This window comes from Vibrio sp. L3-7 (assembly GCF_963898195.1).
Taxonomy (GTDB): domain Bacteria; phylum Pseudomonadota; class Gammaproteobacteria; order Enterobacterales; family Vibrionaceae; genus Vibrio; species Vibrio echinoideorum.
Window position 1 is genome coordinate 1 of sequence record NZ_CAWQUW010000008.1, and the last position, 57,671, is coordinate 57,671.

Consider the following 57,671-nt stretch of genomic DNA (forward strand, 5'->3'; position numbering starts at 1 on the left):
TTACGGGAGGCACGTGCCGAGGAATCAATTATCGAATAGAAACTAATCTGCAATAGTGGACTACTATGAATAAAGCAGCGACAGAATCCTTCGGTATTTAGACCGTCAACCTCCCTCGGTAATCACAAATCGAAACAACACCAATCGAAACAACACCAAACCCATTTGCATGAGAATATGGCCAAACCCTATCTCATTAGCCAATTTTTATGAACCACTACAGTTCTATGTTGTTGCCTTTAAGTTCTGAATCGATTAACTGTAAAAATTGATGACACTCAAGTACTAGTAATCTGCCGATAAGTTAGACTAATGCCTCTTTACGAGGCAATCACACTTTAGGCGGTAGCGTATAATGACGCAGTGGACACTTACCACAAACTCTTTCGGTCGAATTTTCAAGAATCAGCTTGTCGTTGAGATCAGTGATGCAGGTATACGAGCTGATTCAGATGGAGAGGTGAGTTTCTTCAAATGGAGAGGTGAGTTTCTTCAAATGGGAGGATTTGGATAACGCCCCAAGTTTGAAAACTACAATCGCTGGCGGTTGCTTAAGCTTTAGTGTTGGCGGTAAGCAACACAGCTTCTCTATGTTAAGCTACCTACTCCCTTTTAAATACCCACACAATTTCTTTCCTCACTGGGCTAATCAGAATGCACAGCATTTAGTTGGATTCTTAGATTCGGTGGAGAATCAATGCCAATCCAGATTTCTTCGCGACTCATCCATACAGAACATACAGATCTTTGCCAAAACAGAACACAAGCGGTGGAGAGGTTGGAACAAAGCTTCGGGTCTATCCGACTTCGCAAAAAATACAGCAGCCCAGTTAAGTCGCATTGCTAATTGGAAAACGGCTGATGTTGAGCGTATTAGACGTGAGTATGTGGAGCGTGAGCTTAACGCCTTTGATTCATTTTTTAACAGCGTGGAATCTAACCCGCTTACCGCCAAGCAAAGAGTTGCTTGCATCACCGACAATGACAACAACCTTCTTTTAGCTGGAGCAGGTACAGGTAAAACTAGTGTTATGGTTGGTAAAACGGGCTATCTAGTGAAAAGCGGGCAAGCACGACCAAACGACATTTTGATGTTGGCGTATGGTCGAATAGCCGCAGAAGAGATGGATGAGCGCATCAAGGAAAAACTAGGATTTGAAGATGTAAAAGCGAGTACCTTTCATAGCCTAGGCGTGAAAATAATTTCACAAGTTGAAGGCAAAGCACCAAGCTTATCGCCCTTGGAAGGTGACGTACGCGCAAAAGTGAAGTGGATGAATGAGGCTATTGCCTCGCTGATGCAAAATGTTGGCTACAAGAAAGCGTTACTCAATTATTTCAGTGCGTATTATTTCGTAGATAAAGATCCATTTGAGTTCAAAACCCAAGGCGAACACTTAAAGTATCTCAATGATAACGATATCCGCACGTTGAAAGGTGAGAAGGTTAAAAGCTTTGGTGAAATGGTGATTTCCAACTGGCTTTATAGAAAAGGGATCAACTATCAATACGAAGCTAAGTATCGAATCGATGTCGCCACGGAACAATACCGACAGTACGAGCCCGACTTCTATTTGCCAGATTATGATATTTATATTGAGTATTACGGTACCGATGAAAACGGAAACCCGCCACCATATATCGATAAAGAGAGATACCAACAAGGCATCAAGTGGAAGAGAGAAACGCATACCAAGTATGGAACAGGGTATGTTGAACTGTATTACCATCAACACCGAAATCGCTCGATGTTAGAAATTTTGGAGCGTGAGCTAATTGCTCGCCAGGTGAATACAAATCCTCTACCCGATAATGAGTTGCTCGAAAGTTTAGAGAAAACAGGCCAAGTCACAGAACTGGCGCGCCTTTTAGGTTCGTTAGTTGATCTGTATAAAGCTGCTTGTCTTGATGAAATGGGTATTCAAAAAATAATAAAAAACTCTCTAGACCCCAAGCAAACCGCTAAAGCTTTGGAATTGTTGATGCCATTGTACCAGCGCTACCAAGACTACCTTTCAGAAGAGAACTTGATTGATTTTAACGACATGATTTCAAAAGCCTTGTCGTATGTCGAAACAGGTCAATTCGAGTCGCCTTGGAGTTACATACTCGTTGACGAGTTCCAAGATATCTCAGAGCCTAGGGCAAGGCTTGTAAAGGCGCTTCGAGATAATAAAGAAAACTCTTCGTTGTTCTGTGTTGGTGATGACTGGCAGGCAATCTATCGCTTTAGTGGCGCTGATGTTCGCTTAACGACAGACTTTGAAAAGTACTTCGGTGCAGCGTCTAAAACGACGCTTGATATGACCTTCAGATTTAATAGCGCTATCGGAGATGTGGCAACGCGTTTTGTTACTCAAAACCCCGTTCAGCTTAAAAAAGAGATTAAGTCTTTAGTTCAGGTTAGCAAACCAGCGGTAAGCGTCATTCGACAGGGAGCCGAGGAGCAAGGGATAACTGCATTGGATAAGGCGTTTACGTCTATTGCAAATCATGTACACGAGTCCAACTCGCCACATAAGAACAAAGTCTATTTACTGGCAAGGTTTTGGTACCAAATGCCAGATGCTAATTACCTACAGTGGCTGAGACAGCGTTACCACATGTTAGACATTGAGAACCAGTCGTTCCACGCATCTAAAGGTAAAGAAGCAGACTATGTTGTGGTTATGGGGCTGACAACAGGTAAACATGGTTTCCCGTCCGAGAAACAAACCCCTACGCTTATTAATGCGTTATTGCCCCAAGGAGATACATTTGAACACGCAGAAGAGCGCCGATTATTCTATGTAGCGCTAACCCGCGCGAAACACAGGGCATACTTAATCGCGGACATGACCGATGCAAGCGACTTTGTTACAGAGCTGATTAAAGGAAACTATCCAGTAGAGACTAATGAGTTTGATATTTCCTTAGCGCAACTAAATGCCGACAAAATGGTTTGTCACTCTTGTAAAGTTGGCGTTCTCAAACCTCGAGTTGGTCAATACGGCAAGTTTATGTCTTGTACACTTTACCCACGCTGTAAGCACAAGGAAACACCTTGTGATAAGTGCGGGAGTGCCATGAGTCGTGAAACCAAAGGCGATTATCAAGTTTGCATTAACTCTAGTTGTGAACATGAGCGCCCAATGTGTTCGAATTGTGGTAGTGAGATGAAATTGAGGCGTGGTAAGTATGGTGAGTTTTGGGGGTGTTCTACTTATCGCAGGAACGTTGAAAATAATTGTTCGTACAAGATTAACGTCGATTAGATAGCGAAATCCAGAAACAACAAAGGGCTATCAGCCACTAGCTTTCTAGCCGTTTTAATATGACGCTCTCAACAGGATTCGAACCTGTGGCCTGCCTCTTATGAGGGGCAGGTCAACCGCTCGATGGTCAGCGTTTTGGGCCAAACGATGTGTTCGAAAAAGCGTAAGAGAACATAAGTAAAAGGTTGTTGAATTTGACCATCTATCTAATTGTTGAAACAGACAATGGGGCAGAAGCAAGCTTGCCACATACAGTTCTTAGCTTTAAACTAACGTTGAGAGCCTCGGGTATCCCTGCTTTTTCTTGGATGTACTATTTACTGTCTGGCCAGAAGTAATTGTATCGAATTGAACTTGGCTTAATTGCAAAGCAGACCACCGAGGACATATGATAAGTCTAGGTGCTTTCCCTTCCATATACTTTGGTGATAAAACACCCGACGCTGCACACAGAATGTGTTCCCTCTTAGTTTTGAATGACAAACATTCTGTAGCTGTTTACAAAGCCATAGGCATTGCCTGTGGCTTTGTCGTATCTGGGACTAAAAAAACTGGTGCAACAGGCTTACACACAAATTAATCTATTGATAGTTTCTTATGCTCTAAACACGTTTAGGGGCAGCTTCGTGTTACCCGACTCCACGAGAAACAATTTAGGTAAACCTTACCAGTGATTATTCACGGTTTAATTCCAGCTACAATCTGTTTGAACATCAATGCAGAAGATAGATGCGCTGCTGGGCTTTCTGAGAACGCCTCACCATACTCCTTTAAATCACTTCGGAACTCTTTTTCGTCTTTCTCTAGTCTTCTGATGATCCTATCTACCGAGTTTAAGATACTCTCGATAAACATTGATGTACATTTCTCAGCATTCACACAGCAAATATCCGCATCAATATCGTGATAATCCAAAACTGTAGCTGACAGGTCAATGGAAAACTCTCCATCACTGTATTCGCACATTACTCGCGATACTTCTGCGCTAGGAAAGCAGCGCTCAGTAGCTCTTGTTACAACTGAGGATACTCGTTGAATGCGCTTTAAATCATTTATTATACTAGCCATTAACCACTTTCCTTTAAAAACTTGGACTCTTCATACTGCGCAGCAACAACATCCCGAACCAAGTTAAAGTCACCTTCAACAAACTCATTTAAAGCCTCTTCAACTTCTTCAAAAGTCAGGTTAAAGAACTCTCTTCGGTGATTGACTTTGTTGACTCTTCGAGAGGCAAACTTAGAATGAAGTTTGTTTTCCAAGGCTGGGGCATCATCAGATGGTATAAGAGCATGGACATCAAAAAAGAACGGAACAGATGCATCTCCCAATTCCTTCACACGATCCATAGGCTCTAAACGTCGTGTCATTCCAATCTTGTACACATTTTCACCAAACGATCCCTTATTTGAGATAACATAAACATATCCTGACCTTGTGAGCTGAGCCATACTTAGCGCCCGCTCTTTCTCAGCAGTCGCACGTTCCAACTTAAGCTTCAGCTCTTCGATATGAGAGTTGAGCTTTTCTACTTCTTCTTGGTTCGCTGTTTGAACTCTGGCTAGAGCATCACTCAAATCTTTTTGAAAAGCTTTTTCCTCCTTTTCACGAGCAGTGACAAAGCTTTCTATCTCTTTTTTAACTTTGGCTTCTTCACGCAGAGACTCTTTCATGAATCGTTGTTCTTCTAGCTCCATCTCCTTTTTATACTTATATTCAAAGACATGGCGCTGCTCTTCCAGACGCAAAAATAGTAGAGTTCTATTCAGCTCTACGTAGCTATCATCACCACTCTTATTGACCTTTTGAAACCACTTGTCTATTTTTTTTGCATTAGCGGTGAAGTTACGTGCATTAGTATTAGCTATAATGTTGTCTACTTCTGCATTAAAGGCAGTTATCAGAAATTTACCATGTCTCTTTTGCCTTGCCTTTCCTTTAGCAAGATTGTCATTCCAAAGAATATCTTGAAGAATATCAAATGCGTTACCCTGTTTTATCAGTTCCTTCTGTTTATTTTTTACTTGTTGCAAAGATACCTTAATTTCATCGCTAGTAGGCCCATCAAGAAGGTATTCAAATGGCGTCACTGTAGAGAGAAGATCCTGATGTTCTTTAGTTAACTCCAAGTCACGCAACTCTTCTCGGAGCTTCTCAATACTGCTAGAGAGTACCTTTTCGCGGGTTTCTCCTGTTTCAATTTTTTTCTCAACATCCGCTAGTGCTTTATCTGCACGAGCCGTTGCTTTATCGACGATGGCTTCGGCTTCAGCCTCCGCATTACTAAGAACTTTTTCACGTTCAGCTTTCGCTTCAGTCAGAATTAGGTCTTTTTGTCTATGTGCATTCTCAATTTCTTCAGCTAATTCTGACTTTTCTAGTCCTATAGAATTTTCATTCTCTTGTAATACGAGTGCACACTGTTTTTCTATATCAGCAAGGTGCGATCTGGCAGCCGCTCTATCTTTCTCGCACTGGACTCTAACGTCATGACAAGTAGCTCTAAGCACGAGCAACTCCTCTTCGAGCTTCATTAAATCTGTAGCCTTCATATATTCAGGGGAGGCTAAAACTTTTTGAATACTCGACAATTCTTCTTTCGCTTCACTTAACTGTTTTTCAAGCTCAGTAACGTTAGCTTGGGCATCCATCAAGAGGGACTTTTTGACTAATCCAAACATTGTTTTTCAAACCTAGATATGTGATGTATTGATTAACTTGGTAAAGAACCGACTAAACACCCACCAAACTCATAGACACTTTGTGGCATAAGGGAAAATAGGTCAAATAACCTCGTATAGAAATGAGGTACAAAACAGTTCTAGCTTAGAATGGGGCAAAAATAACTTCGTTTCGCAGGTAGCGAATCGCAACCTGCGCATCGCAACTTGCGATGTGGGTGGTTTACTTAATAAAAACCAGCGTAAACATCAATCAATTAACATTTAAAATCAATAATTTACAATTAAAATAGCACCATAGCGATGCTGATAATTAGCCTTCGATTGAAGAGAGTATTTCGTATAAAAAAGCTCTCCAGAATAGAGAGCTTTGATGGGTTATCGGTAGTATTGTTTTTGACGCCTCGAGTTATGCTTCCAACTTTTTGCTAGGCCATACACATACGACGGGTAGTCGTCCCATGGGTTAGCTAACGCTCTTCCTCGCGCGGCTCGCAGTTTAATCGGGTAACCTCTACACTCAACCTTGTGAAGAAAATAATAGCTCTTTTCCTGCTTGGTAGAAAAGTGCTTATGAGTTCCACTGCGAACGCTTGGATAAAGATCCCAAAGATATTGGCGCTGGTATTTTATACGGTTCCGGTACTGCTGTTTTAGCTTTTTCATTTACCCTCCAGGTTTGCATTACCTAGAAGGGGTCCTTTGCAAAGTAATTCATTCCGGCCTCCCCAATGTGCCTTTAGTGAAATTGTAGCCTATGGTTTCTTCAACTACATGGAAGAGAAAGCCGAGATCACTCTCTGCTTAAATGCCCCAAGTCGAAGCTCATCAAACGTCCCTAGTGTTCCATAGAGACTATTTGAACTGTCTGTACTGCTTTCCCAAGATACTGTTGTTCTCCCACTATTTTGGGACTCAAGCGGAAGCGCGACACTTAAGCTATTTCCTCGACCAGAGAACTCTGTTTCGATAGGTTTCCCCATACTTACATAGAGACGAGACTCAGGAATATCTTGTTCAATCCTTTCAGAAAACTCAATCAGACTTTGTTCAGCAAAAGTGAATAACCACGCTTGTTGGTTTATTGTATTATTCACACGAAGTATTCTTCCGAGCACCTGCCTGAAATACAATTCCGTTTTGACTGAACTCATGTGGCAACATACTTGAAGGCGAGGAATATCAGTACCCTCACTGATCATACCTACACTAACAATCCATTGTGCATCGCTTTGTCGATAACGCTCTATTTCTGCCAGCGGTTCTTCATGTCGATAAGTGACGATAGAAACGGTTTGCCCAAATTTTTGAGATAGTATCTCTTTGATTGTTTGCGCATGTTGAACCGACGCTGCAACAATCAGCCCACCGGCATTGGGGGATCTGGTACGTACTTTTTCTAACCGCTCACACCCTAAACAGAGTAGATATTCCATCGCCTCTTGGTTGTGAATAACACTCTGGTAGGATGCTTTTGTCTGTTTAAGCATCTCTAATATTGATGAAAAGGATTCGACTTTTTCGCTACTACTAACAGATAAGTGTTCATTATCAACCAAGACGATTTTAGGCCTTCTACAAACACCATCAGCTATAGCTTGTTTAAGAGTGTATTGGTAATCGACAAGAAGCTGTCCGTCTGGGTCGCTATACTCACCCATGACAATGGGTAAAGAGTCTGAACGCCACGGTGTACCTGAAAGTGCGAGGGTAAAAGTAGCAAGCCCTTGAATTTTAGTGAGAACTTGATGCCCCCAAATGTTCGCATTTTCAACCTCAGAGCCAGAGCAATGGTGTATTTCATCAAAGACAACAAAGACCCTGTGATTACGCAATGTTTGCCAAAACTCATCAGTAAGGAACTGGATAGATTGGTATGTTAAAGATTGCCCTATAGCTCCCATACCACCATTAAATGTGCAATTAAGTATCGACGAAAAGGTTCTTTTTACACCATCAGAAACCGTCAGTGATGGCGAGAAGCACAATACAAGATCTACCATGTCACTTTGTAGCAGCCTTGACGCAATAGTAGCGGCAAGCACTGTCTTACCAGCCCCTGGTGTAGCTTGGCAAAAGAAATGGGATCCGCTGGATTGATATTTTTTCAACGCTCTGTCAGAGCATTCACCTTGCCATTCCCTTAACACGGTTCATCTCCTTCATAGAGAGTATTAAGAACCCTTGTTAAAACATTCACTTTACCGAGCAATAAAGCGGCGCGCTCTTTAGCCTCTTGATGCAAAGGGGCTAGTTTATTTTCTAGCTCAGGAAATCGAGATACGATCGATTGATACTCGTCAATCTCCCCAAGTACGATCTCAAGTTCACCCTTATATTCATTACGTTCATTGCTCAAAATGGAATAGTTTTGAATGGGTACTTTAGGCTTTATATCCGCTTGGTTATTCGTGGTTACATTGTTATGTAAATCTTTAAATTGTTCCGTTTGAAAGTAATGCTTTCTCCGACCTGAGCCCTCACTTCGCAACCAACTTTTCTTTTCAAAGTGAAAAATTGCTCGGTACACCTTTTTACGAGCTTCGGCAGAATTGGAGTCCACATTATCAAGTGATAGCCATAAATCTCTCGCTTCTAGCACGGTGAACCCATCTAACCCATTTTCTATCAATAACTTGTGCATGACCGCACTAATTCTTCGAGCCCGTTTCATTTCCAAAATTACACCAACCAAAAACTAAGGATTGCTTAGTATACAGAAATCCATAAAACTAAGAAAATCTTAGTCAACTTGAGCTCAGAGAAATGAAATCTAAGTGTCATTTAAAAACCCAATCCCAGAGCGACTCAAACAAGCTCGAAAAAAAGCAAAGCTCTCTCAAAAAGCCTTGGGAGAAAACATAGGTATGGATGCAAGTTCAGCAAGCCCTCGAATGAATCAATACGAAAAGGGAAAACATACGCCGGATATCAATACGTTAAAGTCAATTGCAGATGAACTTGGTGTGCCTTTGAGTTACTTTTTTTGTGAAGATGAGATTTCTGCGGAGTTAGCTGTGAATCTAAATAAGCTCTCTGAAGCGGATAAGCAGAAGATTCTTGATGTGACAATGCGGCTTATTGAAGAGTCATTTGAAAATAGTTGTCCGAAAGGGGATTAGCTACACGATCCAGCGAAAGGGCACGGAGCGTCAAGCGCATGCCAAGCCGATACTGGGTGAACTTTACGAATGGATGACGACCTAAAAAGTGATAGGCTCTAGTCCACTAGGTAAAGCGATAAAATACACGCTCGGGCACAATGGCCAAAGCTCATACATTATATAGATGATGGTCACTTATCTATCGATAATAATCGCGATGAACGCGCAATTAAACCGCTAGTCATTGGCCGAAAAAATTGGTTGTTCTCAGACACACCAAACGGTGCTGATGCGAGCGCCATGCTTTACAGCATCATCGAGACTGCAAAAGCCAATGGTCTTATCCTCTACGAATACATGGTCAAGTGCATAAAAGAGCTGGCGAAAGTAGAGTCTGATATCGACTCACTCCTACCTCGGAACTTCAAACACTAACAAGTCGCCCCGCAGATTCATGAGGCGGATACTACAGTGCGGCTTTAGTTTGAATTATATTGGTGTTCTTGAACGTGGTGAAAAAATGTGACTTTAGAGAAGGTGTTTACGGTATCTAAAGCTCTCAAATGTTCAATCTATAATTTGATTCCAGATGAAGATTAAACCCAAGATATATGCATCAGTTTATAACGAAAATATAGCTTTTTTGACGACTTACATAAGTCCCATTTTTGCTTTCAAATCCAAAGGCATCTTGGCAACGGCTAAATCCAATGTTTCTTTGACGCTTCGAGCTTTAAGTGCGTTGTGCTTTTTTTCTAAAGATTGATGACTCTGAACAATAACTTCTTTTTTATTAACTCTGATGCCCGTTTTCTTTCTTTTTAATTGCTTCTTTTGTTCAATTTCATGCATCTCTAAAAGCTCTTGATTAACATCATCAAAGAAGCCTTCAATGTCTCTACTGAATGAGGACGCATTGAAAATGCTCTGTGCTGACCGACCAACCACTCTAGCTACATTAGACTTTTTAATTTGATAGAACTTCTTAGTCTTATTTGTTACTACCTCACCAAAGCTTGAAATCGCTTCTTCAGCTTCCTTTTTTAAATCAAGAATGGCATGGTAAGCTTTATGAGTAGTATGCTCTGGGTCGTCAACAACCCATGATGGTTGTTCATTTTGGGCTGATTTGTCTGAAGTATCATCTAACGAATCCAGAAACTCATCCGACATAAGCTCATCTAAATCAAAGTCATTGGGCATACAGCCTTTCCTCTTCCATAATCTTGCTTTCTATAGCATCAATTGCTTTAGTAATTGCAGCTAGAATCTTGTCGACACTTACAACGTTCTTTTCACTTCTAAGCTCTTTGATGCGCTTCCAGCTTGATTTGAGTGTTGGTAGGTGTGCCTCTAAAAAGAAACCAAAAGCGTGCTCCTGTAACGACTCTTTAACCATTGGTTGAATCACTTGCCATATCCCTTTGATATTACCCTCAGTGATGAGTACATTGGTACAATTCAGACAAAGATCAGGCTTGGCATCTTGTGGGTTTAACAACCCCATTTTCGAACATTTTGCTCTAGAATCCGCTCCATCACGAGGAATACAAGTAGCGAAAGTATTCACCTGAATATCAATGATACGACCACTTAACGCCTCTCTTAGAGCAAGTATTCCATTATCATCTTTCACTTGCGTTAATGTTGTCGCTTTTTTCACGAACTGTGCCAAACCGCCTACGTATTTTTCACCAACTTGTTCTGACTCTATAATCAGCAATTCGACCAATGAGTTTAGGTAACGCTGCTTCGCTGATTGCATTAACCCTCTAGCATCTTTATCCCTTAGGTACGCCATGAAGAAAGAATTATCTAGGTGAGCAAACTGGTGGCGTATAACCGCACCCACATCACCCTGATAGCGTGTGAGAACTGACTCAGCCCATATATGACGAAAAGCGTGGGGAGAAGGATAGCGCACACCTTTTAATAACTCAGAGCTAATATCCATCGTTGTTTTCTTATCATTCAAATCCACTGAGCCATTGACTAGCAGCGCTTTAGTTTCATCGGAAAGATAAGTTTCGATAATTTCTTGATGCTTTGTATTTTCAAGAGGCTCACCTTTAGATAATAGTTTAATAGAGGCTTTCAGCGCTTTTTGAGCTTTAGCGGAGTTAAAACTTGTGCAGGACAGTCTCACCCAATCTTTTTTCACCTCTTGAGCACAAGAAAGCAAGTTCTTATAACGAGCACTGCCAATACTGTATTTGGCTGACAGCAATTCTAATTCTTTTTGCTCATCAATCGTCAACTGAGCAGTGTGCTTGCTATTTAAGGTATCGAGCTTAACCACATCATTAAAAGGCTGGTACGCTCTGACAAAGCCTTCCCAATTCGCTCTAACTCTATTATCAATGTATTTTCCAGATTGATTAATGCTCTCCTTTTTAGCCTGTTCTGCACAAGAATATAGGCACGGCTCATCACCTTCACGCCCGAACACCTCATTTAATTGTGCGGCAACTTGATAGCACTGAGAGGTGATTTCTCGATTAATTTTGGTAGAACCGCCCGTTTTAGGGACAAGCCATTTAAGCTTGAAGCGAAATGGAACGTGAGCATTGTCGAGAATATCCAAATTCGGTTCAGAGTGTATCGCATTCAATGGAAAACCGAATTCAGATAGTCGATAGCCTGTCCACGCCACAACAAGATTAGTCATCGCATAAAGTGGAATATTCAGAATTGCTTTAAAGCTTCGATACGTTTTTAACTCTGAATGAAAAAATTGTTTATTTGCCCAAGCGCCAATATCAGCAAGAAACAGCTCCCTCCCCAATCTTTGCTTAGAGACAATTATTTGCATTTTTTCGTACACATCATCTACGGATAATTGGCTTAAAGATTCTGCCTCTAAAAAGGTTTTATCTAATGAAAGCAAATAGCCTTGCCATATCTGGTGTGATTTCTTATTCCCCTCTAAACCTAAGTATTTTTGCAGCATTAATATTCGAATTAATTCCACTGAATCACTTCGAGAGAATAAGCCTAACTCAATAACTAACGCTTCAATGGATTGGTCTTTTAAAGGCGTTACCAACTCAAATCGCTTCAAGTATTCCTCAAAAAGCGCATCTCTCACTTCCACTGCAAGAGCATTAAAATTAATTCCGCCTCTGTGGGTGGTAGGCTTATACTCTTTGTCATTTAATATTGCAGTAAGTATGATTTCACGGAGGCTATTAGATAAACCGGCATCTAAACTCTTCATCCCATATTTAGTGTCGATACTCTCAAATACCAACCGACATACAGAGGCATACAGAAAGTCGTTTTGATAAACCTGATTAAGATGGTCAACGTAATACTGCCCCAACTCAAGCCCAAGAAAGTTAAAGCTACCGCCTTTTTTAAACTCATTGAGCGTTGTGCTGTATTGTGATTGACAGACTTTATCTAAGCTTTTTTCTATTTTTTTTTGTGTTGGAGTGGAATCAATAACACCAACAACACCCAATGCTTTAAGATTATTTCTTATTTTATGAAATTGAACTGGTCTAATTGATCCTCGATAAGAAGGCGTTGATATACGATTCACAAATCCATACTGGTTGGTCGCTCTTCCCATAACTGATGTCCAAAAAGGCTCCAATGACGATACAGTAAGGCTTGTTGCGCTATTCTCTTTAAGGAAGGCGAAAAGGTGCAGCATCATTTGATAAACGGGAAGAACAGCTTGAGAGTCCCTAGGACTGATGACACTCAGACAAACTAACTTTGCATATTTTTTCGCATTTAAAGGGTGGTCACACCCATCCTTTAAGTAAGTCGCTATGGATTCATGGTTAAAAGCGGGTAAATCAAACAATGAAAAATCCAATGTTGTGATAGCGCCATTGTGTCTAATCTTAAAGTACCAAGTATCAGAATATACATCGCCTTTATCACTCATGAAAAATGGGTTAGCGGTCAACTTTAAATTCTGGTCATACCAAAAACTATCAACTGGATTTTTAAATACTGTTTGTGCCATAAATCCCCCTTACATCGAGTGAAAGACGCTCATTACCACGCCGTTTTTTATCATTAAGTCAAACTGCTCCCTACCTTTACGTTGTGATGCTTTACTCATCTTGGGTAGGGTGTCTTCTAGCCATTCCACAGTCGGTATCACAGTTTTAAATAAGTGGTCAGGATTATGAGAAAGGAGCTTCTTATAGTTCTTTTTGAATTCATGGAGATAATTGTACATTTTTAAAACAGTAATAGGGCTATCTGAGACATAGATCGGCGATAACGCTTCATTTTCTTTTTGGTCACTCAACGCCATCACGCCCACTTCATTAACTCGCCCCTTTTCTTGCCCTGTGACGACTCTAAGCCTTGCATTCATTTCCTCATGCTTGTATGAAATCAAATCTGTGACCGCCATAAACTCACTATTAAATGCTGCGACTTGTTTTTCATTCTCAGCCTTAAAGTTCAAATTAAAAACATTATGAATCAAATCCAGCATCACCTCACGAGTGATTCGACCAGAGCTATTCATCCATTCTTCATTAGCTTCGGTTAGGTAGCTTACTTTCTCAGTTTGGTTCGAATGAGAGTTTCGATTAATCAAGTAATTCAATGTGTATGAGTCACTAAATGCATGAACTGCACTATTTTTAATAACTTGAAGACCGAAAATACCTCTCTGGCAAGGTGATTGCGATTGAGCGACTAATTTACATCTCTCTTCTACCGTTATTTTTTTAGTGTTATCAATAACATTGTCAGGATGGACACCGTGGGAAATCAGTACGCAAATTACTTGAGGCATTAAATTGGGTTGCTGCTGTTTTTCGTGTGCAGCTTTAAGCTTTTCAGACAAATCGCTTATTTGAAGTATCGCAGCAAAAACACCTAAAAGTGCGTTGATGTTGTTACTAATTACCAATAATTGTTTAGCAAAGAAAGGCAAGCCTTCATCCTGCTGTTCAAGTAGTGTTAAAAGCGCCTTACCTTCTGGTGTTCGAGCGGATAAAGAACGGGTTGTATGAAACACTTTAGCCCGACCTTTAAAATACTCGCACTCAATATTAGTGACTCTTCCACCAACTTTCATCAACCTAAAATCAGAGTGCCTTAGTTTAGGTATGTCATTTGGTTGCACCGTTAAGCTGGCCATCAACCAAGCAAACATTAACCCCTCTACATTAGTCAGTGCTTTTGATGAATCGCCATTTAACACACCCTTAATCCACTCGATAGAGAAAAGAGTGCCATCTAGTACTGCAGAAGAATGCAAACCTGTGAAACCCACATTAACTTTCGTTTTGTCACGTCTTTTATTCAAAAAAAGGCTATCACACTCATTCTGGCTCTTTAATGCTGGAGTAATAGTATTGTAGGTAACTAAACTACTTGAATTAGAAAGAATCAAAACCTCTAGCGCTGCTTTAAGGGTATTCGATGAATTATCTTGTTTATGGTAAGCAGACAACATCAAATAAATGATATTACCTACTGCTTTACACCTCTCAAATCTACTATCCTTTGACTCAATAACTAACCAGGGACTTAACTGCGGTTTAATACTCCTAATCAGCGCTTGTAGTTCATCTTTATAGGTTTTCAATTCAAGAATAACAGTAGCTGCGGTTAAGCTTAATGAATTCACCGCCAACTTTGGGGAAGCGAGAGCGGAATAAAGCTCACTTCCAATACCAATATCGTCTCTTCTTAACCAGTCTAATGCACCGAAATAACTGGCTATAGATTTTTGAGACTTATTCAGGTTAGGGGTGTGTTTTGTTTTGCGAAGCTCAATAAGATACGCATACTCATCACTACTTAACTCTTTTCTTAATGATTCAGACTCAATGGCATAACCCAATACACACTTCAAAGTAATTAAAGGGCTATAACCACCATGATTCTCTAACTCATCCATACGGTCGGTTTCGTAAAGTTTTATAGCTTCGTAGCGATTTTCAATTTTGTGGGCATTGAGCCACTCAATGAATGGTTTGGCTGCATTCGAAAAGTATACTGTTGCAGAAAACGCAGCACTTTTATCAAAAAAGGCGTAGTTATAAGCCGCAATCATTGCCTTGTAGATAATCGATTTATCGGAATCCTCGGTGTCAGTCATGGATAGAATATAGGCAGCACTTTTTCTACTCTGAGGGATAGAAATAGACTTAACAGAGAAAGGCAACTCTAGTGATGCTATCGGTTGCTTTTTCTTAAATTCACTTGATAGCACCCTTTCTATCTCAGCGCTTGAAAATTCCTCTAAATTATCCAAGAACCACCTCCCTTAGTAACTGCTCTCTCTGGCCACAAGCATGAATATACATTTTTGTGGTTTGGTTTGAATACTTGCTATCTACTTTGTGTCCTAAGCGTCTTGCGGTTTCAATATACACTGCAGATTCCGTGGTAATCGATTCGTATGATTTCTTTGCTTGTTGGCAACCTTCATAAAAAATATCAGTGCCAAAAGAGTGTCTTAAGTGGTGGTAACTCAGCGCTTTATCCAACTCTTGGTAACCTGAGTAAGCTTCTGGATTCTCTTGTATTAATTTGCGAACTTTCTCTAACACCCTAGAAAAAAGCTGAGTGCCGTATTGTTTACCTACGGGCTTACCAAAAGTGTCATTAGTAGAGTTGGAGACCAATAACTGATTACTCTCAGTTTTAGGGCGCTCTTGGTCGTAATAACGCTTCATTAAACTAAGGTGAGAACGCTGAATATAAAACTTTCTCTTTGAACCATATTTTGCGTGAAAAGAAGCTAGGTGGTACTCAAATTCCTCTTTATCAGGATTAACCATCATATCTTTAAAAAGGTTCAATAAGCCTTTTTGAATAAAGCCATCAGACTTAAAGTCTTCCAAGTAAAACCCTTGGTTCTCTTTGGTCCGACAACCAAGCTCTCCACCATTGCGTAGAACAATCTCCTCAAAAAGAGTATTTGTATTGGCGTAAAGCAATTCCCTTGTCGCTGGAAGGAGATATTTTATGATAAGTTTTGATTTGCTATTTAAGCGAACTAATTGTCTATTTTCTGAATATATAAAGATTTTTTTATATGACATATCAAAGAAGTAAGAAAGCCAGTTGTAATAACTCTCTAATGACATTACCGCTCGATTAACGACAACTTCACTAGCTTCCATCTTATGAACTAGATGGTCATTAATGAATGTATTCATATATTCATCGGGAAGAGCAATATGGTTATCGAGTGTAAGTAGGGGCTGATCTGATTCTTTGGCATAATCTTCTAACCACTCAAGGAAAACACCCAATTTCTCACCTCTGACGTTTTGAGCATCTTCACCAATTTCAACCTCCTTGAATTGGAAGTCATATTGTTCTGTCTCAGCGTTCTTTACTTTCTCATGGACAACAGAAAGCCCATTCAAGGTGGTGTAACGACTATAAAGGCAAGGTAACAGAAGTGGCACATCGTTATCATCAAGATAAATCCAGTGCTGGTTATGAGTTTTATCACGTACTCTTTGCATACATTTTTACCATTAAGTTGCCACCTATAAGTGAAAGGTAGTAAACAATAAAAATACTTACAAATTTTTCTTCAAACTAACACGTCAGAGTTTAAAAACAGTCCATATCAACATGGATTATTTTCCTTACTTTCTCTTGGTCCGCATTACACATCTAGGATTAACTCAACCTTACAACTGTATCTATAAACAGTATAGCCGATTATTATCAAATTTAGAATGATCTGGAGTCCAGCTCAATAGGTTTCACTTCAATAGCTACCTACTATTCTGATAGTATTGTTAAGGAGTATTTAGTCTATTAAGTAGGGATCGCTTTTGAGTGAAAAAATACTAGTTGTGGAAGATAGTCGTGCATTCAGAAACTATCTTTACCAACAATTTAAGAACGATGGCTATGAAGTTGTATTGGCAGAGTCTGTCGAAGAAGCCAAAGCTATATTAGAGCAACAGACGGATTTCTTGTGTGCGGTTCTAGATTACTGCTTACCTGACGGTCAAGATGGCGAAATTATTGACTTAGTACTCGGCTATCAGCAAAAAATCATTGTTCTAACAGGCATGTTTAACAACACACTTCGAGAGCAGGTTCTTGCAAAAGGTGTGCTTGATTACATCCTAAAAGACAGCATGTCATCGGTAAGTTACTTACTTCCTCTAGTTAAACGAATTTCAAACAATCGATATCATAAAGCGCTGGTAGTAGATGACTCCGCTGTGGTTCGTCGATATGTAGTCCAACTCCTAGAACATCAATATATTCAAACCATCCAAGCTGAAAACGGAGAGCAAGCGCTAGAGCTCCTCCGAAACGATTCCGATATCACCTTTGTCGTCACTGATCACGATATGCCAAAAAAAGATGGTATTTCTATGACCCGTGATATTCGAGTCCATTATGACCGCAATCAACTTGCTATTCTTGGCTTGTCAGGCAGTGATGACCGCACAATGACGGCTCGCTTCCTTAAAGCTGGCGCTAATGATTTCCTTTATAAGCCATTTAACCAAGAAGAGTTTTTCTGCCGTATTCATCAACTACTCGATATGAAAGAAGCGACCAATGAGTTATTCCGCCATGCAAATGAAGATGCCTTAACAGGCCTATGGAATCGCCGTTACCTGTTTAATCAGATATGTAAGGGATGCCCACAACGTAATATCGCGATGATGGATATCGATTTCTTCAAGAAAGTAAATGACACCTATGGTCACGATGGTGGCGATGCAGTACTTGTCGCGGTAGGGAAGATCATCAAAGACCATTTCAAAGATGATGTGGCTGTTCGCTTTGGTGGTGAAGAATTTTGCATTCAAGCATGTAGGCCATTTGAAAGCTTTGTTGATGACTTAGAATCAATGAGGGTCGCGATAGAAAACCATGAAGTAATGCATGGCGATAATCGTATTAAAGTTAGCATCAGCATCGGAGTCACTGATGTAGACGCAAAGCTCGATGAACAAATAAAAGCGGCAGATGAGTTACTTTATACCGCTAAAGAGCAAGGCAGAAACCAGCTTGTGTTCGCTCGCAACACCCAGCAAGATTAATAAGTCATAACCAAACAAAATTCTTAACTTCCAAAAATTTGTAGATTGTAATGGTTACCTAAATTAAAAAGAGCTCAAGACGATAGGCCTTGAGCTCTTTGCACTTTAAGGAACTCGATTTCACTCGTTCCAGAATAAATATCGCAAATTAAGCAATACGGTCTTTACTCCAAGACGCTTCTTTTTGTTGGCGCTCAGCAAGTTTTTCTTCACGATATGCTTCGCGTGCTTCACGTTTTTTACGTGCATCACAAGGTTCAGGGCAGTTACACACTTTATCAATACCAACAGCACCTAAGCCACCACAGCTACCTTTCACAACTTTCTTTTGAACAATATAGCCAATCGACATTGCTGCGATTACTGCAAGAAAAACACCAAATGTAATCAGAAATGTATTCATAATTCTCTCGCTTACCTTATTTACCTAAGTATGGCTTAAATGCTTCAGAAGCAATCTCTTTAAAGCCATCTGCTGTTTTTACCACCATGAATGCAGGGATACCATGTTGGTTTGCGACTTCCATTCCTTTCACTTCACCTAAGACCATTAGGCCTGTAGATAAGCCATCTGCAGTCATTGAAGACGGATTTAAAACAGTCACAGAAACCACTTTATGGTGAAGAGGCTTTCCTGTTTCCGGGTTAATGATGTGTGAGTAACGCACACCATCACGCTCAAAATAGTTACGGTAGTCACCAGACGTTGCAATCGCCATATCACCCGGCTCGATGATCTCTTGAATGTTACGCTCTTCAACGCTTGGCTTCTCTATCGCGATACGCCAACCCACACTTTCACGGTTTAGGCCTTTTAAGCGGATCTCACCACCAACTTCTACCATGTAATTGTGTATACCAATTGAGTCAAGATAATCAGCTACAACATCGACTCCCCAACCTTTTGCGATAGTTGAAAGGTCAACATACAAGTTTGGTAAATCTTTCGTCAGTTTATTACCCTCAACGCTCAAATGATGAATACCAACCTTTGCTTTACGAGCAGCGATCTCTTCATTTGTAGGCACCACTTCAGGGCGCGCTTCAGGACCAAAACCCCATAGGTTAACTAGCGGGCCAACCGTAACATCCAATGCACCTTCAGTAAGACCGTTCAAACGAATGGCTTCTTTCACTACAAGAGCCGTTTGTTCAGACACTTCAAATGCGTCAGCGCCACGATGTTGGTTAAAACGGCTTAGTTCAGAGTCCTCACGGTAAGTCGACATCTGATCGTTCACTTCTTCAAGCAAACGATCAATCTCGGTATGAACTTTATTAGACTCAGGAAACTCATCACCGTTGATGTATTTAATATTGTAACTGGTACCCATTGTTGGGCCACTTAAATGTACTTGTTCTCTTGACTGTTCACAGCCAGCAAGAAAAATCAAAGAAGTTAATGCAACAAGCCAAATTCTCACTTGCTTACTCCTATCTAATGTTGAGGATTTATATAAGGAAAAATAAGAGAAAAATTAGGTATTTAATACCTTACTCTTTCTTATATAAGCCATTGTATTGTCAAAAAACAGTCTTATAAAAACAAATGGCTGACTCGTAGGAGTCAGCCATAATATCAATCACTTAAATGGATTAACCACCGAAGTCATCTAGTAGGATGTTTTCATCTTCTACACCAAGATCTTTCAGCATGCCGATAACAGCAGCGTTCATCATTGGTGGACCACACATGTAGTATTCACAGTCTTCAGGAGCTTCGTGATCCTTCAGGTAGTTTTCGTACAATACGTTATGGATGAAACCAGTGTAACCGTCCCAGTTGTCCTCAGGTTGAGGATCAGACAGTGCACAGTGCCACACGAAGTTCTCGTTTGCAGCCGCTAGGCCGTCGAAATCTTCAATGTAGAACATCTCACGCTTAGAACGCGCACCGTACCAGTAAGACATCTTACGAGTAGAGTTAAGACGCTTAAGTTGGTCGAAGATATGTGAACGCATTGGCGCCATACCTGCACCACCACCGATGAATACCATTTCATTGTCTGTGTCTTTAGCAAAGAATTCACCAAATGGACCAGAAATAGTACATTTGTCGCCTTCTTTAAGAGACCAGATGTATGAAGACATCACACCAGGAGCTACATCAGGATTGTTTGGCGGCGGAGTTGCGATACGCACGTTAAGCTTGATGATGCCTTTCTCTTCTGGGTATGAAGCCATAGAGTAAGCACGAATCGAATGCTCTTTAACGATAGACTCGTAACGGAACAAGTTGAACTTATCCCAGTCACCACGATATTCATCAGGAATATCGTAATCTGCGTATTTCACGTGATGTGGTTCAGCTTCAATTTGAATGTAACCACCCGCGCGGAACGGAACTTCTTCACCTTCAGGGATTGCTAGAGCCAATTCTTTGATGAAAGTAGCTTCGTTATCGTTAGAGATAACAGAACATTCCCACTTTTTAACACCAAAGATATCTTCGTCTAGTTCAATCTCCATGTCAGTTTTCATAGCAACTTGACATGCAAGACGTTCGCCTTCGCGAGCTTCGCCTTTTGTGATGTGATCAAGTTCAGTTGGTAAGATGTCGCCACCACCAGACTTAACTTTCACGCGACATTGACCACAAGAGCCACCGCCACCACAAGCAGAAGATACAAAGATACCAGCGCCAGCAAGGGCACCAAGTAGCTTGCTACCAGGTTGAGTAACGATCGCCTTTTCAGGGTCGCCGTTTACTGAAATAGTGATGTCACCTGATGGTACTAGCTTAGACTTAGCGAAAAGAATCACTAGTACTAGAGCCAATACAATAATGGTAAACATCGCTACGCCAAGAATAATGCTTTGCATTTGTTATTCCTTATTACTGGGTGCTTACCCTACAGTTGAACACCAGAGAAAGACATAAAGCCTAACGCCATCAGACCAACAGTAATGAACGTGATACCAAGGCCACGTAGACCTGGGGGTACGTCAGAGTACTTCATCTTCTCACGGATACCCGCAAGAGCAACGATAGCTAACATCCAACCCACACCAGAACCAAAGCCGTAAACAACGGATTCAGCAAAGTTGTAGTCACGAGTTACCATGAAAGATACACCACCAAAGATTGCACAGTTAACTGTGATCAGAGGAAGGAAGATACCTAGTGCGTTGTACAAAGGTGGGAAGAAACGGTCTAGAACCATCTCTAGGATTTGTACAAGTGCTGCGATAACACCAATGAATGCGATGAAGTTAAGGAAACTCAAATCGACACCTGCAACAAGTGCATTTTCTTTTAGAATGTGTGTGTAAACAAGGTTGTTTACAGGAACAGCGATTGTAAGTACTACAACTACCGCAACACCAAGACCAAAAGAAGTTTTAACTTTCTTAGATACCGCTAGGAATGTACACATACCTAGGAAGAAAGAAAGCGCCATGTTTTCGATGAAAATCGATTTAACTAGCAGACTAATATAATGTTCCATGACTACCTTACCCCTTCGCTTCTATTTGCTCTGGTTTGAACACACGAATTGCCCAAATCAAGAAACCAATTAAGAAGAATGCTGAAGGTGCTAGAAGCATCAAGCCGTTTGGCTGATACCAACCACCGTTGCTCACTAGAGGTAGAACTTCCATACCAAATAGTTTGCCTGAGCCTAGAAGCTCACGGAAGAAACCAACAGTGATAAGAACGAAACCGTAACCAAGACCGTTACCAAGACCATCGATGAAAGATGGGATTGGCGCAGACTTCATTGCGAACGCTTCAGCACGACCCATTACAATACAGTTAGTAATGATTAGGCCAACGAATACAGATAACTGCTTAGAGATATCGTATAGGTATGCTTTAAGCACTTGGTCTACCACGATTACTAATGATGCGATAATTGCCATCTGAACGATGATACGCACACTATTAGGAATGTGGTTACGGATCAAAGAAACAAAGAAGTTCGACAGAGCAGTAACAAACATTACCGCGATAGTCATAACAAATGCTGTTTCTAGTTTAGTGGTTACCGCAAGAGCAGAACACACACCAAGAACCTGTAGCGCGATAGGGTTGTTATCCAACACTGGCGCTAAGATGCTCTTTTTAATTTCTTTTGCACTAGACATTAGTTCAGACCTCCGTCACGAACTTTTGCTAGGAACGGACCAAAGCCCATATCACCTAACCAGAAGTCAAATGTATGTTGAACGCCAACGCTGGTCAGTGTTGCACCAGAAAGGCCATCAACACCGTGCTCAGAACCTTGAGGAGCGCCACCTTTAACAACCTGAATCGCTGGTTTGTGGTTTTCGTCGAATAATTTCTTACCAACGAATTGAGCACGCCAAGACGGGTTCTCAACTTCACCACCAAGTCCAGGAGTTTCACCTTGCTCGTAGTAAGTGATACCAGAAACCGTGTTGCCATCAGTTTCTACCGCAACGAATGCGTACATCATTGACCATAGGCCGTTACCGTGAACAGGGATGATAACTTTAGAAGTATCAGCGCCATCTTTCACTAGGTATACAGTACCCGTATTAGCACGACGAATGATCTTAGCGATGTCATCTTCAGCTGAAAGCTTAATTGACTGAGCAGGATCTTTTGCCGCTTTACGTTGGTCGAATGCAGCAGCATCGCCGTCAACGAAATCGCCAGTAGCGAAATCAACTAGACGAGGTTCGATGTTCTCTGCGTACAACGCTGGAACATCACCAGTAAGTTCAATGCCTGCAACTTCAAGGATCTTAGTTTGCTGATCCAGAACTGCGTTAGCTTGTTGCTTCGGTTTAAGAACAACTGCAGCTGTTGAAACGATGATTGAGCACACTAAGCTCAATGCGATAACAACAAACAGCGTCTTTTTAATGCTATCGTTATTACTTGCCATAGCGCGCTAGTCTCCGCTTAATGTTCTTCTCGATTACAACGTGGTCAAACAGAGGAGCAAATAAGTTTGCGAATAGAATCGCAAGCATCATGCCTTCTGGATATGCAGGGTTAACTACACGAATCATTACACACATTGCGCCGATTAGGATGCCGTACCACCATTTACCTTTATTGGTAAATGAAGCTGATACTGGGTCGGTCGCCATGAAGAACATACCAAATGCGAAGCCACCTAGTACTAGGTGCCAATGCCAAGGCATGCTGAACATTGCATTAGTGTCAGAACCAATCACATTAAATAGTGTTGATACCGCAATCATACCGATCATTACACCCGCAATGATGCGCCATGAAGCAATGCCCATGTAAACAATCATTGCAGCACCGATCATAAGTGCTAGCGTTGAAACTTCACCGATAGAACCTGGAATGTTACCAATGAATGCATCCATCCAAGTGATTGCTTCACCCGATGTTACGTTCATTAGAGCACTGCCGCCGCCTTGAGCCCATTGGCTAAGAGCAGTTGCGCCAGAGAAACCGTCAGCTGCAGTCCAAACTACGTCGCCCGAGATCTGTGCAGGGTATGCAAAGAATAGGAACGCACGGCCAGCAAGCGCAGGGTTCAGGAAGTTACGACCTGTACCACCAAAGATCTCTTTAGCTACAACAACACCGAAGGTAATACCTAGTGCTGCTTGCCATAGAGGAAGTGTTGGCGGAACGATAAGCGCGAATAAGATAGAAGTAACAAAGAAACCTTCGTTGACTTCGTGCTTACGCACCATACAGAACAGAACTTCCCAGAAGCCACCGACGATAAACACCGTCGCGTAGATAGGCAGGAAGTATGTCGCACCGAGTAGCATCTTACTGCCAACACCTGCATCGGGCCCTAAGGAGGCTCCAAGCATTTCGGTTAGCCAGTAGTGCCAGTTACCATCGATAACAGAAACTAATTCAGCGCCTGCGTACATATGGTTAAGTGCTGCGATAGCTTGACCACCTGCGTTGTACATACCCCAGAACATTGCTGGGAATACCGCAAGCCAAACCATGATCATGATACGTTTTAAATCAACGCTATCACGGACATGCGAGCTTTTCTTTGTAACTGTACCTGGTGTGTAGAAAAGTGTTGCTGCTGCTTCGTAAAGCGCAAACCACGTTTCGTGTTTACCACCTGGTTCAAAATGATGCTCGATGTCTTCAATAAACTTTTTAAGGCCCATGAAAATTACCCTTCCTTCACAATTGTATCTAGGCATTCACGAAGTAACTGACCGTACTCGTACTTACCAGGACATACAAAGGTACACAGTGCTAAATCTTCTTCATCTAGCTCTAGCGCACCAAGTGCTTGTGCACTATCAACGTCGCCAGCGCATAGATCGCGAAGCAGCAAAGTAGGCTCCATATCTAATGGCATTACTTTCTCGTAGTTACCAATTGGAACCATAGAGCGATCACTACCGTTTGTCGTCGTTGTCATGTTGAACAACTGACCTTTAAACACGTGACCAAGGAATGAACGAGTAACAGAGAACTTGTTCTTACCAGGCATAGCCCAGCCGAATAGCTCTTTATCACGACCTTCACGAAGAACCGAAACCTGTTGATGGTAACGGCCAAGGTAAGCATTTGGACCTGAAGCGTGAACACCAGATAACACTGAACCTGAAATCAGGCGAACTTCACCTGGCATCAACTCGCTGTCCGTTAACTCTTCAAGGCTAGCACCAATTTGAGTACGAACTAGACGTGGGTTGTTTACCACTGGACCAGCCAGAGAAACAACACGCTCAGAGTAAATTTCACCAGTAAGGAAAAGCTTACCGAATGCGATAACGTCTTGGTAGTTAATGCTCCACGCTACATTTTGTGCATTTACCGGATATAGGTAATGCATATGCGTGCCTGCAAGACCTGCAGGGTGTGGGCCATCAAAAACATGTTCTTCAACGTTAGACTGAGCTGAACGAGGTAAGCTAGTACCTTTTTTACAAACGTACACTTTACCGTTAGTCAGAGTTGAAAGAAGATCTAAACCAGCAACGAAAGCATCAGACTGCTCGTTAATAATTAATTCTGGCTCAGCTGCTAGCGGATTAGTATCCATAGCAGTAACGAAAATAGCCTGAGTTTCAGAATCAACTGCTGGAACCTTGCTGAACGGACGAGTTCGCAAAGCGGTCCATGCGCCAGACTCAACTAACTGAGCTTTAACCGTTTCACGGTCAAGGCCTGTTAATTGGTTAGCTTCATAGCTATTGAACGTGATTTGCTCATTGCCTGCTACTTCAATCACTACGGATTGAAGAACACGCTTAGCACCACGGTTCACTTCAATAACTTTACCGCTTGCTGGAGAAGTAAATACAACACCTGGGTTCTTTTTATCTGCAAAAAGAACTTGGCCTTTCTTCACTTCATCACCAACGCGAGTATGCATCGTAGGACGCATACCAACGTACTCTTCGCCAAGCAAGGCGACTTTAGTGATGGACTTACCATCATTAATCACCTGGGATGGAGTTCCTGCGATAGGAAGATCCAAACCCTTCTTTATTGTAATCATACGCACTTGCACTACTTTATCGGGAAAAAGATTCTTTTAATTGCGTAAATTCAGGACGTTTTAAAATCGCCCTTAGACACGACATTACAGTGTCCGGTTTTGGTAAATTTGAGATACCAAAATCGCAACATTATCTTAATAAACTCATCACACAAATCATGTGAGATTTATCAGGTGCCGTATACTAGCATTTTTTGACAACTTGATGCCATGACCAATAGCTTGAATACGGCCTTAATTTGGTGAGATTTGAAGCATATGGACTCTCAAATATGTATAAATTTGACGAGCCGCACAGATAAAATGGCTTTTGAATCGTGTTTTAAACAAGAGATTAATACTCTGTCACAAACTAATATTTTACGAGTTATGTTGAAACACTGTTAATAAAAACATTACTCATTGTAGGTATTTTAAACCGTTCAATTTGACATCAATTTGGGTGATATAAGAACGAAAAACACATAAGTTTGACGACCAAAAAAGCACTATTACGCTTCCTCTATCTGTATAAACCCTTTTACTTGCCACCGCCCATACACATTGGGCTATCTGGCACGTTATCTAGCTGCTTCATCCATTCATCTTTTGTATAAGTGTGAATAGACAACGCGTGGATATTATTCGCTAGCTCTTCTGAAAGTGCTTTATTTACCGCTCGATGACGAGCAATAAGACGCAACCCTTCAAACGTATCGCTGACAACAATCACTTTAAAATGACTCTCAGAACCAGCCGGAACATTGTGCATATAGCTCTCATTCACCACGTTTAAATGACTTGGTGAAAACTCATTGTGCAATTTTGTTTCGATAACTTCTTGGATCATTGTGATTCCTTAAATAGCGTATTGGCATTATCTGTCGCTCCAGTATAAACCCTAACTAACCGACTGTCTGAGTATTTCATCGCTGACTCGAGGGGTTTAGTCGAGTTTTTTATATCTTGTTCAGGCTGCATTTGAGACAATATCTTTGTTATTTCTTACATAAGTATCTCAAGCAATGAAAACTGAACTTACCCTTCACGATAGAACTTTAACCCTAAATCGTTTCCCCAATCGTTCAAATGAAACCCTTCAAGCTTGGGATGCCGGCGACGAATACCTGATTAGCCATGTTGAAGAGATGAATCTTGAACCTGGTAAACACATCCTGATCATGAACGACAGTTTTGGTGCCCTATCCGCTTGGTTCTCTAAAGATCATGACGTGACTATGATGAGTGACTCTTTTATCTCTCATCGCGGAACGCTAAAAAACTTGCAACGTAATCAAAGCAACCGTGTGAACTTTTTAAACACTATGGATGATATTCCACACGGTATCGACCTTGTGATCATGCAATTGCCAAAAACCAACCGCCACCTAGTATGGCAGTTGAGCCAGTTGCGCCAAGCACTGCCTGAAGGCAGCCAAGTGATTGGTGTGAATAAAGTAAAAGAGATCCACACTTCAACACTTAACCTGTTTGAAAAATATCTGGGTGAAACCAAAACCTCTCTGGCTAAGAAAAAGCATCGCCTTGTGTTCTCTTCTCCAAACTGCCAACCGATTCAAACAGTAGAGCCTAATGTTGAATGGGATGTTGATGGTGAAGATATTCGCTTGAAAAATTTACCAAATGTTTACTCAGGCGAGGCACTCGATCAAGGCGCTCGTTATATGTTGGAACACATCCCACAAGATCCAGAATTGCGTCACATAATTGATTTAGGTTGTGGTAATGGTGTACTGAGTGTGAAAGCAGGTCAGTTAAACCCACAAGCTCGTATTACCTGTGTAGACGAAAGCTTCATGGCTGTGGAATCTGCGCGCCAAAATGTAAAAGACAATCTTGGCGAAGAAGGTAACTTCCAGTTCATCGCAAACAACTGTTTAGATGGCTTTAAGAAAAACAGCACTTACTTAGTCATGTGTAACCCTCCGTTCCACCAACAGCAAGCGATTACAGATCACATTGCGTGGCAAATGTTCTGTGATGCAAAGCATGTTCTAAGCAATGGAGGCAAATTAATTGTTATTGGCAACCGCCACCTCGGATACGATGTCAAACTAGCAAGATTATTTGGTGAAGCGAACGTCGAAACGCTTGAGTTGAACCAAAAATTTGAGATATTACAGGCAACAAGAGAACCTGCTAATTTTAATAAATAGGCAGTAGACTGCTTCATAAGAATTTAAAATACCGAGCTTCTGGTGTGAATTTAGAAAGGATAAAGGAATGAAAAAACTGATTTTGGCTGCCTCTATTATGGCTTTAACAGCATGTTCAGCCCCTCAGCAAGAACAGATCAATGTAATGCCAGAAGCTTCGCTAAGCTCAAGCAACCTTGTACAAGGCAAAACATACACACTAACCAGTAAAGATGTTCGTGCAGCTCAGTACGTAGCATTGGTTGATAGTGGCCGTTCAAATATCCAGCCGATTCACGCTAAACAGAACATGCGTATTTCTCTAGAGGACGCATTAGCAAAACAACTGGAATCCCAAGGTTTCCGCGCAAGCGTAAATAGTGAAAACTCAATTGTTTTAGAGATTCAAGAAGCACTTGTTACCGTAGAACACACCATTATGGAAAACCAAATGGACGGTAAAGTCACACTTGAAGTTACCGCTGAGACACCTGAAGGTAAGCTTGTAAAAACATTCAACGGCACTGCAACTCGTACCGGTGCATTAAGCGCTTCAAACGACGACATTTCAATGGTTCTAAACGATGTGATCAACTTGGTTCTTACTGAAATCGCGAACGACCCTGAACTACAAAACTACATGAAGGAACGTTTCTAATGAGCCGCATTCTAACTTCTATCGCATTAATGCTGGTTAGCGTAAGCGTTTGGGCTGGCCCTAAAGTGAACGTAGAGACAACATTAGGCGACTTCACTATCGAGCTTAACCAAGAGCAAGCACCGGTTAGTGTTGATAACTTCCTTAAATACGTCGCAGACGGCAGCTACGAAGGCACTATCTTCCACCGAGTAATTCCTGGCTTCATGGCTCAAGGTGGTGGCTTTGATCAAGATATGAATCAACAAGCGACTTATGCTCCTATCAAAAATGAAGGCAGTAACGGTCTCAAGAATGATACAGCAACGATAGCAATGGCTCGCACTAATGCGCCAGATTCTGCAACTCGTCAGTTCTTCATTAACTTTGCTGACAACGATTTCTTAAATGCTAAAGGTGGTAACCCTGGTTACGCTGTATTTGGTACAGTGACTGAGGGCTTTGATGTCGTTCAAAAGATGGCAACCATTCCGACCAAGCGAGTTGGTCGTATGTCTGATATCCCAACAGACCCTATCGTCATCACCAAAGTAACCCTTCTTAAGTAATCTCATACAACGCCCTTAACCTCTTAAGGGCGTTTTTCTATACAAGGACGCCCTATGTCATCAGGCTCTCCCTCTCTTTCTTGGATGCAGACCTTCCGCAGCTATCTAGATAAACGTCTACTCTGGGTGTTTATGTTGGGTTGTTCGAGTGGCTTCCCTTGGGTTCTTATCGGCTCCAACATGTCTGGTTGGTTAAAAGATGCAGGCTTAACCCGTGCTGCTATTGGTTATTTCGGCAGTGTATTCGCTGTCTATGCCATTAACTTTCTATGGGCACCGTTGGTAGACAGAGTAAAATTGCCAATCCTGCACGCCATTCTTGGCCAACGACGCAGTTGGATATTTTTGTGTCAAAGCTTTGTATTAGTGTGCACGCTCTTCATCGCTGGAGTAAATCCAGCCAATGATCTGATGTTCACCTCTATGCTTGCTCTCGGGATCGCAATTGCGTCTGCGACCCAAGATATAGCGATTGATGCCTTCCGTATTGATTCATTCCCTAAATCGGAATCTTCCAAATTACCACAAGCATCCGCAATGGCCGTGATGGGATGGTGGACTGGATACTCTCTTCCTGGTTATCTCGCATTTATCAATGCCGATACCATCGGTTGGAACGGCGTGTATTATGGCATGGCTGGCGTCGTCATCATTCTGATGCTATTCACCTTATTTGTCGGTGAGCCAACAACACAACGTGAAGCATTACAAAAAGAAGCACAACAGCGCCATAATAAAGTGGTGGGTTCTAAAGTTGTGGCCTGGCTAAGCGTTACAGTGCTGGAACCGTTCTACGATTTCTTTAGACGAAATGGTGTTCAAGTTGCTATTACGCTTCTACTGTTCGTATTCCTGTTTAAGATAGGTGAAGCCTTCTTAGGCAGAATGTCGATTCCTTTCTATAAAGAAATCGGCTTTAGCAACGAACAAATTGGTCACTATTCCAAATTGATTGGTTGGGGCGCTACGATCTTTTTCACGCTGTTAGGCAGTATTTTTAACGTGAAATTCGGTATTGTACGTGGGCTAATGATTGGTGGCGTAGCAATGGCGGCCAGCAACCTAATGTTTGCATGGATTGCTCAAGTAGGGCCAAATGAAAACTTATTCTTGGCAACGATTAATGTCGATAATTTCACGACTGCCTTTTCGACCGTCGCATTTGTCTCTTTCTTAACGCTATTAACTGGGCAAGCCTTCTCAGCAACACAATATGCCTTGCTCGCATCCTTGGGGAATTTCGGTCGAACGACGTTGGCCTCCTTCAGTGGCGAGTTGGTCGACTTCCTCAATGATTGGTCAACCTTCTTTATACTGACATCATTAATGGTAATTCCAAGCTTGATCATGCTCTATTCGTTACGCCACTTTTTCACTGATTTGTTAGAAAAAGCGAAAAACAACCACGAATAACAGTAAAAGAAAACAAAATAAAAGAGGGTAGCATTGGGCTACCCTCTTTTATTTTCTGATTGCTAGTGCCAAAGAACTAATCTGTTGAGTCACTGACAATTAGATTAAAACCCGTTCCCATCGAATCATCAATCGCGACGACTTGATACACGACACCGTCTGCCAAAGTTACAGGCGCAGAGTCAATGGCAACAGTAGTTGGATCTCCTGCTACAGTAATCGTCACGTAGTAAGATCCCGCTGCCATATAAATACCATTCGCGTAATCTTTGAACTTCACATCACTGAGTGCCGGAGTGCTACCAGATATACCCACGTTTTCAGTCAAGTAAATATCAACTGAAGCTGCAATCGGGTTAGCCGCCGCATGAGTAATATTCAATACTGCACTGGTTGCAACTGGGCGTCGATTTTCAGGAACAACGAGTACTTCCAAGTCTAGAGGCGATACTGTCCCCACGGCATACACGCTGTAATCCATACCGGCAAATACCGCCAAACCATCTACATCAATAAATGTTGGAGACGTCGTTGCAGTTTCATAGATGTCAATATCGTAGCTTCCTGCAGCTAAATCTAAGAACCCACGAACTTCTTTAAACATCAAAGCATCGAGCGGTGTAAACTGGGCTGAATTTACATACACATCTACATTTGGTGCACCATCCACAAGATGCCCTACTCTCACTTCTGCCGTCTCGGCCATATCGTAAATTAAAGATGAGCCTTTACCGTCCATCACCATAAGTTTCACTGGAGATACACTATTTGAGTCAGCTCTTGGCACCGCCGCTATGGTTAGCTCACTACCGCCAGACAGAGTGATTTCTCCAGAGTCAAAAGCAATGGCACTGCCACTTACCGTTTCAAGTCTCACACGATATTGTCCTGCGGGAATATTGAGTACGTCAGTAAAGTCTTTATAACCGAGAGTGCCAAGCGGAGCGCCCAATGGATCACTCGGACCTGTAACGTATAAGTTCACGTCCCCAACACCAGATGCCGCATGAACAACCTGCACATCTAAACTTGAGCTTGTTGCTGTACCACTCGCAGGTCTCGTCACGACTAAAGCCTCAACTGGATTATTCGAACCGTCAGCATCACCAACTACCATCACTGTGTAATCAGTATCGCTGCTCAATTCAAATTGGTTCTGAGATATTACGGTTAAAACGGCATCACCAGGGAGTTGAACGTCAACTTGAACGGAAGTCTGCCCAGCCGTCACTGATGTATACCCTGATGCCTGAGCATAATCAACGCCAGTCCAACGAGCCTGACTGTTGACAATAACATTAGCTAGGGGCGCATCGGGTGATGCATGGACGGCTTGAAGTTGAGTCGTCGGTTCATCGTCGTCATCACACCCAACAATTAACAAGGCTGACATCGCTACAACGAGTATTGGTGAATATTTCATCGGTCTTCTCTCCAAAAAAGTTAGACCAGTTCGTCACACGAAAGATAAGCTCTTTAACAAATCTTTAAACATCATCTCAAAATTTAGTGCAGTGAACTGTCCCAAGGTTCTCCGTGATTCAAAAAGCAACTAGGTTTAGAGACCTGGCCAATCATCACATGAGTTGTTCATCAATTGATTCCAACATCATTACGACGTTGGTCAAAAATAGATCAAAGACTAGATTAGGCGGTTGGTTGAATGAGTCATTTTTCGCGAGAAAACGCTTCGAAAGGAATACTGTTGATTTTGATATGCATGTCACTCGATTCAGTAGAATCGTTTGCTTAGGACGGTAATTCACCAATTTATCTACAAAATAATCAAGTTTCACAAAATCAATAGAATTAGAGGTGCATCAAGATGCATTGCCATCTTAAAGTTCCATCATTTAGATCGTTAGTGTGATCAACCTCACCATAATAATTATATTTTTCACTCTGTCTCACTTTTATTTGAGAACAAAATCGCTATTATGCTCGGCATTCGGACATACAAACACGCACGGATTAGCGGGTTACTTATTTTAAACATAGAGAGTTCCATTATGCGTAAATCACTTCTAGCTCTTGGCCTAATTGCAGCAACATCTGCTCCAGTAATGGCGGCTGATTATTCTGACGGCGACATCCATAAAAACGACTACAAATGGATGCAGTTCAACATTATGGGTGCAATCAACGAGAAAGGTCCTTACGAATCTACTCATGATTACCTAGAGATGGAATTTGGCGGTCGCTCAGGAATCTTCGACCTTTATGGTTATGTTGATGTATTTAACCTAACATCAGACTCAAGCAGCGATAAAGCAGACAAAGATGGCAAAATCTTTATGAAGTTTGCTCCTCGTATGTCTCTTGACGGCCTAACTGGCAAAGACCTCTCTTTCGGTCCAGTTGAAGAACTCTACCTTTCAACTCTTTTCGAGTGGGATGGTAACAACGGTGGTGTTAACACTCAGAAAGTTGGTCTTGGTTCTGACGTAATGGTTCCATGGTTCGGTAAAATGGGTCTAAACCTTTACGGTACATACGACTCGAACCAAAAAGATTGGAACGGTTTCCAAATCTCGACTAACTGGTTCAAACCATTCTTCTTCTTCGAGAACGGTTCATTCATCTCTTACCAAGGTTACATCGATTACCAGTTTGGTATGAAAGATGAATACGCTCAAGTAAGCAACGGCGGCGCAATGTTCAACGGCATTTACTGGCACTCAGATCGCTTTGCAGTTGGTTACGGCTTGAAACTATACAGTGATGTATACGGTTTTGAAGACGGTGCTGACCTTCCGTGGGATGCAACTTCACAAGCTGATTCTTCTGGCGTAGGTCACTACGTTGCAGTAACTTACAAGTTCTAATCGAACTTCTAAGAAAGTTTCCAAAATGGCACCCTCGGGTGCCATTTTTTATTGCTTTCATTTAATGCCTCGTTATCCTTGCAGCATCACTTTCTTATCTCGGTATTGCTGTGAACATCTCAATTATTGGGCCTGGAGCTATCGGCTCTTTGTGGGCTATCAAACTCTCTCAAGCTGGTCATAATGTGTCTTTGTGGAGTCGCTCCACTGATAACTCAATTGACTTATCGCTTGATGGACAAGCTTCACTTTCCTTCAGTAACAACTATATCGAGAAGCTATCAGAGAGTGACTTAGTGATCATCACGGTCAAGGCTTGGCAAGTAAAAGAAGCCACTATTCCATTGCTTCAATATCTCGACCCTGACACTATTCTTATGTTCATGCATAACGGAATGGGCGCGGTCGACAACATCGCCGCTCAAATTGATGCTCATCCAACAGTACTAGCTACCACCACCCAAGCAGCATTCAAACCCAATCGCAACAATGTATCCCACACAGGAATAGGCCAAACTCAACTAGGTGCTTTTAACCTCAAAGGTCAGCAATGCACTTTTTTAGTTGATGTGTTGGAGCATGCCCTACCTGTTGTAAGTTGGAATCCTGAGATAAAAACAGCGCTATGGACTAAGCTCGCCATCAATTGTGCCATCAACCCACTCACTGGGTTGGAACAAATCAAAAACGGAGATCTTGCTGACAAAAAATTTAGCAACGTTTTGAGATCTATAATTAAAGAACTCACGCAAGTGATGCAAGCTGAAAGCATTACTTGTTCATTCGGCGAATTAGAGACAAGCGTCAAACAGGTTATCCAAGCCACGGCGAAGAACAACTCATCCATGAAGCAGGATATGTTTTACCAACGAAAGACAGAGATAAACTTCATTACCGGACACCTTATAAAGACAGCACTTAAGCATCAGATAGAGGTTCCCGTTAACCAAAAGCTGTTTGCTCAAGTCAAAGAACGAGAAAATAGCTGGAATCATCAAGATTAGTCAGCAACAGTTAACAAGTCGCGATAAAATAACGATACCGCTAAGCATAACGCTAGCACCAATTTCCAAGATTTTAGGTAAGAATAGATGCTTGATATCAATCACATCCGAGAGCAGTTCCCTGCGTTATCACAAACCATCAATCAACAACCGTTGGTTTACTTAGACAGCGCGGCAACGACACAAAAACCTCAGGTGGTTATTGATGCCATTAGCCAATATTACTCCAAACAAAATGCCAATGTTCACCGTGGTAGTCATAGCTTAACAGCGAACGCGACCAGTCAGTTTGAAGCGGCAAGAGATAAGGTCGCTCAGTTTATTGGTGCAAGATCTTCAAAAGAGATCATTTGGACTCGCGGAGCCACCGAAGCACTCAACCTGATAGCTCAAACCTACGCAAGAAGTACCCTTCAGCCAGGCGATGAGATCTTGGTTAGCGAAATGGAACATCACGCCAACATTGTGCCTTGGCAAATTGTGGCAGAGCAAACCGGGGCTAAAGTCGTTAAAGTGCCGATGAGATCGGGTTGCGAATTTGACCTAGTCGCGTTTGATACGCTTTTAAATGAACGAACCAAGATTGTTGCATTAGCTCAGATAACCAACGTGACGGGTTCTCGTCAGCCAATTGAAGCTGTCATAGAAAAAGCACACAAGATGAATGCGATTGTGGTTATTGATGGCGCGCAAGGCATCGTACACGAGCCCGTTGATGTAGCTGCTTTAGGCGCGGATTTCTACGTATTTTCAGGGCACAAACTCTACGCTCCTGCGGGTATCGGTGTACTTTATGGCAAACTTGAATTGCTCGAAGCGATGCCTCCATGGCATGGTGGTGGCAAAATGGTTGAGCGCGTCTCTTTTTCTGGCACTACTTTTTCTGAACTGCCTGGTAAGTTCGAAGCCGGAACACCAAATGTAGCCGGCGCGATAGCATTAAGCACTGCAATAGAATGGTTGAGTGGTTTTGCACAGCAATATGTCGAAAATCATATCCACCAGCTTCAGCACGAAACCTACCGTGCACTCAGTAAACTGGATGATATTCAGGTTTTGGGGTATCAGCCCAACGCAAGCGTGATTACTTTTGTGATGGATGGTGTTCACCATCAAGACATTGCGACACTGTTAGATCAACAAGGTATCGCGGTACGCGCAGGACATCATTGTGCTCATCCATTAATGGATGCGCTTAATGTGAAAGGAACGGTACGAATTTCATTTGGGATTTACAACAACATGGATGATGTTGAAAAACTGATTGCTGCAGTAGAGAAAGCAGTAGATATGCTGTAGCGAGTAGCAAAATTGTTTAGGGTTGGCGTTCTTCGTCAACCCTTTTTATATTTGCTTGTTCGTAATGGACTACGCACTTAGCTCTTGGATTTGAGCAACAATCGCTTTTAAACCATTACCGCGAGATGGGCTCAAGTGTGTGATTAGACCGATTTTTTCAAAGTAGTCGTCAATATCGAACGCTTGAATCTGCTCTGATGTTTTGCCGTCATACGCAGCCATCACTAATGCAATCAGACCGCGCACGATACGAGCATCAGAATCAGCACAAAAATACCAAACACCGTCGATGTTCTGAGAAACTAGCCAGACTTGGCTTTCACAACCAGAAACTACAACCTGCTCACTCTTCAGCTCATCAGGCATGCTAGGTAATTTCTTACCCCATTGAATCACTTGGCGATAACGGTCTTCCCAACCGCTGAATGTCTGCATTTTTGCGACAATATCATCACTGGTAATTTCAGTACCAAATGGAGAGCTTGGGAATGACATCATTTTAATATCCAATAGATTATGACTAAATGTACAGGTGACAATGGTTTAGTGTTGTTAAGCAAATAATAGAGAACTACTTAGAGTGCTTTTGAATGATCTTTTCTACGATACGAGAAACAGCCACAAAGCCAAAAGTCGCGGTTACAACCGTTGCTGCACCGAAACCCGTCGCACAGTCCATGCGTTTTGGCCCTTCTGCAGTCGCTTTCGCAGCACATACGCGACCGTCAGCTTGAGGGTATTTAAGTTGCTCAGTAGAGAACACACAATCAATACCAAATTTACGATCTGGGTTCTTAGGAAAATTGTGGTGACGACGTAAAGTATCTTTAAGCTTCTTCGCTAGCGGATCTTGAATTGTCTTAGTCAGATCGGCGACTTTAATTTGAGTTGGGTCGACTTGCCCACCCGCGCCACCCGTGGTGATCACTTTGATTTTGTTACTTCGACAATACGCCAACAACGAAGCCTTGGCTTTCATGCTATCAATCGCATCTAACACAAAATCGAACTCTTTCGACAAGTACTCAGCCTGATTGTCAGGGCCAATGAAATCATCAATCAAGTTAACTTTACACTCAGGGTTAATCAGCTTAACGCGCTCAGCCATCACTTCGATTTTGCTTTTGCCAACGGTGCCCGACATTGCATGGATCTGGCGATTGATGTTAGTCACACACACATCGTCCATATCGATCAAAGTCAGCTCACCTAAACCGGTACGAGCAAGCGCTTCAACAGCCCATGAACCTACGCCACCAATACCGATCACGCACACGTGCGCTGCTCTAAGTATGTCGACTTCACTATTGCCATATAGGCGGCGAGTGCCACCAAATCGTTGGTCATAGTTTTCTGAAGCTGGTGTGGTCAATTCACGCATTATTGCCGCCAATTTATTTCTGAGAAAAAGAAAAGAGTGCGTTTTATACGCACTCTTGAATTAAAAGTCTAGGGGATTAGCGATTCGCTTTCAATGCCCTATTTTATTGTTGTTTACTCGACCTTTTCAGGAGGCAAAGCCCAAGGCGCTTCGGTTGCACTGCCATCTAAGCCAAGCTTCCATACACGACCAAAATGCTTGTAGTGACCCGCTTCAGTACCCGCTCTTGGGCCCATACCGTGGTAGAGATCTAAATGGTTCTGCTTAACTGCGCCACCGGTATCCAAAACCAGTAACAGTCTTAGTTGGTGCGCACCGCTCCAAGTACCGTCTGCATTCAGTAATGGAACCTCCGCAAGTATTGGTGTTCCCATAGGGAGAATAGAGCGATCACCTGCGACCGCAGCCATTGGTAACAATGGAATACCAGCACTTCCCATTACCGACAAGTCTTCTCTAGAACTAAAGAAGACAAAAGAAGGGTTTTGCTCAAGCAGCTCTTTTACCACTTCAGGCTCGTTCGCCAATACCCATTCTTTGATTGCCTTCAGTGACATTTTTTCACGAGGGACTAAGCCTCTATCGATCAATACACGACCAATACTCACGTAAGCTTTGTTGTTTTTACCAGCATAAGCAAAGTACTTGAGCGTATCGTCGTCACCAAAATGCACAAAACCACTGCCTTGCACTTCCATCATAAACGGATCGATACGGTTTGCTGCATAGCCAAGTTCAAGGCCTTGCCCTTCTAATGCACCATTATAAATTTCTTCGCGAGTCGGACACTCTTTATCACAATCAGGAAGTCCATAAACAGGAAAACGATATTCTTCATTCGCTTCATGACGCAATTCTATGACAGGAGAAAAATAGCCGGTAAACAAAACATTACCTTGCTTATCTCCACCACCAAGTTGAGCGGTTTGAACGCCAAAGTTAGCTAATTCGCTAGGATCACCGCTCAGCATCGCCCACTCGTTGAGTTGTTGATACAGCGGTTCATAGATCTTAGCCATTGAAGGGGACTTAGAAACCACCATCTCAGCTTGTTCTGAAAACGCGGTGTAGTCTCTTGGTTTGTTGGATTCAACCTGATCGACCTTATTTAAGGTACGGGGAAATTCATCATCAAGGTGTTGTTGAGCACGATCGGTGGGTTGAGCACAGCCAAATAAGAAAGAGGCGGCAACAAGGGGAAGCCATTTTTTAATCACAAGAGTCATCCTAAAAATTCTATGCATCGAGGATGACAAAAACGGTCAGATAACACAATCTTAGATTGTAAGAGTTTACAGTAAGATAACCTATCGAACTGAATTATCGATATATCCCTTAAGACGGAAGATAGGATTGTAGTGAGCACCTGAATCGAGCACCATTTCTGTATTGTCAGCATTAGTCATACGAAAGCGGTACTTTTTATCACCTGTTTTATATTCAAAGTAGCTACCGTCAAAGTCAAAGTTAGTCGACACAACCGAGCCACGAACTGACACACCATTCGCATTAAGCACAAACTCATCTGTCGCATAATGGGCAACATCCTGCTCTACCCAAGTACCGTATAGCAAGTGGTCAGGCGTTGCTGCATCTTGTACTCGAGAAAGCACATCGCTAAATAAAGAAACCACAGCAAATGAGCCCACCAAGGCTAATACCATCAAGCAACGTTCGATGATCTTACGCTTCAATTTAGATTGATTGCGTTGTTCTGCTTCACTGTAAAGGTTTTTCGTTATTTCATCGATCTTGTTCTTTCGTGCTGGCGCTTGTTGCATTCGGTTACTACTCATAAAGATGCTGTATACATTCTACACTGAGACAGTTTGTATAATGAAGTCTCGATGAGAATAGTTTGCGCTTTATTCCAAAAACATGTTGTTTAGATTTGAATTTAAATGCTAAATTAACGAATAAATAAACAAAATGGATTTGTTCTGTGAAATTAAGAAGTACAGCGCTAGTAAAAGGCTTCAGACAATCAACACCTTACGTGAATGCTCACCGTGGCAAAACCATGGTCATTATGCTGGGAGGCGAAGCCGTTGCCGATAAGAATTTCGGGAACATTATTAGTGATATAGCCCTCCTCCACAGCCTGGGAGTCAAGATTGTTCTCGTGCATGGAGCCAGACCACAGATCAACCAACTGTTAGCAAAGCAAGATTGCCATACGCCTTATCACAAGAACATTAGAGTCACCGACGAATATTCTTTAGGTGTGGCAATGCAAGCTGCGGGTCAATTACAGCTGGCTATTACTGCTCGCCTTTCAATGAGCCTAAACAACACACCAATGGCTGGTACTCAACTTAATGTCATGAGTGGTAACTTCATCACGGCTCAACCTCTGGGTGTGGATGATGGTACTGATTATTGCCACAGCGGGCGCATTCGTCGAATAGATATAGAAGGGATTAATCGCACACTCGACCAAGGTTCTATTGTGCTGCTTGGGCCTATTGCCAGTTCCGTGACTGGCGAGAGCTTTAACCTGCTCTCTGAAGAGGTCGCGACTCAAGTTGCCATTCGTTTAAAGGCCGACAAACTCATCGGGTTTTGTTCAGAGCAAGGCGTAACAGACATAAACGGTGATGTACTCGCCGAACTATTCCCTAAAGACGCCAAACAAATTCTTGAACGCTTAACTCAATCTCAAGACCCAGCTGAAGATATGAGTACAGGAACACTGCGATTCTTGAAAGGCGCAATCTCTGCTTGTCGTGCAGGAGTGCCTCGTTGTCACTTAATCAGCTACAAAGTGGATGGCGCATTAATCCAAGAGCTGTTCTCTTTCGACGGTATTGGAACCCAAGTGGTCATGGCTAGTGCCGAGCAAGTCAGACAAGCTCAGATTGATGACATTGGTGGTATCTTTGACCTTATTCGCCCGCTTGAAGAACAAGGTATTCTCGTTCGTCGTTCAAGAGAGCAGTTAGAACAAGAAGTCCATCGTTTTACCATCATTGAAAAAGACGGTCTGATTATTGGCTGCGCTGCACTATATGCTTATCCAGAAGATCACATGGCAGAAATGGCGTGTGTCGCTATCCACCCTGACTACCGCGATGGAAACCGTGGGCAATTACTGCTGGATTATATGCGTCATCAATCCAAGTCGCGTGATATCGACCAGATCTTTGTTCTTACCACACATAGCCTTCACTGGTTCCGAGAACAGGGTTTTTACGAGATAGGTGTTGATGAATTACCGATGGAAAAACAGGGGTTATACAACTATCAGAGAAACTCAAAAATCTTAGCGCTAAACGTATAAACAAAGTTTTGGATCAAAATCTCACTTTGATTTCAAATTAATTGCAAATGTAATCGTTTACTATATGAGTTTTATTAACTATGCACTTTAACTCACACCAATAATTGTATAGAATTTGCACGTTTTATGAATATCAACAAACGTTTTTATTGGAATACCCCCCAATGTTTAACCTATAACATTGAGGTGGTCACTGCACGGATTGCTATACCCGTTAACGGTCAACACGCTAGAAGCCGTTCTGACCGTTGATATAAACAGCAAAAAGAGCAACATTGATATGAGAACCATTGTTTGTAACTCGCTGCAAAGTTTTTGGGATATGGCTGATAACCAATTCTTAGAAGGGCTAGACGTACACTGCGTGTTCCCTGTGAGCGAGAATCTAAAAGAGTTTATTTTGAATTGCCAAGCAAAGTACAAGATAAACCACATATCGTTTACTCGAGCGTTTTTAAGCAAAGAGTCTTAATAACGTTCAAAGCAACCAGGGATGGTTGCTTTGTGTTTATCTAGCTCTAAGTTCAAGCCCTTTTCTAGCGACTATTAACAACTAATTCGTTAAGCGACTGCCTAAACCACTCACTCGATCTGTTTTCACCTTAATCCCACGCTTCAACACATTTGTATCGCTGAACATCATCAGTCGTTTCTTAGCACGCGTAATCCCTGTATAGATAAGCTCGCGCGTTAAAATAGGGCTGAAGTCTGGCGGTAAGATCATTAAGGTCAGATCAAATTCACTGCCTTGAGATTTGTGTATCGTCATCGCATAAGCGGTCTCATGATCAGGGACTCGGCTTGGAAGCACTGCTTTCACACTGCCATCTGGTAACTCAAAATACACCTTCAATCTAGGTGTGGAATTTGCACTATTTGACTCTAAAGTCGTTGCATCGGCTTCGAGCATACAGATACCAATATCACCATTGTACAAACCCAAACCATGATCATTACGCGTTACCATCACAGGTCGCCCGTGATACCACAGTTCATCGTTGTGCGGATTCACCAACCGTCTTGCTGCAAGCGCCCTTTCGATTCTGTGATTAAGGCCTTTAACACCAAAATCCCCTTCACGAATAGAACACAGTAATCGACACTGGCTAAACAGATCGAGAACCGATTTTGCGCGTGATTCTTGAGTCTCTAGCTCTTCAAGCGGTACATTCATTCTATTGAGATACCCACCATATTCATTGACCAGAGTTCGCAGCATCAAGTTATAGCTATCACTCGACAGCGGGTGATTTTCAATGTCTCCAAACCCTTTAGCAAACACTTGATCGACCTGATTAGCAGAACCGTTATTGATCGCTTTTGCCAACTGCCCGATACCTGAACGCGCATCGAAGCGGTAACTCTTCTGCAGCATACACAAGCTATCTGCAATCGCCGGAGGATTAACGACTCCCGCTTTTGCTTGTTGTGTATTCGCTATTGCATCAAAGCTTGTCATCTCCGCAATCAAATTGCCTTGCGCTGTGCTGTAGCCTGTTGAATTAAACGAGCAGATATCACCCAACACGGCACCAGCCTCTACTGAAGCGAGCTGATCTTTATCCCCAAGCAGAATCAACCTTGCGTGTTCAGGGAGTGCATCCACCAGCTTATACATCATGGATAAGTCGACCATCGAAGCCTCATCCACCACCAATATATCAAGGTGAAGTGGATTGCGCCGGTTGTGTCTAAATTCAGCGCGATTCGGAATCGCACCAAGCAGTCTGTGTAAGGTGCTGGATTCCGTCGGTATGTTGGCCTTCACTTCAGGTGCTAATGGCAGCTGTTCAATCGCTTTACCAATCGACTCAGTTAAACGTGCCGCCGCTTTACCTGTCGGTGCCACGAGCTTGATCGTCGGTGTTTTACCTTGGCTTAACGATTGCTCAACCATCGCCGATAGTAATTTGGTTACCGTAGTGGTTTTACCCGTGCCCGGCCCACCAGAAATCACCGCGAAACGACGACTTAACGCCACCGCTGCCGCGACCTTTTGCCAGTTCAAACAGACAGATAACGGCACTAGACTATCCAGTACATCTAAATCGGTCACTTGTTTGGCTTGAACAATCGCTTGATCGATAGAACCCCAATCCAAAGCCTGTTCATCGACGATATCTAGATGGTCACACACTAACTGCTGGCGCAACACTTGAGAGGTTTGTTGGTTTGCTTCAGCCTTTGCTAAGGCATTGAACAGAAAATGGTAACTGCGTGCGAATAGTTGATTGAGCGTTTCAGTCAGCGCTTTTTTCTGCTCAATATTGAACTCTACTGGCTTACTTAAACGGTTTAAGGTCTCAGCCAACACAACTTCGTAGTTCCAATAACGTTGCAAGTAGACACGCTGCCCATCAAACATCAGCGGCTTAACGCAATCACTGGTTGTACCTACTAGGTTTGACGATTGAAGTACCGCCACCCAATCCATACCTAATAACTTTTGATTCAATTGCAGGGCAGTTTCACCGTACAACCCAAGTAACTGAGCAAGATCCGCCGTTTGTTCAGGGCCTACCGTATACTGCTGTATAAGCTGAGTACAAATATGCCCCTTGCCTAACTCATGGCTCACGACTCCAGCGAGAAAGCCGAGTTCTTGAGAATGACTCGTTGCTTGCTGCGCAATAAAACGAGCAAACTGATAATCCAGTTGACGAATCGAGCCCTTATCCGCAAGGAACTTCAATACATCCATGAGCTGATCAGGGATAAGTGAAACTGGCTTTACAGGGTTTGTCGTATCAATCGTGGTCGTTGTTGTCATTATAGAAGCCCCATCTGTCCAGTTTCATTGTCATTCAATTGTGCTGAACGTCTGTCTATCACTTTACCGTCAATCAATTGATCAATTTCATCGAGCAAAGCCAGTGTTGGTTTAGCCGAGAAAACACCTTGTTGTGATTGACCATCCATCCCTCTTAGGAACAAGTAATAAACCCCACCGAAATGTTGTTCATAGCTGTAATCCGCAACGCGGCTACGTAAGAAACGGTGCAACGCCAAAGCATAAATTTGATATTGCAGATCATAACGGTGGTCGGCCATCGCCGATTTCAATGCCTCACCATGGTAGACAGAAACATCATCACCTAAGTGGTTCGATTTCCAGTCGAGTACATAGTATTTGCCTTTATGTTCAAATACTAAATCGATGAAGCCTTTCAACATGCCTCGCACCGTTTGAAAGCCTAAATCACCCGCTTTTGCCGACAATGGATCGTGATACTGGATAGTTTGATTAAGTTCAGAGGATGCCAAAACTTCGATCGGCAACAAGAATTCCATCTCGACCAATCGTTGCGTTGAGTCTTTCTCGCTCAGCTTTAAGCTCTTTCCATCTAAAGCAGTGTTTAGCACCGTATCAACAAGCTGTTGAAGCACCGGTAACCATTCGAATTCGTATTGCTCTGACTCTAACAAGTGAGTGATTACTTGCGTGTTATGGTCACTGGTTGCTGGCTCGGTAAATTCAACATCCTCAAACAAGGTATGTAAGAAGGTACCAGGGCGAGCACCGCGAGGGAACGTGAATATAGAACGTTCCGGTTCAATCAGTTCCGACTCATCTTGCTCATCGGCTGAATCAATATCGAAGCCAGACACCTCAATCGTAGTGTCATGGCTTGCTCCGTGACTGCCTTGTTTTACAAGCCCCGAGTAACTGGTGATACGCCAAGCTCTGTCAATTGAAGCCTTCAGTTCACTAGCCTGTAAGTCTTCACTCACTTGTTCCGCCTGAACAAACACTTGCTCATGAGCGGTTGGTGTTTCGGCTAACAACACACTTGAATTTTTGCCTTCAATTGCAGCTAGAGCATGATGCAACTCGGCAATGCCTTGCTCCTGTCCATTTTGAACCAAGTAGCCCATAGCACTCAAGTGAACGCCTGTTGGCTCTTTGGTTGAACGCCCTTTACGTAGCGGTGCCATGCCAATGAAACAACCGTATACAGCACGAGTAAGCGCCACATAGATCAAACGTAAATCTTCTGCCAATCGCTCTTTATCGGCTTGTGCCAATGCGCTATCGCTACCGGTAATATCAAGCACTGTGGTATCTGACTCATGATCGTAAAACTTGCCTTCACTCGCTTCACGGTAACTCGCAACGAACGGCAAAAACACTAAGTCATATTCCAAGCCTTTCGATTTATGAATAGTAACGATTTGAACCAAGTTTCTTTCTGATTCAAGGCGTTGGATGTCATCATCGCTGCCGCCTAAACCATTTTGGGCATCCGATATGGCTTCAGCAAGCCAACGCAGCAAACCATAGTCACTGTCGAGTTCTTGTCTTGCTTGTTGCAACAATTCGCCAATGTGCATCAAATCAGTGAGTGAGCGCTCACCATTTTCTTCTTCCAGTAAACGTTCCGCGAGATGTCGTTTACTGATCACGCTGCGAAGCATTGGTAGCACGCCGCGCTGTAGCCATAACTTACGGTATTCTCGAAATTCGTTAACGACATTTTCCCACACCACTTCATCGTTGTTGAGTTCATCCAATGAGGCGGCATCCAGAGCAAACAACTCTGACGCTAAACTGGCGCGTAATGCACGGTCATTTTCAGGTGTCAGCACCGCCTGTAATAAACGCTGAATATCTTGTGCGACCAAGCTGGTGAAAACGCTATCTCGGTTAGACAAATACACGCTTGCAATGCCTTGTTCAGACAACGCGTTCTTAATCAGACGACCTTCACTACCGGTTCGAACCAAGACAGCAATATCACCCGCATTCACGGCATGTTGTTTTTTACCGTTATCAAAATAGGCTTGTTGATTCTGAGATGCGGTCAGAATGGTTTGAATTTGACTCGCGGTCGCCTCAGCCATGGCTTTGTGATATTCGCCTTTCGGTAAGGGCTTATCTTCGGCCGCTTGCAGCCAAAAGGTGAGTGCATGCTGAGTTTGACCATTCATCACCCATTGGCGTTTGTCGGCCGATGGACTGGCAGCTACTGGCAAGAATGGAATGTCTTGGTCGTAGATAAACGGGCTATCCGAATTCATAAACACTTGGTTTACCGCACTGACCATGTCAGCACTCGAACGCCAGTTAGTGCCTAAGGTGTAGTGAGCACTAACTTGGTTTCTCGCCTTGATATAGGTAAAGATATCTGCACCGCGGAAACCATAGATAGCTTGCTTCGGGTCACCGATCATAAACAGACCGCATTGCGGGTTATCTAGGTAGATTCGACTAAAAATGCTGTATTGCAGCGGATCGGTATCTTGGAATTCATCGATCATCGCCACTGGGTATAAGGTGCGAATTCTCTCCACCAGCAGTGATTGCTCATCCACATCAATCGATGCGGATAACTGAGTCAGCAAATCATCAAACGATAGCCATTGCTTCTGCTGTTTAGCTTTGGCTAACATGGTCCGACAATGAGTAATAGCATGTGCCAACAAGGGGGCTTTCAGGTCTGCAGGAGAGTTTAAGAAATTCTCAATAGCCTCAAACACCGCGTGTTGAGGGGCAGTACCTTTTGGTGTTTTTTCAATTAGGGTTGCTTGAGAGAACTTCTCTAATTTATCTGGAAGCTGGTAATCATGAGTGTCGCTCTGCGCCCATGCTGTTACCGCTTCTAACCAAGTCGGCAAAGACTTCTTGGTGTAGCTTCGCTTGTTCACATCTGAACCTGAAATCAAAGCCAAAAAGTCCGCTTCGGATTCGCACCACAACGCTTTAAGTTGCTTAACTTTGTCTAAGTTTTGATTGTGCAGAGTTTGTAAATCACCCGAAATCGCATCTACCGTCAACTTCAGCGGAGAGCCCGTCAGGTAACGATTTACATCGGCAAGTAACGAAGCGGGAGAGCCCCAAATATTTCGCACTTCACCAGCCAGTTGAATTGGCAGCGGGTAGAACTGCTTACGCCAATAGTCGGCTACCACCTGTGCTTTCAGATGGCTTTCATCGGTCACAAATTCATTATCAAAACGGCTTCCAGACTCAAAGGCATTTTGGGTCAACATACGCTGACAGAAGCCATGGATGGTGTAGACAGCCGCTTCATCCATTTGTCTTTCGGCATTGAGTAAGGTTTTCGCAGCACCAGCATGATCTTCGATTGCTTGTAACAAAGGAGCAATTACTGGGTCGTCACTTTGACCACGTGCAAACGCAATACGTGCATCATGGATTCGCGCGCGAATACGATCACGTAGCTCTGCGGTTGCCGCTTCAGTAAAGGTCACTACCAGAATTTGGTCTACGGTAAGCTCCTCATGGTGTCGAGTAGCTTCAGTCAGATCACCTTGCGGCGCAGCGGTACCGTGCCCGAGCAGTAAGCGCAAATACAAGCCAGCAATAGTAAATGTTTTACCCGTACCCGCTGATGCTTCAATTAAACGCGCGCCATGAAGTGGAAACGTCATGGTATCAAGTGTTTGTGGAGCGATTACCTGAGCACTGCTTGTGGTCGTCATGCCTTACTGCCTTCTGATAAATTAGTCTGTTACAAATGTGACCTAGCGTAGAAAACGTCATTCAATTTACGTCCTACGCCAATTTGTTAATAGTTAGTGCGATCTCTCTCACGGATCAATTCAGATCGCCTCGCTACTATGCGCCCACGAGTTCAGGAGCGCCTACGAGTTTTATACTCATGCGTTTCTTTGAACCACAGAATAATGGTCCCTCTGACCTGTGGCCGTACAGCGAACGCCCTACACTAATAATGATTTACTGGCGGCCACTTTATTCCCTGTACCTTGCTTTTCTTCACCTTGTTCCCCTCATCTGGAAAGTAAGCATCCCAAATGCTTCCCAGCGACTCGCTTTCGTTTTTCATTAATTCAGCACACCCGTTATCGATCTTGCTGATCACAGCCACTTACTCCTGATCTTCCAGATCGGCAGAAGCCAACCTTGCCGCCTGCAGCACAAGTGTCGAATACATTCTCGACTGAGCAGCCAATTCATCGTCCCATTTAGGCCAGATTCGAGAGATGTAAGTATCTCTGCCCTCGCCCGTAAAGGCGAAGCTGTCATTAAAAGTATCGGCCATTTTCTTAAGGGACTTTTCTTCGTCATCGACCCACTTACCACGGCTAAAGCCAGCCTCAACGCCAGCCAATGCGGTTTTCGGGAAGTAAGGCAGTGGTGCTGTCATGCCTTGATAAAACAGTCGTACTAACTCAGCCAGCAAACTCTTCGCCTGAAGCGCATCGCCGATAGGTTGTAGCGTTTGGTGAACCACGCCTTCTTTTCTGTCGTAGCCAATAATATGGGTCGTTTTTCCGTGTCCCATCACAGCGCAACATAGATGATCAATCCACGCTGCCAAATAATCTTGAGAGCGTATTTTACCGCTACGGAAACGAACTAGACCCGATTGATAGTTTTGAGTTAACCACCCCATCAAACGAACAGGTTTGCCTTCACCTAACACATCAAATTCGATATTCACTTCGAGATCTTGCTGCGGTGATCCGCTCACAAATCGAATCTCTTTAGCTAAGTCTTCCGCTTGAACACGATTGGTTTCAAATTCGATATCGCCAAAGGCGCCGACTGGTAATCGGCCCTGTGCTTTTTGCTCAGAGACAAACAATCGAACCGCTTCGTCTGTACCTTCAGGGTGGTCCAGCAACACTTGCAGCAAAGCATCCTTAAGTTGGAAACTCTCTAAACCATTAAGTACGAACGGTTCATCATCTTCCATCACAGGAAGCGGCGGCTCAAACACCACTTTTAAGCGACGATTAAAGAAGTACTGTACTGGTAAACGCCAGAAACGTTGCAGTTCAACCAGATCCAACTCCAACGGGTACGTTGCACCGAACAAATAGTCATCCAATGCACGATTGAATTCACCACTGCGTTCACCGGAACGGTTAGCCGCTGGAAGCCACTCTTTGGCGTAACTCAGCACATGGCTTGCATCACCTTGAGTAAAGGCTGCTGGGCTAAACGGTGTCATGGTGTGTTCAAAGCTGATCGCTTGAGTCAGGTTGATGCCTGAATCATCACTTGGTAACGCTTGGTCTTCACTTAAGCAATAGTTCTGCTGGCAGTACTCGATCAACTCTGAAACCAATACCGACGGCACTCGCTCGGTATTATCTTGAATCGAGCGGCCGACATAGCTGATGTATAAGCACTCTTGCGCCGACAACATTGCCTCTAAGAATAGGTAGCGGTCATCATCACGACGAGAACGGTCTCCTGGACGAGTGCGTCCGTTCATTAAATCAAAACCTTCTGGCGGCATTGAGCGAGGGTAAACACCATCATTCATGCCTAACAAACAGACGGTTTTGAACGGAATAGAACGCATCGGCATCAAGGTACAAAAGTTAACTTGGCCAGCTAAGAAACGTTGGCTAATACGAGCGCCAGATAGCTTATTATTGAGGTACTGGTAGATAATGCTTGGCGACAATTCTTGTTCATACAAGGCATCGTCAAGTTGTTCATTCAGTTGCGAAAGCGCATCACGAATCGACTTAAGCACCACCTCGCCTTCCAGCTCGACCGCAAAGAAATCATCAATCATTTGCAGCAAGGTTTCACGCCACATATCGATAGATTGTGTTTCAGTTAAACGCTGGCGGTAATGGGCAATACGATCGATAAAGTGCGCTAACTTACCCGCAAGTTCAGCGTTAATACCTTGAACTTCGTTATAAGCGGCAATCGGAGAGTGTTCAGTTTCAAACAAACCTGCCGAATCCGACATCGCATAACCCAATAACATACGTTGAATACCAAATAGCCAAGTATTTTGCTCGGTCGCAGGCAAGTCAAATTCGGTTGCGGTAGAAGAGTCAACGCCCCAACGAATACCCGCTTCTTCAACCCATTGCTTAGCTTGCTCAAATTGGAACTCATCAATACCAAAGCGTGCCATCATCGCAGGAATTTCTAATAGCTCTAGTAACTCAGAGGCCAAGCAACGCGTATTCGGTAGCGCGACCAACTGCATGAAGGCGGTCAGAATTGGGCTTTCTTGGTCAGCCGTTCTATCAGAGATCGAGTAAGGGATATAACGCTCACCCGGAGCATTACCAAATACCGCCTGAATCGCTGGGCTATAAGCATTAATGTCAGATACCATTACGATGATATCGCGTGGTTTTAATGTCGGATCGGCATCAAACATTGCCAACAGCTGATCATGAAGAACTTCCACCTCGCGCATAGGGCTGTGACACGCATGTATGGTCAGCGAGCGATCGCCAAGCTCAACCATCTGTTTATGGTTGCTAGAATCCAAAATCTCATCATTGCGATGCTCTTCCAATTCAAGGATATCTCTTTGAATTTTATGTAATAAACCATCTCGTTCTACATCAATAAAAAATTGATACTCCTCGGTATCTCCCTCAGAAAGCAAAAGTAAATTATCTCTCCCCAGTTTTCCCATCGAAGCTAATAAGTTATTTCCAATAGCATTATCAATATGTAATTCATCATGCACTTCATATTTCCCCCCTTCCATTAAGGAAGACGAGCCAACTGATGCAATCATATTATTAGATAAAGCGAGCTTTTTACGCTGCTTGGCATCGAACCTTGCTAAATCTTTGAGGCTTTTGATATCTCCCCAATAAGGCTTACTTGGGTTGGTAAACATCAAGTGCACATCAATCTGCTCACCGAGAGCTTTCAGCGCATCCATATAACGAGGAGGCAACGAAGAAATACCAAACACGAACAAGCGTTTAGGTAGGTGCTGCAGTTGACCTTGTTGATTGGCTAACCCTTCAATGAAGTCGTGATACAAGTTACCACGGTGATATTTCGATTGGCCTTGAGACAGGGTCTGGTCATAGAGTGCTTGCCACAAAATCGGCTGCCAAGGGTGATCTTGTTGTCCTTCATCATCGACCAATTCAGCAACGGGCTCTCCCTCCTCCCACATCGCCATCCACTCCGGTCGATACACCAAGTAACCATCGAAGATATCGGCAATCTTCTCTGCCAATTGATACAACTTAGAATCATCTTCGTCGTTTTCAAGATAGCGTTGCAGGGGTAAGAAATCAGGGTAGTCAAGCTTAGCGGGCAGCAAACTCATTAGCTTCCACGTCATCGCTTCTTTGTTAAAAGCACTGCGTTTAGGCACATCAGGAAGCACTTGGGTAAACATATCCCAAATGAAGGTTGCAGGAAGGGGAAAGTCTATATTTGCTGCTACACCAAACTCTTTGGCGAGTTCCATCTTAAGCCATTGAGACATACCTGGGCTCTGAACCAAGATCTGCTCTTTTTCGAAAGGATTGGCTAAAGGGTCACTTTTGATTAAGTGAACGAGAAGGATTTTTAAAGTATCGACTTTATTGGAATGGTAAACAGTAAACAAAGTGCACTCACGCTAATCTTGCCACAATATAAAGCCAGATTAGCATAAGTGCCGAGTTTGGATTAGGAATATAAGCTTATGAAATACTGAAAACTTAAGGTCCGTTTATCTTTTGAACTATTGCTTCTTACAATCTACTGCCTACTGCGCTTAGTACACGATGAGGTTTGTAATTCATGTAATAACGAACCGCCACATAACCCACTACAAACGTTGCCACAATCAATTCTAGATACGCTAGGTTGAAGACTTGATCCACATAGTGAGTTTCCACACCAACAATTTGCATCCAAGCCGCCAATTTGAATAACGCCGTTGCACCAATCACGATTGGGAAGGTAAACGCCGCATAGCCAGGGCTGAAAGGCAGACGAAGTAGTTTGAAAAACGCGATGTAGATAATAAACGTCATTAACACTGCAATGCCAAAGAGTAACCCAATGATCACTGGCGAAGGATTTGCCGTCACCGTTAGGTAGCCTGCTAAAGATAAACTGGCTGGTGCCGCCATAATCGCAATCGTTGGTTTTGCTGCGTCAGGCACTTCATGAGAGAAGATCAAACGGTAGATCATGAGAGGTAGCATTACAGCATAAACCAATAAGCCAAAGACTAAAGTCGCGTGAGCAACGGGTTCTAAGATCGGGTTACCTGAAAAAGAAACGTCTGCCACGATAATACCGATTGGTGGTACAAACCAACTTGGCACCATGTGGTGAATCTCAAAGTTTTTAGCTCTGTGGTATAAGAAGCTCACCAAGAACACGACATGTAAAGCTACCGAAGCCAACCACATTGCTTCTTGAAGAAACGGAGATATTGGAGCCAATGAAGCAGACACAACCATGCAACCCATCGCGAAGGTTGGCACAACACTACCCACAACAGGGTGAGCAAGATCTTCACGTAATAGGTGGCCGTGAATCAAAAATTTCACAGCTAAAACAAGAAGTAATACCGCAGCCATGCCAGCACTGATCCACTGCACCAAACCCGGTGTGTGTAAGATACCTTGCGCGACTAAAACACCATCCCAGCACCAGCCTAAGCTTGCGATTGCTAGTGCCAACCCTGCCATGGGTGTTGGAGCTCCTGTTAATCTATATTTAATACGTTGAATCATGTCAGCCTCTCTTAAACTTAATTCACTAAACTTGTGAACTCATCAGCTTGTTGAAGCCATAATACGCTTGCGCTTCGTTTAACAATATCCAATTATATATAACAAGTGTTCATTAATTCTGAACGATATTCATTCCACCAGCAGTGCAAAACTAGGAATCTGATGGCTAATATTTCAATTAAACAACTCAAAGTGTTTGTCACCATTACCCAACATTCGACGCTTACCGCCGCATCGGAAGCTCTGTTTTTATCAAAGGCTGCCGTCAGTATGGCACTGGGTGAAATGGAGAAACAGTTGGGTCACTCTCTATTTGACCGGGTCAACAACCGATTAATTCTCAATCAAGAAGGACAAAAGCTTCTTCCCTTAGCCGACGAGATTCTTCATCGGGCTGCTGGTATAGATGTTCTATTCCGCGATGACCAACCATTAAGTGGTAATTTAAAGGTCGGCGCGAGTGACACGATTGGTAATCAGGTGGCACCTTTTATTTTGTCAGGCTTTAGAGAGCGTACTCAGCATCAAGATCAGAGCTTGTTTATTTCAAACAGTGCGCTGATCTGCCAAAAGTTGGTGGATTATGAACTGGATATCGCGTTAATTGAAGGAAAAACACTCCATCCGGAATTGATCTCTAGCCAGTTCAGTAGCGATGAAATGTGTATTATCGTTAGCAATCAACACCCTTTAGTGGCAAAAGACAAAGTAAATTTAAGAGATTTAGAAGGCAGCCACTGGATACTGAGAGAATCTGGTTCAGGCACTCGCGAGTTCTTCCTGCGTGCCGTCGCTCCTCGCATCGAACACTGGTATGAGTCATTTGAGCTCAATACCACCGAGGCGATCATCAATTCGGTTTCCGCCAATCTTGGTTTCGCGTGTTTATCCCGATTAGCAGCACAACGCGCTATTGATTCAGGCCGAGTGAAAGCACTCGATGTACCGCTCGACATGAAACGACGATTCTGGATGTTGGTGCACAAAGACAAATATCAAAGCCCGCTGTTAAAATCTTTCATGAGTTATTGTGAAGACTGGGCTGCACATCAAGATTGAGGCCGCATAGTTCCACCCTCAACTGGACTTTTCGCATCAGAAACTGTATAAAAAGCCAGTAAAATTTATCAAACTTAGAGGATTAACCATGGCTGTTATCGTCAAGTACGTGGTGGAACGCAACGGAGAAGAGAAAATGACTTTTACCTCTAAAGCCGAAGCTGACGCATACGACAAAATGCTGGATATGGCTGATGAGCTTTTTGAACTGTTAAGCAAAAGCGATTTAGTTGAAGATGAAGGCAAGCAAGAAGAACTTGCAATGTACCTAGCGAAGAATAAAGAAGAAGTTCTTTACGCATTAGGCGCTAAGCGTAAACCAGCTCCGAAAAAAGAAAAGAAACTTGAAGCTGTTGAAAACGCAGAAGAAGATGCAGCGTAACTAGCTGACACCTTTCTAAAAAACGTCAATAACACCTCTAACCAGAGCCCGTTATTGGCGTTTTTTTATACTTATCGAAATATAATGAAGCCGGTTTATAGTCGAAATCGCTCTAAACATTAGCTTGCACAAAAGTGTGATAAAGATCTAATATATAAACATCAGGTGATGGGGTTCCACCTAAGCTTTTGCTTCAACCGCCCGTTCTTTTCGAACAGTGCTAATGACTCCTACAGAATCGAAAACAGGTAATACTGTTGGACGTATCGCTATTCCTCCATTTTGAAATGGACTTAGTCTACTAAGACCAAGGTTCATGACACCTTTGGATTATCGATACTCAAGATCTGTAGTGAATTAGCCACACCTCTTCCAACACGTCCTGTTTTCTCAACGCCCTAGGTCTTAAATGACTCTAATAGTGAGAAAACATTATGCACTACTCTTCAGAAATTCAATCAATGTGCCCTATTCAAAGGGGTGATCTTCACACTTCAGCGCCAATTCCAGTTGAAGGCGCAATGGTTAGCCCAAAAGATGTCATCGCTATTTCTGGCTTAAGCCATGGCGTAGGCACTTGTGCACCACAACAAGGTGCAGCAAAATTAACGCTTAACGTAAAAAACGGCATCATCGAAGAAGCGCTAATCGAAACGATTGGTTGTTCAGGCATGACTCAATCAGCCGCGATGGCAGCCGAAATCCTCACCGGAAGAACCATTCTTGAAGCCCTGAATACTGACTTAGTATGTGACGCGATTAACGTAGCGATGCGCGAAATCTTTCTGCAGTTTGTTTACGGCCGTACTCAATCCGCTTTCTCTGAAGGTGGCCTAGAAATCGGCGCGGCATTAGAAGACCTCGGTCAAACACAACGCAGCCAAGTGGGTACTAGCTACTCAACCTCAGCGAAAGGCGTTCGTTACCTAGAGCTTGCAGAAGGCTACGTGACCAAACTTGCTCTTGATGATAACCGTGAGGTTATTGGCTACGAGTACCTCAACCTCGGCAAAATGATGAAAGCGATTAATCAAGGTGTCACTGCCAATGAAGCAGCCGATCTTGCTATGGGTACCTATGGTCGCTTCGACGAAGCCGTTACCACTATTAACCCACGCCAACAGTAATTTTTGCCAATTTAGAGGAAAGATATGATGAACACTCAATTTAATGAATCTGTAATTCGCGTATTGGCAGAAATGAACTTCGACTCTTTAGAGCAAGCGAACCAATACTGTCTATCACACAATGTAGACCCGAAAGCGTTAGTAATGGATACCCAGCCTATCGCGTTTGAAAGCGCTGCTGATGCGTACACCCTTGGTGCTGCACTAGCTCTGTTTCGTAAAGCGAGCAACGCTGAACAAGCCGCGAATATCATTGGCGAAGGCCTTCAAGCGTTCACAAAACCCGGCAGTGTTGCCGAACAACGTAAAGTGGGCATTGGCCATGGCGCACTCGCGGCTCGCCTTCTAAATGAAGGGAGCCACTGCTTTGCTTTTCTTGCAGGTCATGAATCTTTCGCCGCTGCAGAAGGTGCGATTAAAATTGCACTTAACGTCAACAAATCGCGTCAAACACCACTGAAAGTAATCTTAAATGGCTTGGGTAAAGATGCGGCTTACTTAATCTCTCGTATCAATGGTTTTACCTATGTACGCACTCAATACGATTACCAAACGGGTGAGCTTGTTGAAACAGAACGTCGCCGCTTCTCACAAGGCCCTCGCGGAGAGATCTTATGCTACGGTGCTGACGACGTACGCGAAGGCGTAGCCATCATGCACAGAGAAGAAGTAGACGTAAGTATTACAGGTAACTCGACTAACCCCACTCGTTTTCAGCACCCAGTTGCGGGTATCTACAAAGCGGAACGTACTCGTCAAAGTCTACCTTACTTCTCAGTGGCTTCAGGCGGCGGTACTGGCCGAACATTGCACCCTGATAACGTGGCAGCAGGCCCTGCGTCTTACGGCATGACTGATACCATGGGCAGAATGCACGCTGACGCTCAGTTCGCAGGTAGCTCTTCCGTTCCAGCACACGTCGCAATGATGGGCTTTATAGGTATGGGCAACAACCCTATGGTCGGCGCGACTGTGGCACTAGCGGTTGCCGTTAGCGAATCTCAAAACGCCTAACAGCAGAGCGGCGTGAGTCGAACGTGAGGAACCAAAAGAAATCCGTTAATTAAGAAACCGACAATAACGTACGAATAAATCTTTACACCTACTACTAAAACTAAACAGCCAGTATTAACCTGGCTGTTTTTTATCCATATTTGCTCTACGATCTATTCCTAATAGTTATTTATCTATAAGATTAAATACACCAGTCGCTAAGTATTTAACCCTATATTTTTAAAGGAATAATATGAAAGAGTTGATCATTCATACCATCACCGTGTTCATGGGCTTTTTTGCCATAATGAATCCCATCGCCAATACGCCGATCTTTTTAGGTTTAACGGCTGATAGCAATAGAGAGATGGTGAAGTCGATCGCTTTTCGCTCAGTGCTCATCGCCTTTATCATCGTGAGTACCTTTGCTATTTCCGGCAAGCTCATCTTTGATCTGTTTGGCATCACACTTTACGCACTGCGCATAACCGGCGGTATTCTTGTATTTCTGATTGGTTTTCACATGCTACAAGGTGACTCGACACACGCCAAAGCAAAAGAGAAGGTCAATTCAGACGCGCAGCAAGATGCAGCATTGAGTATCGCGGTATCACCTTTAGCCATGCCAATACTGGCTGGTCCAGGCACTATTGCCACTGCGATGAACTTTGCCAGCACAGAGGGAATCTACGAGACCATTATTACCATTGTGGCATTTGGCCTCCTCTGCACCCTAACCTACATACTGTTTGTATTCGGCGAACGCTTCGTTAAAGCTGTCGGACCAAGTGCATTGAACGTGATAACCCGAATGATGGGTTTGATACTCGCAGTGATCGGTATGCAGATGTTGATTGAAGGGATTGAACAGGCTTATAAGGCGCTGTTTATTTAACGTCTAATTCCACTAAGTTTTATACAAAAATAGCCAGCAATTTGCTGGCTATTTTCTTTATCGTTTTTGTTTACGGATTATAAATTAGTTCGCTGGACAGCCTTTCACGTCTACTCCATTACTCCTATAGATTAGCTTGCCAGCAGCAGGAGCGTAATCAGCAGCAGTGACATCCGGGTTCTTAACAAAGAAATCACGAAGAACTGAGGCATCCGTTAACTGCGTCGATTCAACATCAATCACTGGGTAGTCATCACCACCAGCCGCACTGAAACTGATCACGGAGAACGTGTAAGTATCTGCTAAATCAAAACCTTTGCCATTGATGTCTCGAATAGTCACATCACTCAAATCACAGTCGACAGTTAAGCTAATATTATCCAGTTGTGCGTAAGCGCCAGACCCTGCAGTCTTAGTCGCAACAACGTCTAAATACGCTTTCACTTCTGCACCCGTCATTGTTGCTTTGGTTACAAAGTTGCCAAAAGGTTGGACTGTAAGTACATCACGATAAGCAATGTCACCTACCGCAATTGAGTCACGAACACCACCGGAATTCATCACACCGAAGTCAGCGTCCACTAAATCGTAAGTACGGTAAGCGTGACCTAATAAATGACCAAGGTTGGTTTGCTCTGCGCGTACAACATCACGGTCACCTTCAAGCTTCGCATCGGTTTTCGATATGATGACATCCAACAACTCTTGTCCCTGCTGCTGATACGCGAAAAGAGTAGCAATTACTGTTGAATTAGGTTCAATTTCAGATTGGATAAATTGGTAATCACCATTTTCATCCTTCTCTTTTAAGTTCACAGGTATCAGGTCGTACTTCGCTAAATGCAGCTTTCCATCGTAAAACTCAAAATCAGCTCTACCTACATATTTACCCCATTCGTGAGCTTGCATGATGTAGGTACCATTTTGCTGATCCGGCTTGCAGTCATCTCCCGGATTGAAATCAGCATATTCATTGCCTTCCATACAAACAGGATTTTGAGAGTGCCCGCCAATAATGGCATCTAACTGACCTTCTTCTAGAGAGCGAGCAAGCAACACATCGCCAGGCGCTTCACTACCATGCTGACCATCTGCGTAGTGCCCCATATGAGTCGTAGCAAAAATCAAATCAACCGTTTCATTGGCCTCAATTTCTTTTATGGCTTTTTTGATTTCGACTTGCGGGTCGGCAAAGTGAATCGTCGCGACGTTGTCAGGGTTAACTAATTTCGCCGTATCTTTAGTTGTCAGGCCAATAACCGCAACCTTTAAGCCATTGATGGTGAATACTTTATATGGAGAGAAAAGGCGTTCATCAGTAACTGTGTCTCCATCTTTGATATAAATATTAGCCGCTAGCATCGGGAAGTCGGCCAATTCCGCCTGCATATCTAACACATCCAAGCTATTGTCGAACTCGTGATTACCTAATGCCATCGCGTCGTAACCAAGAAGATTCATACCTACAAAATCTGGTACCGCGTCCTGCATATCAGACTCTGGCACACCAGTATTAATGTCGCCACCGGACAGTAGTATCGTCTCACCACCATTTTGAGTCACTTCAGCACGAATACTATCAATCAGCGTCTTACGAGCCGCCATCCCATACTCACCCTTACTGTTCTCCCAGAAGCGGCCATGGTTATCGTTAGTATGCAAAACAGTAAATTTGGTACAAGAGTCCGCGGTGTCACACGTCACCGTGATGTCGTCATTGTCCGAACCACAGCCA

The 57,671-nt window shown here is 43.1% G+C and carries 46 protein-coding genes, 1 pseudogene and 1 riboswitch (1 of these 48 running past the window's edge); of the genes and pseudogenes, 20 read left to right on the top strand and 27 right to left on the bottom strand.

Annotation, left to right across the window (positions count from 1 at the left end):
* Window positions 1–355: 355 nt before the first annotated feature.
* The 3 genes from AACW75_RS07715 to AACW75_RS07725 all read left to right on the top strand — a co-directional run bounded on the left by AACW75_RS07715 (window position 356) and on the right by AACW75_RS07725 (window position 3,592).
* Window positions 356–514 (top strand): hypothetical protein, encoded by a 159-nt coding sequence (locus AACW75_RS07715; RefSeq protein ID WP_186437190.1) that lies wholly within the window; start codon window positions 356–358, stop codon window positions 512–514.
* A gap of 10 nt (window positions 515–524) precedes the next feature.
* The gene (locus AACW75_RS07720; protein ID WP_237297702.1) at window positions 525–3,254 is read left to right on the top strand and encodes a UvrD-helicase domain-containing protein; all 2,730 of its coding nucleotides are present in this window, start codon (window positions 525–527) and stop codon (window positions 3,252–3,254) included.
* 194 nt (window positions 3,255–3,448) lie between these two features.
* A complete protein-coding gene (locus tag AACW75_RS07725; protein ID WP_186437189.1) occupies window positions 3,449–3,592 on the top strand; it encodes a hypothetical protein in 144 nt (47 codons plus the stop codon).
* A gap of 340 nt (window positions 3,593–3,932) precedes the next feature.
* On the opposite strand, the gene AACW75_RS07730 is transcribed toward AACW75_RS07725, so the two are convergent.
* From AACW75_RS07730 to AACW75_RS07750, 4 genes are all read right to left on the bottom strand, one after another.
* Entirely contained in the window at window positions 3,933–4,322 is a 390-nt protein-coding gene (locus AACW75_RS07730) for a hypothetical protein (RefSeq protein WP_061024052.1), read from the bottom strand.
* Window positions 4,322–5,935, bottom strand: a complete 1,614-nt coding sequence (locus AACW75_RS07735; protein WP_061024050.1) for a DUF4041 domain-containing protein — start codon at window positions 5,933–5,935, stop codon at window positions 4,322–4,324. The genes AACW75_RS07730 and AACW75_RS07735 overlap by 1 nt, the downstream gene beginning before the upstream one ends.
* A gap of 770 nt (window positions 5,936–6,705) precedes the next feature.
* Complete coding sequence (locus tag AACW75_RS07745) at window positions 6,706–8,085, bottom strand: DEAD/DEAH box helicase (RefSeq protein ID WP_061024048.1); 1,380 nt, start codon at window positions 8,083–8,085, stop codon at window positions 6,706–6,708.
* A complete protein-coding gene (locus AACW75_RS07750) occupies window positions 8,079–8,609 on the bottom strand; it encodes a hypothetical protein (protein WP_145570651.1) in 531 nt (176 codons plus the stop codon). Before AACW75_RS07750 ends, AACW75_RS07745 begins: the two co-directional genes overlap by 7 nt.
* Window positions 8,610–8,712: 103 nt before the next feature.
* On the opposite strand from AACW75_RS07750, the gene AACW75_RS07755 reads away from it, so the two are divergent.
* Together AACW75_RS07755 and AACW75_RS07760 are read left to right on the top strand one after the other, a co-directional pair.
* On the top strand, window positions 8,713–9,057 hold the full coding sequence (locus tag AACW75_RS07755) for a helix-turn-helix domain-containing protein (protein WP_061024045.1): 345 nt from the start codon (window positions 8,713–8,715) through the stop codon (window positions 9,055–9,057).
* A 22-nt stretch (window positions 9,058–9,079) separates the two neighbouring features.
* Window positions 9,080–9,474, top strand: a pseudogene (locus tag AACW75_RS07760) (IS66 family transposase); the annotation flags it as partial.
* A 216-nt stretch (window positions 9,475–9,690) separates the two neighbouring features.
* Here AACW75_RS07760 and AACW75_RS07765 read toward each other — a convergent pair.
* From AACW75_RS07765 to AACW75_RS07780, 4 genes are read right to left on the bottom strand one after another with little or no spacing between them, the layout of a single operon-like run.
* On the bottom strand, window positions 9,691–10,242 hold the full coding sequence (locus tag AACW75_RS07765) for a hypothetical protein (RefSeq protein WP_061024042.1): 552 nt from the start codon (window positions 10,240–10,242) through the stop codon (window positions 9,691–9,693).
* Window positions 10,232–13,018 carry a hypothetical protein gene (locus AACW75_RS07770; protein WP_145570634.1) on the bottom strand — a complete coding sequence of 929 codons (2,787 nt, stop codon included), beginning with the start codon at window positions 13,016–13,018 and terminating at the stop codon, window positions 10,232–10,234. Before AACW75_RS07770 ends, AACW75_RS07765 begins: the two co-directional genes overlap by 11 nt.
* 9 nt (window positions 13,019–13,027) lie before the next feature.
* Entirely contained in the window at window positions 13,028–15,277 is a 2,250-nt protein-coding gene (locus AACW75_RS07775) for a hypothetical protein (protein ID WP_145570632.1), read from the bottom strand.
* The gene (locus AACW75_RS07780) at window positions 15,270–16,502 is read right to left on the bottom strand and encodes a site-specific integrase (RefSeq protein ID WP_237297703.1); all 1,233 of its coding nucleotides are present in this window, start codon (window positions 16,500–16,502) and stop codon (window positions 15,270–15,272) included. The genes AACW75_RS07775 and AACW75_RS07780 overlap by 8 nt, the downstream gene beginning before the upstream one ends.
* A gap of 318 nt (window positions 16,503–16,820) precedes the next feature.
* Between AACW75_RS07780 and AACW75_RS07785 the strand changes: the two genes are divergently transcribed.
* A complete protein-coding gene (locus tag AACW75_RS07785) occupies window positions 16,821–18,053 on the top strand; it encodes a GGDEF domain-containing response regulator (RefSeq protein ID WP_017074217.1) in 1,233 nt (410 codons plus the stop codon).
* A gap of 148 nt (window positions 18,054–18,201) precedes the next feature.
* Here AACW75_RS07785 and nqrM read toward each other — a convergent pair whose 3' ends face one another.
* The 9 genes from nqrM to bolA form a co-directional block, all read right to left on the bottom strand.
* A complete protein-coding gene (gene nqrM / locus AACW75_RS07790; protein ID WP_017074216.1) occupies window positions 18,202–18,456 on the bottom strand; it encodes a (Na+)-NQR maturation NqrM in 255 nt (84 codons plus the stop codon).
* Window positions 18,457–18,472: 16 nt separating this feature from the next.
* Entirely contained in the window at window positions 18,473–19,477 is a 1,005-nt protein-coding gene (locus AACW75_RS07795; protein ID WP_017074215.1) for an FAD:protein FMN transferase, read from the bottom strand.
* 172 nt (window positions 19,478–19,649) lie between these two features.
* Entirely contained in the window at window positions 19,650–20,876 is a 1,227-nt protein-coding gene (gene nqrF / locus AACW75_RS07800) for an NADH:ubiquinone reductase (Na(+)-transporting) subunit F (protein WP_017074214.1), read from the bottom strand.
* Between the two features lie 29 nt (window positions 20,877–20,905).
* Window positions 20,906–21,502: an NADH:ubiquinone reductase (Na(+)-transporting) subunit E gene (gene nqrE / locus AACW75_RS07805; protein WP_004735211.1), complete on the bottom strand. Its 597-nt coding sequence runs from the start codon at window positions 21,500–21,502 to the stop codon at window positions 20,906–20,908.
* Between the two features lie 7 nt (window positions 21,503–21,509).
* The gene (locus AACW75_RS07810) at window positions 21,510–22,142 is read right to left on the bottom strand and encodes an NADH:ubiquinone reductase (Na(+)-transporting) subunit D (protein WP_017074213.1); all 633 of its coding nucleotides are present in this window, start codon (window positions 22,140–22,142) and stop codon (window positions 21,510–21,512) included.
* Window positions 22,142–22,909, bottom strand: a complete 768-nt coding sequence (locus AACW75_RS07815) for a Na(+)-translocating NADH-quinone reductase subunit C (RefSeq protein WP_017074212.1) — start codon at window positions 22,907–22,909, stop codon at window positions 22,142–22,144. Before AACW75_RS07815 ends, AACW75_RS07810 begins: the two co-directional genes overlap by 1 nt.
* Window positions 22,899–24,143, bottom strand: coding sequence for an NADH:ubiquinone reductase (Na(+)-transporting) subunit B (locus AACW75_RS07820; protein WP_017074211.1), 1,245 nt, complete (start codon window positions 24,141–24,143; stop codon window positions 22,899–22,901). The genes AACW75_RS07815 and AACW75_RS07820 overlap by 11 nt, the downstream gene beginning before the upstream one ends.
* A gap of 5 nt (window positions 24,144–24,148) precedes the next feature.
* On the bottom strand, window positions 24,149–25,489 hold the full coding sequence (locus tag AACW75_RS07825; RefSeq protein WP_017074210.1) for a Na(+)-translocating NADH-quinone reductase subunit A: 1,341 nt from the start codon (window positions 25,487–25,489) through the stop codon (window positions 24,149–24,151).
* A gap of 520 nt (window positions 25,490–26,009) precedes the next feature.
* On the bottom strand, window positions 26,010–26,318 hold the full coding sequence (gene bolA / locus AACW75_RS07830; RefSeq protein WP_017074209.1) for a transcriptional regulator BolA: 309 nt from the start codon (window positions 26,316–26,318) through the stop codon (window positions 26,010–26,012).
* Window positions 26,319–26,493: 175 nt separating this feature from the next.
* Here bolA and AACW75_RS07835 point away from each other — a divergent pair, with 175 nt between their 5' ends.
* The 4 genes from AACW75_RS07835 to AACW75_RS07850 all read left to right on the top strand — a co-directional run bounded on the left by AACW75_RS07835 (window position 26,494) and on the right by AACW75_RS07850 (window position 30,243).
* Window positions 26,494–27,645: a methyltransferase gene (locus AACW75_RS07835; protein ID WP_017074207.1), complete on the top strand. Its 1,152-nt coding sequence runs from the start codon at window positions 26,494–26,496 to the stop codon at window positions 27,643–27,645.
* A gap of 67 nt (window positions 27,646–27,712) precedes the next feature.
* Window positions 27,713–28,282 (top strand): YajG family lipoprotein, encoded by a 570-nt coding sequence (locus AACW75_RS07840; RefSeq protein WP_017074206.1) that lies wholly within the window; start codon window positions 27,713–27,715, stop codon window positions 28,280–28,282.
* On the top strand, window positions 28,282–28,830 hold the full coding sequence (locus AACW75_RS07845) for a peptidylprolyl isomerase (RefSeq protein WP_017074205.1): 549 nt from the start codon (window positions 28,282–28,284) through the stop codon (window positions 28,828–28,830). The genes AACW75_RS07840 and AACW75_RS07845 overlap by 1 nt, the downstream gene beginning before the upstream one ends.
* Before the next feature lie 54 nt (window positions 28,831–28,884).
* Window positions 28,885–30,243 carry an AmpG family muropeptide MFS transporter gene (locus tag AACW75_RS07850; protein ID WP_237297704.1) on the top strand — a complete coding sequence of 453 codons (1,359 nt, stop codon included), beginning with the start codon at window positions 28,885–28,887 and terminating at the stop codon, window positions 30,241–30,243.
* Window positions 30,244–30,319: 76 nt separating this feature from the next.
* Here the strand turns inward: AACW75_RS07850 and AACW75_RS07855 are convergent, their stop codons facing one another.
* Window positions 30,320–31,666, bottom strand: coding sequence for a DUF4397 domain-containing protein (locus AACW75_RS07855; RefSeq protein WP_145570628.1), 1,347 nt, complete (start codon window positions 31,664–31,666; stop codon window positions 30,320–30,322).
* A gap of 586 nt (window positions 31,667–32,252) precedes the next feature.
* On the opposite strand from AACW75_RS07855, the gene AACW75_RS07860 reads away from it, so the two are divergent.
* The 3 genes from AACW75_RS07860 (at window position 32,253) to csdA (ending at window position 35,371) form a co-directional block, all read left to right on the top strand.
* Window positions 32,253–33,068, top strand: coding sequence for a nucleoside-specific channel-forming Tsx family protein (locus tag AACW75_RS07860; RefSeq protein WP_135455466.1), 816 nt, complete (start codon window positions 32,253–32,255; stop codon window positions 33,066–33,068).
* A 110-nt stretch (window positions 33,069–33,178) separates the two neighbouring features.
* A complete protein-coding gene (gene panE, locus AACW75_RS07865) occupies window positions 33,179–34,072 on the top strand; it encodes a 2-dehydropantoate 2-reductase (RefSeq protein WP_145570626.1) in 894 nt (297 codons plus the stop codon).
* 87 nt (window positions 34,073–34,159) lie between these two features.
* Window positions 34,160–35,371, top strand: a complete 1,212-nt coding sequence (csdA, locus tag AACW75_RS07870) for a cysteine desulfurase CsdA (RefSeq protein ID WP_145570624.1) — start codon at window positions 34,160–34,162, stop codon at window positions 35,369–35,371.
* Between the two features lie 69 nt (window positions 35,372–35,440).
* On the opposite strand, the gene csdE is transcribed toward csdA, so the two are convergent.
* The 4 genes from csdE to AACW75_RS07890 form a co-directional block, all read right to left on the bottom strand.
* On the bottom strand, window positions 35,441–35,869 hold the full coding sequence (csdE, locus tag AACW75_RS07875) for a cysteine desulfurase sulfur acceptor subunit CsdE (RefSeq protein ID WP_145570622.1): 429 nt from the start codon (window positions 35,867–35,869) through the stop codon (window positions 35,441–35,443).
* A 73-nt stretch (window positions 35,870–35,942) separates the two neighbouring features.
* A complete protein-coding gene (tcdA, locus tag AACW75_RS07880; RefSeq protein WP_145570621.1) occupies window positions 35,943–36,752 on the bottom strand; it encodes a tRNA cyclic N6-threonylcarbamoyladenosine(37) synthase TcdA in 810 nt (269 codons plus the stop codon).
* 113 nt (window positions 36,753–36,865) lie between these two features.
* Window positions 36,866–37,978: a murein transglycosylase A gene (mltA, locus tag AACW75_RS07885; protein WP_017074197.1), complete on the bottom strand. Its 1,113-nt coding sequence runs from the start codon at window positions 37,976–37,978 to the stop codon at window positions 36,866–36,868.
* Window positions 37,979–38,059: 81 nt separating this feature from the next.
* Window positions 38,060–38,533, bottom strand: a complete 474-nt coding sequence (locus AACW75_RS07890; protein WP_145570649.1) for a DUF2850 domain-containing protein — start codon at window positions 38,531–38,533, stop codon at window positions 38,060–38,062.
* Window positions 38,534–38,694: 161 nt separating this feature from the next.
* Here AACW75_RS07890 and argA point away from each other — a divergent pair, with 161 nt between their 5' ends.
* Both argA and AACW75_RS07900 read left to right on the top strand, forming a co-directional pair.
* Window positions 38,695–40,032 (top strand): amino-acid N-acetyltransferase, encoded by a 1,338-nt coding sequence (argA, locus tag AACW75_RS07895; protein WP_017074195.1) that lies wholly within the window; start codon window positions 38,695–38,697, stop codon window positions 40,030–40,032.
* A gap of 280 nt (window positions 40,033–40,312) precedes the next feature.
* Window positions 40,313–40,504, top strand: coding sequence for a hypothetical protein (locus AACW75_RS07900; RefSeq protein ID WP_004735192.1), 192 nt, complete (start codon window positions 40,313–40,315; stop codon window positions 40,502–40,504).
* A gap of 81 nt (window positions 40,505–40,585) precedes the next feature.
* On the opposite strand, the gene recD is transcribed toward AACW75_RS07900, so the two are convergent.
* The 4 genes from recD to AACW75_RS07920 form a co-directional block, all read right to left on the bottom strand.
* A complete protein-coding gene (recD, locus tag AACW75_RS07905) occupies window positions 40,586–42,802 on the bottom strand; it encodes an exodeoxyribonuclease V subunit alpha (RefSeq protein WP_145570619.1) in 2,217 nt (738 codons plus the stop codon).
* Window positions 42,802–46,476: an exodeoxyribonuclease V subunit beta gene (gene recB, locus AACW75_RS07910; RefSeq protein WP_145570616.1), complete on the bottom strand. Its 3,675-nt coding sequence runs from the start codon at window positions 46,474–46,476 to the stop codon at window positions 42,802–42,804. Before recB ends, recD begins: the two co-directional genes overlap by 1 nt.
* 407 nt (window positions 46,477–46,883) lie before the next feature.
* A complete protein-coding gene (recC, locus tag AACW75_RS07915) occupies window positions 46,884–50,357 on the bottom strand; it encodes an exodeoxyribonuclease V subunit gamma (RefSeq protein WP_145570614.1) in 3,474 nt (1,157 codons plus the stop codon).
* 127 nt (window positions 50,358–50,484) lie between these two features.
* Window positions 50,485–51,480 carry a TDT family transporter gene (locus AACW75_RS07920; protein ID WP_186437188.1) on the bottom strand — a complete coding sequence of 332 codons (996 nt, stop codon included), beginning with the start codon at window positions 51,478–51,480 and terminating at the stop codon, window positions 50,485–50,487.
* Window positions 51,481–51,642: 162 nt separating this feature from the next.
* Between AACW75_RS07920 and AACW75_RS07925 the strand changes: the two genes are divergently transcribed.
* The 5 genes from AACW75_RS07925 to AACW75_RS07945 all read left to right on the top strand — a co-directional run bounded on the left by AACW75_RS07925 (window position 51,643) and on the right by AACW75_RS07945 (window position 55,936).
* Window positions 51,643–52,539 (top strand): LysR family transcriptional regulator, encoded by an 897-nt coding sequence (locus tag AACW75_RS07925; protein WP_145570612.1) that lies wholly within the window; start codon window positions 51,643–51,645, stop codon window positions 52,537–52,539.
* Window positions 52,540–52,627: 88 nt separating this feature from the next.
* A complete protein-coding gene (locus tag AACW75_RS07930) occupies window positions 52,628–52,921 on the top strand; it encodes a YebG family protein (RefSeq protein ID WP_145570610.1) in 294 nt (97 codons plus the stop codon).
* 155 nt (window positions 52,922–53,076) lie between these two features.
* Window positions 53,077–53,161, top strand: a riboswitch (Fluoride riboswitch).
* Between the two features lie 194 nt (window positions 53,162–53,355).
* Window positions 53,356–54,048 (top strand): iron-sulfur cluster assembly scaffold protein, encoded by a 693-nt coding sequence (locus AACW75_RS07935; protein ID WP_017074188.1) that lies wholly within the window; start codon window positions 53,356–53,358, stop codon window positions 54,046–54,048.
* A gap of 24 nt (window positions 54,049–54,072) precedes the next feature.
* Complete coding sequence (locus AACW75_RS07940) at window positions 54,073–55,062, top strand: GGGtGRT protein (RefSeq protein WP_145570608.1); 990 nt, start codon at window positions 54,073–54,075, stop codon at window positions 55,060–55,062.
* Between the two features lie 232 nt (window positions 55,063–55,294).
* On the top strand, window positions 55,295–55,936 hold the full coding sequence (locus AACW75_RS07945) for a MarC family protein (protein WP_017074186.1): 642 nt from the start codon (window positions 55,295–55,297) through the stop codon (window positions 55,934–55,936).
* An 84-nt stretch (window positions 55,937–56,020) separates the two neighbouring features.
* Here the strand turns inward: AACW75_RS07945 and ushA are convergent, their stop codons facing one another.
* Window positions 56,021–57,671, bottom strand: partial view of a bifunctional UDP-sugar hydrolase/5'-nucleotidase UshA gene (gene ushA / locus AACW75_RS07950; RefSeq protein ID WP_145570606.1) — the 3' portion only. 50 nt of this gene lie beyond the right edge of the window; the window shows 1,651 of its 1,701 coding nt (coding positions 51–1,701); the start codon falls outside the window, past its right edge; the stop codon is at window positions 56,021–56,023.

Bases quoted from the DNA above. Each gene is read 5' to 3' on its own strand.
- AACW75_RS07715 (WP_186437190.1), top strand. From the start codon at position 356: ATGACGCAGTGGACACTTACCACAAACTCTTTCGGTCGAATTTTCAAG.
- AACW75_RS07730 (WP_061024052.1), bottom strand. From the start codon at position 4,322: ATGGCTAGTATAATAAATGATTTAAAGCGCATTCAACGAGTATCCTCA.
- AACW75_RS07735 (WP_061024050.1), bottom strand. From the start codon at position 5,935: ATGTTTGGATTAGTCAAAAAGTCCCTCTTGATGGATGCCCAAGCTAAC.
- AACW75_RS07750 (WP_145570651.1), bottom strand. From the start codon at position 8,609: ATGAAACGGGCTCGAAGAATTAGTGCGGTCATGCACAAGTTATTGATA.
- AACW75_RS07765 (WP_061024042.1), bottom strand. From the start codon at position 10,242: ATGCCCAATGACTTTGATTTAGATGAGCTTATGTCGGATGAGTTTCTG.
- AACW75_RS07770 (WP_145570634.1), bottom strand. From the start codon at position 13,018: ATGGCACAAACAGTATTTAAAAATCCAGTTGATAGTTTTTGGTATGAC.
- AACW75_RS07780 (WP_237297703.1), bottom strand. From the start codon at position 16,502: ATGCAAAGAGTACGTGATAAAACTCATAACCAGCACTGGATTTATCTT.
- nqrM (WP_017074216.1), bottom strand. From the start codon at position 18,456: ATGAATACATTTCTGATTACATTTGGTGTTTTTCTTGCAGTAATCGCA.
- nqrF (WP_017074214.1), bottom strand. From the start codon at position 20,876: ATGCAAAGCATTATTCTTGGCGTAGCGATGTTTACCATTATTGTATTG.
- nqrE (WP_004735211.1), bottom strand. From the start codon at position 21,502: ATGGAACATTATATTAGTCTGCTAGTTAAATCGATTTTCATCGAAAAC.
- AACW75_RS07810 (WP_017074213.1), bottom strand. From the start codon at position 22,142: ATGTCTAGTGCAAAAGAAATTAAAAAGAGCATCTTAGCGCCAGTGTTG.
- AACW75_RS07815 (WP_017074212.1), bottom strand. From the start codon at position 22,909: ATGGCAAGTAATAACGATAGCATTAAAAAGACGCTGTTTGTTGTTATC.
- AACW75_RS07820 (WP_017074211.1), bottom strand. From the start codon at position 24,143: ATGGGCCTTAAAAAGTTTATTGAAGACATCGAGCATCATTTTGAACCA.
- AACW75_RS07825 (WP_017074210.1), bottom strand. From the start codon at position 25,489: ATGATTACAATAAAGAAGGGTTTGGATCTTCCTATCGCAGGAACTCCA.
- bolA (WP_017074209.1), bottom strand. From the start codon at position 26,318: ATGATCCAAGAAGTTATCGAAACAAAATTGCACAATGAGTTTTCACCA.
- AACW75_RS07835 (WP_017074207.1), top strand. From the start codon at position 26,494: ATGAAAACTGAACTTACCCTTCACGATAGAACTTTAACCCTAAATCGT.
- AACW75_RS07840 (WP_017074206.1), top strand. From the start codon at position 27,713: ATGAAAAAACTGATTTTGGCTGCCTCTATTATGGCTTTAACAGCATGT.
- AACW75_RS07845 (WP_017074205.1), top strand. From the start codon at position 28,282: ATGAGCCGCATTCTAACTTCTATCGCATTAATGCTGGTTAGCGTAAGC.
- AACW75_RS07850 (WP_237297704.1), top strand. From the start codon at position 28,885: ATGTCATCAGGCTCTCCCTCTCTTTCTTGGATGCAGACCTTCCGCAGC.
- AACW75_RS07855 (WP_145570628.1), bottom strand. From the start codon at position 31,666: ATGAAATATTCACCAATACTCGTTGTAGCGATGTCAGCCTTGTTAATT.
- AACW75_RS07860 (WP_135455466.1), top strand. From the start codon at position 32,253: ATGCGTAAATCACTTCTAGCTCTTGGCCTAATTGCAGCAACATCTGCT.
- csdA (WP_145570624.1), top strand. From the start codon at position 34,160: ATGCTTGATATCAATCACATCCGAGAGCAGTTCCCTGCGTTATCACAA.
- csdE (WP_145570622.1), bottom strand. From the start codon at position 35,869: ATGATGTCATTCCCAAGCTCTCCATTTGGTACTGAAATTACCAGTGAT.
- tcdA (WP_145570621.1), bottom strand. From the start codon at position 36,752: ATGCGTGAATTGACCACACCAGCTTCAGAAAACTATGACCAACGATTT.
- mltA (WP_017074197.1), bottom strand. From the start codon at position 37,978: ATGACTCTTGTGATTAAAAAATGGCTTCCCCTTGTTGCCGCCTCTTTC.
- AACW75_RS07890 (WP_145570649.1), bottom strand. From the start codon at position 38,533: ATGCAACAAGCGCCAGCACGAAAGAACAAGATCGATGAAATAACGAAA.
- AACW75_RS07900 (WP_004735192.1), top strand. From the start codon at position 40,313: ATGAGAACCATTGTTTGTAACTCGCTGCAAAGTTTTTGGGATATGGCT.
- recD (WP_145570619.1), bottom strand. From the start codon at position 42,802: ATGACAACAACGACCACGATTGATACGACAAACCCTGTAAAGCCAGTT.
- recB (WP_145570616.1), bottom strand. From the start codon at position 46,476: ATGACGACCACAAGCAGTGCTCAGGTAATCGCTCCACAAACACTTGAT.
- AACW75_RS07920 (WP_186437188.1), bottom strand. From the start codon at position 51,480: ATGATTCAACGTATTAAATATAGATTAACAGGAGCTCCAACACCCATG.
- AACW75_RS07925 (WP_145570612.1), top strand. From the start codon at position 51,643: ATGGCTAATATTTCAATTAAACAACTCAAAGTGTTTGTCACCATTACC.
- AACW75_RS07930 (WP_145570610.1), top strand. From the start codon at position 52,628: ATGGCTGTTATCGTCAAGTACGTGGTGGAACGCAACGGAGAAGAGAAA.
- AACW75_RS07935 (WP_017074188.1), top strand. From the start codon at position 53,356: ATGCACTACTCTTCAGAAATTCAATCAATGTGCCCTATTCAAAGGGGT.
- AACW75_RS07940 (WP_145570608.1), top strand. From the start codon at position 54,073: ATGATGAACACTCAATTTAATGAATCTGTAATTCGCGTATTGGCAGAA.
- AACW75_RS07945 (WP_017074186.1), top strand. From the start codon at position 55,295: ATGAAAGAGTTGATCATTCATACCATCACCGTGTTCATGGGCTTTTTT.